The organism is Bradyrhizobium sp. Kon37, from assembly GCF_055807535.1.
In genome coordinates, this window is the sequence record NZ_JBVVOY010000003.1 from 1 (window position 1) to 57,671 (window position 57,671).

Annotated in this window: 48 protein-coding genes and 1 riboswitch (1 of these 49 running past the window's edge); of the genes, 28 read left to right on the forward strand and 20 right to left on the reverse strand. The window is 64.8% G+C overall.

The genetic code is table 11. From position 1 onward, the window contains the following. Positions 1 to 395 precede the first annotated feature (395 nt). The 4 genes from AC0L3J_RS08025 to AC0L3J_RS08040 all read left to right on the forward strand — a co-directional run bounded on the left by AC0L3J_RS08025 (position 396) and on the right by AC0L3J_RS08040 (position 6,529). A complete protein-coding gene (locus tag AC0L3J_RS08025) occupies positions 396 to 1,391 on the forward strand; it encodes an NAD(P)H-dependent flavin oxidoreductase (protein WP_456765123.1) in 996 nt (331 codons plus the stop codon). A gap of 25 nt (positions 1,392 to 1,416) precedes the next feature. Next, entirely contained in the window at positions 1,417 to 2,388 is a 972-nt protein-coding gene (locus AC0L3J_RS08030; RefSeq protein ID WP_456765124.1) for a zinc-binding dehydrogenase, read from the forward strand. A gap of 210 nt (positions 2,389 to 2,598) precedes the next feature. Beyond that, positions 2,599 to 3,972 (forward strand): cation-efflux pump, encoded by a 1,374-nt coding sequence (locus AC0L3J_RS08035; RefSeq protein ID WP_456765125.1) that lies wholly within the window; start codon positions 2,599 to 2,601, stop codon positions 3,970 to 3,972. A gap of 226 nt (positions 3,973 to 4,198) precedes the next feature. Continuing rightward, the gene (locus AC0L3J_RS08040; protein ID WP_456765126.1) at positions 4,199 to 6,529 is read left to right on the forward strand and encodes a PAS domain-containing sensor histidine kinase; all 2,331 of its coding nucleotides are present in this window, start codon (positions 4,199 to 4,201) and stop codon (positions 6,527 to 6,529) included. A 3-nt stretch (positions 6,530 to 6,532) separates the two neighbouring features. Here the strand turns inward: AC0L3J_RS08040 and AC0L3J_RS08045 are convergent, their stop codons facing one another. Next, a complete protein-coding gene (locus AC0L3J_RS08045; RefSeq protein WP_247433008.1) occupies positions 6,533 to 7,426 on the reverse strand; it encodes a LysR family transcriptional regulator in 894 nt (297 codons plus the stop codon). A gap of 223 nt (positions 7,427 to 7,649) precedes the next feature. On the opposite strand from AC0L3J_RS08045, the gene AC0L3J_RS08050 reads away from it, so the two are divergent. Genes AC0L3J_RS08050 through AC0L3J_RS08070 form a run of 5 tightly spaced genes read left to right on the forward strand, consistent with a single transcriptional unit; the run spans position 7,650 to position 13,618 of the window. Then, positions 7,650 to 8,126, forward strand: coding sequence for a formate dehydrogenase subunit gamma (locus AC0L3J_RS08050; protein ID WP_456765127.1), 477 nt, complete (start codon positions 7,650 to 7,652; stop codon positions 8,124 to 8,126). Beyond that, entirely contained in the window at positions 8,123 to 9,679 is a 1,557-nt protein-coding gene (locus AC0L3J_RS08055; RefSeq protein WP_456765128.1) for a formate dehydrogenase beta subunit, read from the forward strand. Before AC0L3J_RS08050 ends, AC0L3J_RS08055 begins: the two co-directional genes overlap by 4 nt. Before the next feature lie 10 nt (positions 9,680 to 9,689). Then, positions 9,690 to 12,563, forward strand: coding sequence for a formate dehydrogenase subunit alpha (fdhF, locus tag AC0L3J_RS08060; RefSeq protein WP_456765129.1), 2,874 nt, complete (start codon positions 9,690 to 9,692; stop codon positions 12,561 to 12,563). Between the two features lie 4 nt (positions 12,564 to 12,567). Next, on the forward strand, positions 12,568 to 13,395 hold the full coding sequence (gene fdhD / locus AC0L3J_RS08065; protein ID WP_456765130.1) for a formate dehydrogenase accessory sulfurtransferase FdhD: 828 nt from the start codon (positions 12,568 to 12,570) through the stop codon (positions 13,393 to 13,395). Further along, positions 13,385 to 13,618, forward strand: coding sequence for a formate dehydrogenase subunit delta (locus tag AC0L3J_RS08070; RefSeq protein WP_456765131.1), 234 nt, complete (start codon positions 13,385 to 13,387; stop codon positions 13,616 to 13,618). Before fdhD ends, AC0L3J_RS08070 begins: the two co-directional genes overlap by 11 nt. Here AC0L3J_RS08070 and AC0L3J_RS08075 read toward each other — a convergent pair. The 13 genes from AC0L3J_RS08075 to AC0L3J_RS08135 form a co-directional block, all read right to left on the reverse strand. Next, positions 13,575 to 16,562, reverse strand: coding sequence for a bifunctional [glutamine synthetase] adenylyltransferase/[glutamine synthetase]-adenylyl-L-tyrosine phosphorylase (locus AC0L3J_RS08075; protein WP_456765132.1), 2,988 nt, complete (start codon positions 16,560 to 16,562; stop codon positions 13,575 to 13,577). The genes AC0L3J_RS08070 and AC0L3J_RS08075 overlap by 44 nt on opposite strands. Beyond that, positions 16,559 to 18,019 carry a sensor histidine kinase gene (locus tag AC0L3J_RS08080; RefSeq protein ID WP_456765133.1) on the reverse strand — a complete coding sequence of 487 codons (1,461 nt, stop codon included), beginning with the start codon at positions 18,017 to 18,019 and terminating at the stop codon, positions 16,559 to 16,561. Before AC0L3J_RS08080 ends, AC0L3J_RS08075 begins: the two co-directional genes overlap by 4 nt. After that, positions 18,003 to 18,683, reverse strand: coding sequence for a response regulator transcription factor (locus tag AC0L3J_RS08085; protein WP_035969420.1), 681 nt, complete (start codon positions 18,681 to 18,683; stop codon positions 18,003 to 18,005). The genes AC0L3J_RS08080 and AC0L3J_RS08085 overlap by 17 nt, the downstream gene beginning before the upstream one ends. A gap of 283 nt (positions 18,684 to 18,966) precedes the next feature. Next, positions 18,967 to 20,550, reverse strand: coding sequence for a Do family serine endopeptidase (locus AC0L3J_RS08090; protein ID WP_456765134.1), 1,584 nt, complete (start codon positions 20,548 to 20,550; stop codon positions 18,967 to 18,969). A gap of 231 nt (positions 20,551 to 20,781) precedes the next feature. Continuing rightward, positions 20,782 to 21,264, reverse strand: coding sequence for a cytochrome c-type biogenesis protein (locus AC0L3J_RS08095; protein ID WP_456765135.1), 483 nt, complete (start codon positions 21,262 to 21,264; stop codon positions 20,782 to 20,784). 4 nt (positions 21,265 to 21,268) lie between these two features. Then, the gene (locus AC0L3J_RS08100; RefSeq protein ID WP_456765136.1) at positions 21,269 to 23,251 is read right to left on the reverse strand and encodes a heme lyase CcmF/NrfE family subunit; all 1,983 of its coding nucleotides are present in this window, start codon (positions 23,249 to 23,251) and stop codon (positions 21,269 to 21,271) included. Beyond that, positions 23,248 to 23,775, reverse strand: a complete 528-nt coding sequence (gene ccmE / locus AC0L3J_RS08105; protein ID WP_456765137.1) for a cytochrome c maturation protein CcmE — start codon at positions 23,773 to 23,775, stop codon at positions 23,248 to 23,250. The genes AC0L3J_RS08100 and ccmE overlap by 4 nt, the downstream gene beginning before the upstream one ends. Before the next feature lie 37 nt (positions 23,776 to 23,812). After that, positions 23,813 to 24,928, reverse strand: a complete 1,116-nt coding sequence (ccmI, locus tag AC0L3J_RS08110) for a c-type cytochrome biogenesis protein CcmI (RefSeq protein WP_456765138.1) — start codon at positions 24,926 to 24,928, stop codon at positions 23,813 to 23,815. Positions 24,929 to 25,059: 131 nt separating this feature from the next. Next, a complete protein-coding gene (locus AC0L3J_RS08115; RefSeq protein ID WP_456765139.1) occupies positions 25,060 to 25,329 on the reverse strand; it encodes a hypothetical protein in 270 nt (89 codons plus the stop codon). A 99-nt stretch (positions 25,330 to 25,428) separates the two neighbouring features. Further along, positions 25,429 to 26,829, reverse strand: a complete 1,401-nt coding sequence (locus AC0L3J_RS08120; protein ID WP_456765140.1) for a hypothetical protein — start codon at positions 26,827 to 26,829, stop codon at positions 25,429 to 25,431. A 162-nt stretch (positions 26,830 to 26,991) separates the two neighbouring features. Continuing rightward, positions 26,992 to 28,368: an ATP-binding protein gene (locus AC0L3J_RS08125; protein WP_456765141.1), complete on the reverse strand. Its 1,377-nt coding sequence runs from the start codon at positions 28,366 to 28,368 to the stop codon at positions 26,992 to 26,994. 121 nt (positions 28,369 to 28,489) lie between these two features. Further along, positions 28,490 to 29,161: a response regulator transcription factor gene (locus tag AC0L3J_RS08130; protein WP_027569117.1), complete on the reverse strand. Its 672-nt coding sequence runs from the start codon at positions 29,159 to 29,161 to the stop codon at positions 28,490 to 28,492. Between the two features lie 230 nt (positions 29,162 to 29,391). Continuing rightward, a complete protein-coding gene (locus AC0L3J_RS08135; protein WP_007593402.1) occupies positions 29,392 to 29,547 on the reverse strand; it encodes a hypothetical protein in 156 nt (51 codons plus the stop codon). Between the two features lie 233 nt (positions 29,548 to 29,780). Between AC0L3J_RS08135 and ku the strand changes: the two genes are divergently transcribed. The 7 genes from ku (at position 29,781) to AC0L3J_RS08170 (ending at position 35,383) form a co-directional block, all read left to right on the forward strand. Beyond that, entirely contained in the window at positions 29,781 to 30,764 is a 984-nt protein-coding gene (ku, locus tag AC0L3J_RS08140; protein WP_456765142.1) for a non-homologous end joining protein Ku, read from the forward strand. A 57-nt stretch (positions 30,765 to 30,821) separates the two neighbouring features. Continuing rightward, complete coding sequence (locus AC0L3J_RS08145) at positions 30,822 to 31,058, forward strand: hypothetical protein (RefSeq protein WP_456765143.1); 237 nt, start codon at positions 30,822 to 30,824, stop codon at positions 31,056 to 31,058. Between the two features lie 175 nt (positions 31,059 to 31,233). Next, complete coding sequence (locus AC0L3J_RS08150) at positions 31,234 to 31,416, forward strand: hypothetical protein (RefSeq protein ID WP_456765144.1); 183 nt, start codon at positions 31,234 to 31,236, stop codon at positions 31,414 to 31,416. Between the two features lie 191 nt (positions 31,417 to 31,607). Further along, positions 31,608 to 31,772, forward strand: a complete 165-nt coding sequence (locus tag AC0L3J_RS08155; RefSeq protein WP_456765145.1) for a Flp family type IVb pilin — start codon at positions 31,608 to 31,610, stop codon at positions 31,770 to 31,772. A 184-nt stretch (positions 31,773 to 31,956) separates the two neighbouring features. Next, complete coding sequence (locus AC0L3J_RS08160; protein ID WP_456765146.1) at positions 31,957 to 33,519, forward strand: hypothetical protein; 1,563 nt, start codon at positions 31,957 to 31,959, stop codon at positions 33,517 to 33,519. Between the two features lie 176 nt (positions 33,520 to 33,695). Next, complete coding sequence (locus AC0L3J_RS08165; protein ID WP_473346772.1) at positions 33,696 to 34,691, forward strand: glycosyltransferase family 2 protein; 996 nt, start codon at positions 33,696 to 33,698, stop codon at positions 34,689 to 34,691. Between the two features lie 8 nt (positions 34,692 to 34,699). After that, entirely contained in the window at positions 34,700 to 35,383 is a 684-nt protein-coding gene (locus AC0L3J_RS08170; RefSeq protein WP_456765148.1) for a class I SAM-dependent methyltransferase, read from the forward strand. Position 35,384: 1 nt separating this feature from the next. Here the strand turns inward: AC0L3J_RS08170 and AC0L3J_RS08175 are convergent, their stop codons facing one another. Continuing rightward, on the reverse strand, positions 35,385 to 36,830 hold the full coding sequence (locus AC0L3J_RS08175) for a hypothetical protein (RefSeq protein ID WP_456765149.1): 1,446 nt from the start codon (positions 36,828 to 36,830) through the stop codon (positions 35,385 to 35,387). A 195-nt stretch (positions 36,831 to 37,025) separates the two neighbouring features. Between AC0L3J_RS08175 and AC0L3J_RS08180 the strand changes: the two genes are divergently transcribed. The 3 genes from AC0L3J_RS08180 to AC0L3J_RS08190 all read left to right on the forward strand — a co-directional run bounded on the left by AC0L3J_RS08180 (position 37,026) and on the right by AC0L3J_RS08190 (position 41,908). Further along, complete coding sequence (locus AC0L3J_RS08180) at positions 37,026 to 37,445, forward strand: hypothetical protein (RefSeq protein WP_456765150.1); 420 nt, start codon at positions 37,026 to 37,028, stop codon at positions 37,443 to 37,445. Positions 37,446 to 37,603: 158 nt separating this feature from the next. Further along, a complete protein-coding gene (locus AC0L3J_RS08185) occupies positions 37,604 to 39,292 on the forward strand; it encodes a thiamine pyrophosphate-requiring protein (protein ID WP_456769665.1) in 1,689 nt (562 codons plus the stop codon). A 114-nt stretch (positions 39,293 to 39,406) separates the two neighbouring features. Continuing rightward, positions 39,407 to 41,908 (forward strand): GAF domain-containing sensor histidine kinase, encoded by a 2,502-nt coding sequence (locus AC0L3J_RS08190; RefSeq protein WP_456765151.1) that lies wholly within the window; start codon positions 39,407 to 39,409, stop codon positions 41,906 to 41,908. Between the two features lie 6 nt (positions 41,909 to 41,914). On the opposite strand, the gene AC0L3J_RS08195 is transcribed toward AC0L3J_RS08190, so the two are convergent. The 3 genes from AC0L3J_RS08195 to AC0L3J_RS08205 form a co-directional block, all read right to left on the reverse strand. After that, positions 41,915 to 43,495, reverse strand: coding sequence for an MDR family MFS transporter (locus AC0L3J_RS08195; RefSeq protein ID WP_027516953.1), 1,581 nt, complete (start codon positions 43,493 to 43,495; stop codon positions 41,915 to 41,917). A 207-nt stretch (positions 43,496 to 43,702) separates the two neighbouring features. Further along, positions 43,703 to 44,794: a M12 family metallopeptidase gene (locus AC0L3J_RS08200; RefSeq protein ID WP_473346773.1), complete on the reverse strand. Its 1,092-nt coding sequence runs from the start codon at positions 44,792 to 44,794 to the stop codon at positions 43,703 to 43,705. A gap of 165 nt (positions 44,795 to 44,959) precedes the next feature. Continuing rightward, complete coding sequence (locus tag AC0L3J_RS08205) at positions 44,960 to 45,475, reverse strand: YcgN family cysteine cluster protein (RefSeq protein WP_456765153.1); 516 nt, start codon at positions 45,473 to 45,475, stop codon at positions 44,960 to 44,962. A gap of 294 nt (positions 45,476 to 45,769) precedes the next feature. On the opposite strand from AC0L3J_RS08205, the gene AC0L3J_RS08210 reads away from it, so the two are divergent. From AC0L3J_RS08210 to AC0L3J_RS08240, 7 genes are all read left to right on the forward strand, one after another. Further along, entirely contained in the window at positions 45,770 to 48,058 is a 2,289-nt protein-coding gene (locus AC0L3J_RS08210; RefSeq protein WP_456765154.1) for a transglycosylase domain-containing protein, read from the forward strand. A 25-nt stretch (positions 48,059 to 48,083) separates the two neighbouring features. Continuing rightward, complete coding sequence (locus AC0L3J_RS08215) at positions 48,084 to 48,662, forward strand: DUF1214 domain-containing protein (protein WP_007593444.1); 579 nt, start codon at positions 48,084 to 48,086, stop codon at positions 48,660 to 48,662. Continuing rightward, on the forward strand, positions 48,659 to 49,243 hold the full coding sequence (locus AC0L3J_RS08220; protein WP_007593446.1) for a DUF1254 domain-containing protein: 585 nt from the start codon (positions 48,659 to 48,661) through the stop codon (positions 49,241 to 49,243). Before AC0L3J_RS08215 ends, AC0L3J_RS08220 begins: the two co-directional genes overlap by 4 nt. A 1,216-nt stretch (positions 49,244 to 50,459) precedes the next feature. After that, positions 50,460 to 50,951 carry a GreA/GreB family elongation factor gene (locus AC0L3J_RS08225; protein WP_456765155.1) on the forward strand — a complete coding sequence of 164 codons (492 nt, stop codon included), beginning with the start codon at positions 50,460 to 50,462 and terminating at the stop codon, positions 50,949 to 50,951. Between the two features lie 9 nt (positions 50,952 to 50,960). After that, the gene (rnk, locus tag AC0L3J_RS08230) at positions 50,961 to 51,374 is read left to right on the forward strand and encodes a nucleoside diphosphate kinase regulator (protein WP_456765156.1); all 414 of its coding nucleotides are present in this window, start codon (positions 50,961 to 50,963) and stop codon (positions 51,372 to 51,374) included. Positions 51,375 to 52,044: 670 nt separating this feature from the next. Further along, complete coding sequence (locus AC0L3J_RS08235; protein ID WP_456765157.1) at positions 52,045 to 52,188, forward strand: hypothetical protein; 144 nt, start codon at positions 52,045 to 52,047, stop codon at positions 52,186 to 52,188. Between the two features lie 169 nt (positions 52,189 to 52,357). After that, positions 52,358 to 52,510, forward strand: a complete 153-nt coding sequence (locus AC0L3J_RS08240; protein WP_456769666.1) for a YjiS-like domain-containing protein — start codon at positions 52,358 to 52,360, stop codon at positions 52,508 to 52,510. Positions 52,511 to 52,641: 131 nt separating this feature from the next. Here the strand turns inward: AC0L3J_RS08240 and AC0L3J_RS08245 are convergent, their stop codons facing one another. After that, entirely contained in the window at positions 52,642 to 53,142 is a 501-nt protein-coding gene (locus AC0L3J_RS08245; protein WP_456769667.1) for a GlcG/HbpS family heme-binding protein, read from the reverse strand. Positions 53,143 to 53,370: 228 nt separating this feature from the next. Between AC0L3J_RS08245 and AC0L3J_RS08250 the strand changes: the two genes are divergently transcribed. Both AC0L3J_RS08250 and AC0L3J_RS08255 read left to right on the forward strand, forming a co-directional pair. Next, a complete protein-coding gene (locus AC0L3J_RS08250) occupies positions 53,371 to 54,432 on the forward strand; it encodes a Cj0069 family protein (RefSeq protein WP_456765158.1) in 1,062 nt (353 codons plus the stop codon). A gap of 84 nt (positions 54,433 to 54,516) precedes the next feature. Continuing rightward, a riboswitch (cobalamin riboswitch) is annotated at positions 54,517 to 54,725 on the forward strand. A gap of 125 nt (positions 54,726 to 54,850) precedes the next feature. After that, on the forward strand, positions 54,851 to 57,322 hold the full coding sequence (locus AC0L3J_RS08255; RefSeq protein WP_473346774.1) for a TonB-dependent receptor: 2,472 nt from the start codon (positions 54,851 to 54,853) through the stop codon (positions 57,320 to 57,322). A 24-nt stretch (positions 57,323 to 57,346) separates the two neighbouring features. On the opposite strand, the gene AC0L3J_RS08260 is transcribed toward AC0L3J_RS08255, so the two are convergent. Continuing rightward, positions 57,347 to 57,671, reverse strand: partial view of an MFS transporter gene (locus AC0L3J_RS08260; RefSeq protein ID WP_456769668.1) — the 3' portion only. 866 nt of this gene lie beyond the right edge of the window; the window shows 325 of its 1,191 coding nt (coding positions 867-1,191); its start codon lies beyond the right edge, outside the window; its stop codon occupies positions 57,347 to 57,349.

The following is a 57,671-nucleotide window of genomic DNA, read 5'->3' on the forward strand; positions in this document are numbered from 1 at the left end:
GGTCCACCCCGTGTGCATTTCTGTCGCGCACGGACCTGCGGGTGCCAGCCGGCGCCCGGCCTTCCCTGCGCCCTTGTTACCGCAAGGGTAATGCGACCAGGCAAAGCTCGGGCGAATGCGCCGCGAGAGGGCGGAGGCATGCCTTGCGACGGAAATGCAAGTTGATGGTCTCCGAAAGCTCCTCATCCTCCGTCGGTGTTGAAGCAGCGGCGCACAAAAAACCTCGCGCCACCCGGTGCTACCACCTCAATTATCCGCCCTGCGGAATCCCCCCACTCCTCGCATGATCGCCCCGCCTCCACCGCACGCCGGCGCAATAGACTTTTCCCGACCCCGGCGGCATCCTGCCGCCATCAAACGATAACAGAGCGCCACACAGGCGGAGGAAACAGATCATGCTGCAGACACGGTTCACCAAGCTCGTCGGTGTCGAGCACCCGATCGTCCAGGGCGGCATGCAATGGGTCGGGCGCGCCGAGCTGGTCGCCGCCGTCGCCAATGCCGGAGCGCTCGGCTTCATCACGGCGCTGACCCAGCCGACACCGGAGGACCTCAGGAAGGAGATCGCCCGCTGCCGCGATCTCACCGACAAGCCGTTTGGCGTCAACCTCACCATCCTGCCCGCGATCAAGCCGCCGCCTTATGCCGAATATCGCGCCGCCATCATCGAGAGCGGCATCAAGGTGGTCGAAACTGCCGGCAACAAGCCGCAGGAGCATGTCGACGAGTTCAGGAAGCACGGCGTCAAGGTCGTGCACAAATGCACCAGCGTCCGTCACGGGCTCTCGGCCGAGCGCATGGGCGTCGACGCCATCTCGATCGACGGGTTCGAATGCGCCGGCCATCCCGGCGAGGACGACACCCCCGGCCTGATCCTGATCCCGGCTGCCGCCAACAAGATCAAGATCCCGATGATCGCCTCCGGCGGCTTTGCCGACGCCCGCGGCCTGGTCGCCGCACTGGCGCTGGGCGCCGAAGGCATCAACATGGGCACGCGCTTCATGGCGACCCAAGAGAGCCCCATTCATCAGCTCATCAAGGAGAAGATCGTCGCCAATGACGAGCGCGAGACCGAGCTGATCTTCCGCACCATGCGCAACACCTCCCGCGTCGCCAGGAACGAGATCTCGACCAAGGTCGTCGCGATGGAGAAGGAAGGCGCCAAGTTCGAGGATATCCGCGAGCTCGTCGCAGGCGCCCGCGGCAAGATGGTCTACGCGACCGGCAACTCGGACGAAGGCATCTGGTCGGCGGGCCAGGTCCAGGGCCTGATCCAGGACATCCCGACCTGCGCCGAACTGATCTCCCGCATCGTGCGCGAAGCCGAGGCGATCATCCGCAGCCGGCTCGAAGGCATGATCATTCATCCGACGGCGCAGGCCGCGGAATAATCACTGCAAGAAGCGAGAGCAATTCATGAAGGCTTATGTCTACAGCCCTGGTGGCGCTACGATTTCTGACGTCGCTCAACCAAAGCCTGAAGGCACGCAGGTGCTGGTCCGGGTCCGCGCCTGTGGCCTCAATCGCGCCGACACCGGCATGCGCAAGGGCCACGCCCATGGTGCGGCCGGCGGCGCCGGCACCGTGCTCGGCATGGAATGGGCCGGCGAGGTCGCCGCGCTCGGACCGGATGCCAAGGGCGTCAAGGTCGGCGACCGTATCATGGGCTCGGGCGGCGCGGCGTTTGCCGAATACACGCTGGCCGATCACGGCCGGCTGTTCCGCGCGCCCTCGAACATGAACTTCGAGGAAGCCGCCACCCTGCCCGTCGCGCTCGCGACCATGCACAACGCCGTCGTCACCATCGGCGGCGTGCAGCCCGGGCAGGCCGTGCTGATCCAGGGCGCAAGCTCCGGCGTCGGCCTGATGGCGATGCAGATTGCGAAGCTCAAGGGCGCCAAGCTCGTGATCGGCTCCTCGACTGATGCCACTCGCCGCGGCCGGCTGAAGGAGTATGGCGCCGACCTCGCGGTCGATTCCTCCGACCCCGCATGGGTCGACGAGGTGCTGAAGGCGACGAACGGCGAAGGTGTCGATCTCATCGTCGACCAGGTCTCGGGCAAGGTCGCAAGCCAGAACCTCGCGGCGACCAAGGTCAAGGGTCGCATCGTCAATGTCGGCCGGCTCGGCGGCACCCATGCCGATTTCAACTTCGACCTGCACGCGGCGCGCCGCATCGACTATGTCGGCGTCACCTTCCGCACCCGCAGCATCGAGGAGGTCCGCGAGATTTTTGAGGAGGTCCGCAAGGACATATGGGGCGCGGTCGAGTCGCGAAAACTGCAGCTGCCGATCGACAAGGTGTTTGCCTTCGACGACATCGACAAGGCGTTCGAGCACATGGAGGCGAACAAGCACCTGGGCAAGATCGTCGTGACGGTGCCGTAACATTCCTGGGGCCAAAGACCTAGGTCTAGTAGGGTGGGCAAAGCGAAGCGTGCCCACCATGCGTCAGCGTCCCCGAAAGATGGTGGGCACGGCGCTCCGCGCCTTTGCCCACCCTACAAAACCAGGCGGATCCCGCTCCTGCAACTCACTAGCGTCTACGCCTGTGGATCGTCGCTTGATGTTCACCCGCGGCCTGCTACATCCCCCGCCATGAGCTCCCAACACAACAAGACCTCGGTCGCAGCGATCTCGATCTTCGCCAGTGGCGGCATGGCGGCGGCCAAGTTTGCGGTCGGGATCGCGATCGGCTCGCTGGCGCTGATTTCCGAGGCGCTGCATTCCTCGATCGACCTGGTCGCCACCATCATCACCTGGGCGGTGGTGCGGGTGTCCGACAAGCCGGCGGACGAGGAGCATCATTACGGCCACGGCAAGCTCGAAAGCGTCTCGGCACTGGGCGTCACGGCCCTGCTCTACGTGCTCGCCGGCGGCATCCTGGTCGAGTCCTACAGCCGGCTGCGCGAGGGAACCGCACCGCCGACCATTTCGGCCGTGCCGTTCGTGGTGCTGGTGATCGACATCGTCGTCAATCTCTGGCGCGCCCGTGCCCTGCACCGTGCCGCGCGGGAGACCAGGAGCCAGGCGCTCGCCGCCGATGCGCTGCATTTCGCCTCCGACGTGATGGGCTCGTTCGCCGTGATCGTGGGCCTGATCCTCGCCGGTCTCGGCTTCTGGTGGGGCGACGCGGCCGCCGCCGCCGCCGTGGCCGTGATGATCGCCCTGCTCGGCCTGCGCATGGCCGGCTCGACCGTGCAGACGCTGGTCGACCGCGCCCCGGAAGGCGCGCATGAGACGGCCACGGCTGCGATCCGCAGCGTGCCGGGTGTGATTGGCGTCGAGCGGCTCCGCGTGCGCATGGTCGGGGCCACCACGTTCATCGACACGATCGCAAAGGTGCCGCGGACTTACCCCATCGACCGGGTCGAGGACATCAAGCGCAACGCGCAAGCAGCCGTCGAGAAGGCCTTCGGCGATACCGACCTCACCTTCACCGCAGTCCCCGTGGCGCGCGACAACGAGACCGTGCGCGACCGCATCATGGTCATCGCCCACAATTCGGGCCTCGCCATCCACCACGTCACCGTGCACGATCTCGGCGCCAAGCTGATCGTCAGCATCGACCTCGAGGTCGACGCCGGGATGCAGCTCGACGCCGCCCATGAGGTCGCCAACACGCTGGAACGCAACATCCAGGAAGAGTTCGGCGCGGACGTCGAGGTCGACGTCCACATCGAGCCGCTGGAACCGGAACTGCCGTTCGGGGTCGATGCCGCGTCGGAACGGGTGCAGGCCATCGCCGCCGCCCTGACAGAGTATGCCGCCGGCGGCGAGATCCACGACATCCACAATGTCCGCGTCCGCAACACCGACGCCGGCGAGATCGTCAACTTCCACTGCCGCGCCGAGCCGTCGATGAGCGTGATCAGAGTGCACGAGCATGTCGACGCGATCGAGCGCGCGTTGCGGCGCGCGTTCCCGAGCGTGAAGCGCGTCATCAGTCACGCCGAACCGCCGCGTGCGTGACAGAGAATGTGCGAGGAGTCACACGTTCTCGTTTCGGACTCGCCGCGCACGTAAGTTTGCGGACGCGCGACGCACAAACTGCGCGTTGGATAAGAATAAATTCGCGTTAACGATTCGTTGACTCTCGACAGCCCGCGAAATCTGGATTCAAATCGACCATGATTCGGAAGCGATGTGGGGCTGCTTCCAAAATCAAGTTGCAAGCAGGTTCCAGGGGGCTTTAGGCATGTCGCGTGCAGACGCCGCGAACGCGTGCGTCCAATCCGATTCGATCAAAGGATTGGCGCAATCGATCGCGAAACCTGCCTATCATCGGCTCCTGATCGCGGAGCCTGCGCTGCGCCGTGCCGTGCCGACGCTCATCATCGCGTTCCTGATCACGATCTGCCTCGGCGCGTTCGTGCAGGTCGTCGACCAGACGCGCCAGAAGCGGCTGGTGATCCGCCACGACATCTCGGCGCTCGCTGACCTGCTCGCCGAGCGCATCGACCGCCTCACCTCCGCGCGACAGGAGCGGCTGAAGAACATCGAGAGCCTGCCGGCGCTGCTGCCTGACCTCATTCCATCCTGGGGCACCGCCTCGGGCCGGCACGTCATCGTCACCTCGGCCGGACTCGACCGCCGCATCCTCGCCCGCATCCCGGTCGACAGCGATCCCTCGGGCAACGACCGCCTGCTCGACGCAATCACGACGGCGCAACTGCTGGCGGCGCCGCCGCGCGACGGCAACATCTCCGACATGACGCTGCCGAACGGCAACGCCGCGATGGCGACCTCGCGGCAGATCAAGTCGCTGCCCGGCTTCGTCACCGTGATCCAGGAGCGCAACGAGCCGATCTGGGGCTCGGACGCCGCGCTGTCGGTGACGCTGTCGGCCACCACCGGCTTCGTGGTCCTGATCCTCGGCTTCGCCTTCCACTGGCAGTCCACCCGTGCCCGCGAGGGCGATTTGATCAACGACGCCGTGCGCGGCCGGATCGACACCGCGCTCAACCGCGGTCGCTGCGGGCTGTGGGACTGGGACCTGTCGCGCGGCCGCATCTTCTGGTCGCAGTCGATGTTTTCGATGCTCGGCCTCGACGGCCGCAACGAGCTCCTCACCTTCGGCGAGGTCAACGCGCTGGTGAAGTCCGACGACATCGACCTGTTCGAGATCGCCGACCAGCTCATCTCCGAGAAGATCGACCACATCGACCAGACCTTCCGCATGCAGCATGTCGACGGCCACTGGATCTGGCTGCGCGTCCGCTGCGAAAAGACCAGCGGCGCGACGGACTCCAGTGTTCACCTGATCGGGATCGCCGTCGACATCACCGAGCAGAAGAGCCTCGCCGAGCGAACTGTCGAAGCCGATTTGCGCCTGCGCGACGCCATCGAGACCATTCCCGAAGCCTTCGTGCTGTGGGACGCCAGCGACCGCCTGGTGCTCTGCAATTCGCACTTCCAGCGCCTGCACAAGCTGCCCGACAGCGCCGTCATCCCCGGCACCTCCTACGAGACCGTGCTCGAGGTCGGCCGCATGCCCGAGGTCCGCACCCGGCATAACGAGACGGCGAGCCAGGGCCCCGGCGCGCGCACCTTCGAGGCGCAGCTCGACGACGGCAGCTGGTTGCACATCAGCGAGCGCCGCACCAAGGACGGCGGCTACGTCTCGGTCGGCACCGACATCACCCGCATCAAGGAGCACGAGCAGAAGCTGGTCGACAACGATCTACGCCTGCGCGCCACTGTCATCGACCTCAAGCGCTCGCAGGCAGCCCTGGAGCGCCAGGCGGGCGAACTGGCCGATCTCGCCGAGAAATACCAGCGCGAGAAGACCCGCGCCGAGGAAGCCAACCAGACCAAGTCGAAATTCCTCGCCAATATGAGCCACGAGCTGCGCACGCCGCTGAACGCGATCATCGGCTTCTCCGAGATCATGGGCTCGGGCATGTTCGGCGAGCTCGGCTCGGAGAAGTACCAGGAATACTGCCACGACATCCTGACCAGCGGGCATTACCTGCTCGAAGTCATCAACGACATCCTCGACATGTCCAAGATCGAGGCCGGCCGCATGAAGCTCGACATGGAAGAGCTCGACCTGGCGCAGACGCTGGCGGAATCCCTGCGGGTCGTCACCGGCCGCGCGCAGGACAAGCACCTGACGCTCGACGCCGACATCGCGAAATCCATCTCCGTCGTCGCCGACCGCCGCGCCACCAAACAGATCATCGTCAATTTGCTCTCCAACGCCGTGAAGTTCACGCCCGACGGCGGACGCATCGTGGTGCGCAGCCGGCAGCTCGACGACAGGATCGTGCTGATGATCGCCGACACCGGCATCGGCATCGCGCCGCATTCACTGACGCGGCTCGGCCGCCCGTTCGAGCAGGTCGAGAGCCAGCTCACCAAGACCTATCATGGCTCGGGACTGGGGCTGGCGATCGCCCGCTCGCTCGCTCAGCTCCATGGCGGCTCGATGCGGCTGCGCTCCAAGCTCGAGGTCGGCACCGTCGTGCGCGTCACCCTGCCCCGCGACGCGATCAAGTCGGCGTCAGGAATATCGGCCGCGGCCTGAATCCTACGATTGCAACGACGGTGCGACTTCCCGCGCGACGTTGACCAGCGCCGCGATCAGCGGCGTCATCGGATCACGCTGCGGGATCACCATGCCGATGCTGTAATTGACATCGGGATCGGTGATCGGGATCGAGCGCACCGTATCGGACAGGCCGAGCGTCTCGGCGAGTTTGGCCGGCATCACGCTGGCCCAGCGCCCCGTCTTCACATGCGTGAACAGCACGAGCAGCGAATTCGACGTCAAGGTCGGCGTCGCCTCCGCGCCGACCGAACGTAACGCGCGATCGATGATGCGGCGGTTCTGCATGTCGGGCGTCAGCAGGCACAGCGGCACCTGTCCGACCTCCTTCCACGTCACCGTCTCGCGATCGCCGAACATGCCATCCGGCGCGGTGAGCAGACGATAGCTCTCGCTGTAGAGCGGGATGGTGCGCACCTTGCCGATCGGCTCGTTCTCGATATAGGTCAGCCCCGCATCCACCTCGAGATTCTCGAGCAACCCCAGCACCTCGGACGAGGTCGTGGAGCGGATACTGAAGCGCACCTCGGGATGCCTGGCGCGGAACGGCGTCGTCAACGCAGCGACCATGCCGAGCACGGTCGGGATCGCGGCAATACGGATCTCGCCGGAGAGCTGATGCTTCAGCCCGTTGATCTCGTCACGCATCGCGCGGGCATCGCCGACGATACGCCGGGCCCAATCCAGCGCCCGCTCGCCTTCCGGCGTAAAACCCTGGAAGCGGGAGCCGCGCTGGACCAGCATGACGCCGAGGATCTCCTCGAGCTGCTTCAGCCCGGTCGACATCGTCGGTTGCGTCACGCCGCACACCTCAGCGGCCCGGCCGAAATGCCGCTCCTTCGCCAGCGCCAGCAACAGTTCAAGCTTGTCGAGCAACCGGTCATCCCCTCGAATTGTGTGGTGGCATGCAAGCTAGCATGCTCGCCCCCGTCCAACACGCAAAAACCGCCCGGCGGACGGCTTCAATTTCAATTTCAAATCGAGTGATTGCCATCGCAAATCGATCGGAATCCGCAATCGCAGCATGAGACAGCTTTATTGATCTTCGAACGATTCCAAATAGTTTGCGATCAGTAGACGCTCTGGTTGAGAACGAAGAATGACAGCGGTTTTTGAGCCTTGGGACGAAACGCGCGGCGCCGAGATCATCGCCGAACACAGCGAGCAGGAAGGCGCGACGCTGGTGATCCTGCACGCACTCCAGGAGGCGTTCGGCTACGTGCCGGGGGCAGCCATTCCCATGGTGGCGCAGGCGCTCAATCTGTCCCGCGCCGAAGTGCATGGCGTGTTCACGTTCTATCATGACTTCCGCCACAAGCCGGCCGGCCGCCACGTGCTGAAGCTCTGCCGTGCGGAGGCCTGTCAGGCGGCGGGCGGCGACGCGCTGGCGGCACGTGCGGAGGCAAAACTCGGCGTATCGCTCGGCCACACCACGGCCGACGATCGCGTCACGCTGGAGCCGATCTACTGCCTCGGATTGTGCGCGACCGCGCCCTCCGCGATGCTCGACGGCCGGCTCATCGGCCGGCTCGATGAAAAGCGTATCGATGCTCTCGTTGCGGAGGCGCAGCGATGAGCATCCGTCTATATGTCTCTCGCGACGCGGGCGCGCTTGCGGTCGGCGCCGACGAGGTCGCGCTGGCGCTGGAGCAGGCTGCAGCGAAGCGTGGCATCGCCGTCGAGATCGTCAGGACCGGCTCGCGCGGCCTCTACTGGCTCGAGCCGCTGGTCGAGGTCGCGACACCGCAGGGCCGGATCGCGTTCGGCCCTGTGACCGAGACCGATGTGCCCTCCCTACTCGACGCGCTCGCGAGCAACACGCCACATCTGCTGCGGCTCGGGGCTACCGACGAGATCCCCTGGCTCAAGCGCCAGACCCGCCTCACCTTCGCGCGCTGCGGCGTGATCGACCCGCGCTCGCTCGACGACTACCGCGCCCATGGCGGCTACAAGGGCCTGGAGCGCGCGCTCTCGCTTGGCTCGGATGCGATCCTCACCGAGGTCACCGCGTCGGGCCTGCGCGGCCGCGGCGGTGCGGGCTTCCCGACCGGCATCAAGTGGAAGACGGTCGCTCAGACGAAAGCGGATCGCAAGTTCATCGTCTGCAACGCCGACGAAGGCGACAGCGGCACCTTCGCCGACCGCATGATCATGGAAGGCGACCCCTTCCTCGTCATCGAAGGCATGACGACCGCCGGCATCACCGTCGGCGCGACCAAGGGTTACATCTATATCCGCAGCGAATATCCGCACGCGGTCGAGGCGATGAACGCGGCCATCCAGGCTGCGAAGCACGACGGCTATCTCGGCGCGAACATCGGCGGCTCAACATACAGCTTCGATCTTGAGGTGCGCGTCGGCGCCGGCGCTTACGTTTGCGGCGAAGAGACCTCGCTGCTGGAAAGCCTCGAAGGCCGCCGCGGCCTCGTGCGCGCAAAGCCGCCACTGCCCGCGCATCACGGCCTGTTCGGCAAGCCGACCGTGATCAACAACGTGTTGTCGTTCGCCGCCATCCCCTTCATCCTGGCCGAAGGCGCAAAGGCCTATGCCGATTTCGGCATGGGCCGCTCGCGCGGTACGATGCCGATCCAGCTCGCCGGCAACATTCTCCACGGCGGGCTGTTCGAGACGGCGTTCGGCGTGACGCTCGGCGAGCTCGTCGATGACATCGGCGGCGGCACGTTCACGCGCCGCCCGGTCCGCGCGGTGCAGGTCGGCGGTCCCCTGGGCGCCTACTTCCCGCGCGCGCTGTTCGACACCCCGTTCGACTACGAGGCCTTCGCCGCGCGCGACGGCCTGATCGGCCATGGCGGTATCGTCGTGTTCGACGACAGCGTCGACATGCGCAAGCAGGCGCGTTTCGCCATGGAATTCTGCGCCATCGAATCCTGCGGCAAGTGCACGCCGTGCCGGATCGGCTCGACCCGCGGCGTCGAGACGATCGAGAAGATCATCAAGGGCGAGCGCGTGAGTGAAAACCTCGCACTCGTCGAAGACCTCTGCAACACCATGAAATTCGGCTCGCTCTGCGCGCTCGGCGGCTTCACGCCCTACCCCGTGCTCAGCGCACTGAAGCACTTCCGGGAGGATTTCGTCCCGGCCCCGACCACGCTTCAGGCCGCGGAATAGGAGAACGACAATGTCTCTGATCGAAGAAATCGACTTCGGCACGCCGCGCTCGAAATCGGAAACGATGGTGACGCTGACCATCGACGGCAACCAGGTCACGGTGCCCGAGGGCACCTCGATCATGCGGGCGGCGATGGATGCCGGCCACCAGATCCCGAAACTCTGCGCGACCGACATGGTCGACGCATTCGGCTCGTGCCGCCTTTGCGTCGTCGAGATCGAGGGCCGCGCCGGCACGCCGGCCTCCTGTACCACGCCTGTCATGCCCGGCCTGATCGTGCACACCCAGAGCGAACGGCTCAAGAAGCTGCGCAAGGGCGTGATGGAGCTCTACATCTCCGACCATCCGCTCGACTGCCTCACCTGCGGTGCCAACGGTGATTGCGAGTTGCAGGACATGGCCGGCGCCGTGGGCCTGCGCGACGTCCGTTACGGCTATGACGGGGAGAACCACGTCTTCGCGAAATCCCACGGCGAGATCAACGCCGCCTGGATGCCGAAGGACGAGTCCAACCCGTACTTCACCTACGATCCCTCCAAGTGCATCGTCTGCTCGCGCTGCGTCCGCGCCTGCGAGGAGGTGCAAGGCACCTTCGCGCTGACGATTTCCGGCCGCGGCTTCGACAGCCGCGTGTCGCCTGGCATGAGCGAGAGCTTCCTCGGCTCCGAATGCGTCTCCTGCGGCGCCTGCGTGCAGGCCTGCCCGACTGCGACGCTGACCGAGAAATCCGTGATCGAGATCGGCCAGCCCGAACACTCGGTCGTCACCACCTGCGCCTATTGCGGCGTCGGCTGCGCCTTCAAGGCCGAGATGCGCGGCGAGGAAGTCGTCCGCATGGTGCCGTACAAGGACGGCAAGGCCAATCGCGGCCATTCCTGCGTCAAGGGCCGCTTCGCCTGGGGCTACACCAACCACAAGGAACGCATCCTCAACCCGATGATCCGCGAGCGGATCGAGGATCCCTGGCGCGAAGTGTCGTGGGACGAGGCCTTCTCGTTTGCCGCCGACAGGATGCGCGGCATCCAGAAGAAATACGGCCGCGACGCCATCGGTGGCATCACGTCGTCCCGCTGCACCAATGAAGAAACCTATCTGGTGCAGAAGCTGATCCGCGCCGGGTTCGGCAACAACAACGTCGACACCTGCGCTCGCGTCTGCCACTCCCCGACCGGCTATGGCCTCTCGACCACGTTCGGCACCTCTGCCGGCACGCAGGATTTCGACTCGGTCGAGGACACCGACGTCGTCGTCGTCATCGGTGCCAACCCCGCTTCGGCCCACCCGGTGTTCGCCTCCCGCCTGAAGAAGCGGCTGCGCCAGGGCGCCAAGCTGATCGTGATCGATCCGCGCCGCACCGAGATGGTGGAATCGCCGCATGTGAAGGCGCTGCACCTACCGTTGATGCCCGGCACCAACGTTGCGGTGATGACGGCGCTGGCGCATGTGATCGTCACCGAAGGCCTCGTCGACGAGGCCTTCGTGCGCGAGCGCTGCGACTGGAGCGAGTTCGAGGAATGGGCGGCCTTCGTTGCCCAGCCGAACAACAGCCCGGAAGCCACCGCCATCCTCACCGGCGTCGATCCGAAGGATCTGCGCGAAGCAGCCCGCGTCTACGCCACCGGCGGCAACGGCGCGATCTACTACGGTCTCGGCGTCACCGAGCACAGCCAGGGCTCGACCACCGTGATTGCGATCGCCAACCTCGCGATGGCCACAGGCAATATCGGTCGTCCCGGCGTGGGCGTGAATCCGCTGCGCGGCCAGAACAACGTGCAGGGCTCCTGTGACATGGGCTCGTTCCCGCACGAGCTGCCCGGCTATCGCCATATCTCGGGCGATGCCGTGCGGGACCAGTTCGAGGCGCTGTGGAATGTCAAGCTCAACCCCGAGCCGGGCCTGCGCATTCCCAACATGTTCGACGCCGCGGTCGAAGGCACCTTCATGGGGATCTACGTGCAGGGCGAGGACATCCTGCAATCCGATCCCAACACCAAGCATGTGGTGGCGGCACTCTCGGCGATGGAATGCGTCATCGTCCACGACCTCTTCCTGAATGAGACCGCGAACTACGCCCATGTGTTCCTGCCGGGCTCCAGCTTCCTCGAGAAGGACGGCACCTTCACCAATGCCGAGCGCCGCATCCAGCGTGTCCGCAAGGTGATGACGCCGAAGAACGGCCTCGCCGATTGGGAGGTCACCATCGGCCTCGCCAAGGCCATGGGCTTCGAGATGAGCTACAGCCATCCTTCCGAGATCATGGACGAGATCGCGGCGCTGACCCCGACCTTCGCCGGCGTCTCCTATACCAAGCTCGACGAGCTCGGCTCGGTGCAGTGGCCCTGCAACGACAAGGCGCCCGAGGGCACGCCGGTGATGCATATCGACGGCTTTGTCCGGGGCAAGGGCAAGTTCGTCGTCACCGAATATGTCGCGACCGACGAACGCACCGGCCCGCGCTATCCGCTGCTGCTCACCACGGGCCGCATCCTCAGCCAGTACAATGTCGGCGCGCAGACCCGGCGCACCGAGAACGTGGTCTGGCATGCCGAGGATCGGCTGGAGATCCATCCGCACGATGCCGAACAGCGCGCCGTGCGCGACGGGGACTGGGTGCGGCTGAAGAGCCGCGCCGGCGAGACCACGCTGCGTGCGGAGATCACCGATCGCGTCGCGCCGGGCGTCGTCTACACCACGTTCCACCATCCGGACACGCAGGCCAACGTCATCACGACCGACTATTCGGACTGGGCGACCAACTGCCCCGAATACAAGGTCACGGCGGTGCAGATCTCGCCGTCGAACGGCCCGTCCGACTGGCAGAAGGCCTACGACGCCCAGGCGCGGCATTCCCGCCGCATCGCGCCGGCCGAGGCCGCGGAGTAGCGGCGTGCACGTGCCGATCCAGGCCATCGACCGCGATATCTGGCGCGACGGTGTCGCGTCCGAAGGAGCGCGGCTGATCCCGGAGGAGACGCCGCTGGCGCTGACCTACAATGGCGGCACCTACGGCGTCATGATGGGAACGCCGCAGAACCTCGAAGATTTCGCGGTCGGCTTCAGCCTGAACGAAGGCATCATCAAATCCGTCGATGACATCAAGTCGCTCGAGATGGTCCGCCTCGACGACGGCATCGAGCTGCGCATGTGGCTGGCCTCGGAAGATGCCGCGCGCATTGGCGAGCGCCGCCGGCACATCGCCGGTCCGACCGGCTGCGGCATTTGCGGCATCGACTCGATTGCCGAAGCCGTACGGCCTGCGGCCGTCGTGCCGCAGGGGCAGACGTTTACGCCCGAGCAAATCATGGCGGCGATGCAGGCCATCGCCCCGCTGCAATCGATCAATCTGCAGACCCGCGCCGTTCATGCCGCCGCGTTCTGGTCGCCTGCCGGCGGTATCGTCGCGCTGCGCGAGGATGTCGGCCGCCACAACGCGCTCGACAAGCTCGCCGGTTCGCTGGCGCGCAGCCGTACGGCTGCAAGCGGCGGCATCGTGCTGCTGACGAGCCGCGTCTCGATCGAGATGGTGCAGAAGACCGCCGCCATCGGCGCGCCGGTGATGGTCGCCGTCTCTGCGCCGACTGCCCTTGCGGTGCGCACCGCGGAGGCCGCCGGCATCACGCTGATTGCCATTGCCCGCCAGGACGGGTTCGAAGTGTTTTCGCATGGCGGCCGGGTTGTCGCCCGTCATGCCACGGAGGTTGCCGATGTCGCCTGACCGCCTGATCTACATGGCCAACCAGATCGGCACGTTCTTCCGGAGCCAGGGCCACGACAAGGCCGTGCCGGGCATCGCCGACCACATCAAGAAGTTCTGGGATCCGCGGATGAAGCGCGCGATCTTCGCCCATCTCGATGCCGGCGGCGCGGGCCTGGAGCCGAACGTGCGGGAGGCGCTCACCTCGCTGAGGCCGACGACGTCCCTTCCAGCAGCGCCCTGAAGACACGGCGCACCTCGCTCTGCGTCTCCTTCACGCGCGCCTCCAGCGAGGAGAAATGCGGCGCATCGCCGGCGCGTGCCATCACGCGCAGGAGGTCCGTGCCGGCGGTCTCCGGCTTGAACCGGTCACTGACGCAGAGCCGCAGGATCTGCGTCAGGTCGTGATAGAGCCGCGCCGCGGCCCGCAATATCTCGGTCTCCGATTGTGCGAGCACGCCGAGCCTGCATGCATTGTCCAGCACCTGCGTGGTGCCGACGTCGAGAATTTCCGGTTTCTCGTGCGCATGCACGAGCTGGAGATATTGCGCGATGAAGTCGATGTCGACCATGCCGCCGGCAGCATATTTCAGATCCCAGCAATCGGCCTCGCCCTTCTCTTGGGCGATCGCGCGCCGCATGTCGGCAACATCGTTGGCGGTGATTGCGGGATCGCGGCGACGGGTCAGGACATCGCGGATGACGTGTTCGATCCGCTCCCGGAATTCGGGCGAAGCCGACACGACGCGCGCGCGCGTCAGCGCCATGTGCTCCCAGGTCCAGGCCTCGTTGGCCTGGTAGTCCGCGAACGAGACGAGGCTCGAGGCCACAGGGCCGGCACGCCCCGAGGGGCGCAGCCGCATGTCGATCTCGTAGAGCACTCCGTAATTGGTGCGCGTCGTGAACGCACTGATCAGGCGCTGGGTGAAGCGGGCGAAGTAATGCGCACCTTGCAGTGACTTCGCACCGTCGGAGTCCGGATTGTCGCTGTCGAAATCGTAAAGCAGGATCAGGTCGAGATCGGACGACGCGGTCATCTCGCGACTGCCGAGCCGGCCCATCGCGATGATTGCGCTCTCCTGCCCCTTGATCCGGCCATGCTGGGCGGCGAAACGGTCGGCGACGAGACCATGCACGGTATGGACGATGCCCTCGGCGACGTCGGCAAAGGCCGTGCTCGCCTGCTGCGCCGAGACGGTGCCGGAGAGAATGCGCGTGCCGATCAGGAACAGGCTCTCCTGCCCGAACAGACGCAGGCGGTCGAGGAACTCTTCGTAAGAGCCGGCATCCTGCACGGTGGTCGCAAGCCGCCCCGACAATTCCTGCCGGTCGGGCATGGCGCCGAAGAAGCGCGGATCGATCAGGCCGTCCATGAGCTGCGGCTGCCGCGCCAGCATCTCGCCGAGCCGGGGCGCCGCGCCCAGCACCAGAGCCACGAGCGCGACGAGATCGCGGTTCTGACCGAGCAGCGTGATCAGCCGGCCGCCGCGCTGAAGCGCTCCAAGGAAATGGTCGAACGCCACGACGGCCCGATCCGGCTCCTCGGCATGAGCGAGACCGTCGATCAGGGCCGGCACGAATTCGACGAAAGCGTTTCGCGTCGCCTCGACGCGGAACACGCGGTACTCGCCGATGATCCAGTCACGCACGGTCTGCGCGACGGCGGCAGGCTTCTTGAAGCCGAGCGTGGCCAGATACTGAAGCAGCCGCGGATCATCGGGACCCGCACTGTAGTCGAGCGCCGGCAGCTTGGCCGTGCCGGTCGGATCGTCGCCCTCGAACAGTTTTTCGTAGTGGCCCTGAACGATCTCGAGCTGGCGCAAGAGATCGCGGGCAAAGGCCTCGCGATCCGGATAGCCGAAGAACCAGGCGAAACGCTCGACCGCCTCCTTGTCCTCGGGCAGTGTGTGGGTCTGCTCGTCGGCTATCATCTGGAGGCGATGCTCGACCCGGCGCAGGAATTGGTACGCCGTGGTCAGCTCGTCACGCGCCGCAATCGTGATCCAGTTGCTGGAAGCAAGCACGCCGAGTGCGGCGAGCGTCGGCCGCACGCGCAGTTCGGGATGTCGTCCCCCGGCGATCAATTGCTGGGTCTGGGCGAAGAACTCGATCTCGCGGATTCCGCCGCGCCCGACCTTGACGTTATGGCCTTCGACCGCGACCTCGCTCTGACCGCGATAGGTCTGCATCTGCCGCTTCATGTCGTGAACGTCGGCAAGCGCGGCAAAGTCGAGATGCTTGCGCCAGACGAAGGGCGCGATCTCCGCGAGCAGCGCCTCGCCTGCCCTGGGATCGCCGGCGCAGGCGCGCGCCTTGATCATCGCGGCGCGCTCCCAGGTGCGCCCTTCCCGCTCGTAGTAGTTCAGCGCGGCGTCGCGCGAAATCGCCACCTGCGTCGAGGATGGATCGGGACGCAGGCGCAGATCGACGCGGAAGACGTAACCGTCATAGGTGCGCTGCTGGAGAATGCGTGCCATCCCCTGCGTCACCCTCACGAAGAAGGGCTGGGGTTCGATATCCGCGGCCAGCGTCGTATTGTCGGGATCGAAAAACACGATGAGATCGATGTCGCTGGAATAGTTCAGCTCGCCTGCGCCCATCTTGCCCATCGCAAGCACGATCAGCCCGCAGCCCTCCTCCGGCGCCTCGGGATTGGGCGGCGAGAGCTTGCCACGTGCGGCTTCCTGCCGCAGCAGGTATTGAAGCGTCGCCCGCACCGAGGACACCGCGACATCGGTAAGCGCTGCGGTCACCCGCGTTACCGGCCAGACCCCGCCGATGTCGCACAGTGCGATCAGGAGCGCGGCCTCCGCCTTCATGCGGCGCAGCAGCCGCATCACCTCGGCTTCGTCGGATGCCGCGAGCACCGCGCCGTTCGCCTCCGCGACCAGCGTGGCGAGATGCGCATCCGGTTCGCATTCCAGCAGCCGGATCAGGCGCTGCGGATCAGCGCGCAGCAGCTCGAACAGATAAGGCGAGAATTCCGCGATGCCAGCCAGGATGTCCCGCGCGAAGCGGTGAGCCAGCAGCGCTTGAAGACGGGTGAATTGCGCGGGCTCGAGCTCGGCCAGCCAGCTTTCAAAACGTCCTTGGTCGGTGGCGGAAGCGGCAATATGGGGAGCCTCCGCGAAGCGTGCGGCAAGTCTCTCACCATGCTTGTCCGCGTTTCCCGGCGCGGAATGGTTCATGCCACCTTCTGTGGCACATCCTGCATTGGCGGAGCAACCCTGTCGCCGGCCCCCGCGCGCGCCGGCAGCACAAGCGTGGCGACAAGCCCGGGCTGGGCGTCACCCAACCTCAACTCACCGCCATGCAATGTCGCGACCGCCGAGGCGAGACTGAGGCCGAGGCCGGATCCAGGCAGCGTGCGGCTGGCTTCCAGCCGCACGAATCGCTCGACGGCATGCTTGCGGTCGGCCTCGGGGATTCCGGGGCCGCGATCGGTGACGCTGAGCAGCACCTGGTCGCCCTCGCGTTTCGCCTCGATCGTGATCTGCCTTGAATCGAGGCTGACCACGGTTCCACCTGTTAGCGCGACCGGCTTGCCGTATTTGATCGCATTCTCGACCAGATTGGCGAGCGCCTGGCTGATCAGTTCGCGGTTGGCGTGCACTGGCGTCGGATCGGCCTTGACCTTCAGCGTCATGCCGTCGTCTTCAGCCAGCGGCTCGTAGAGCTCGTGGATGCCGTTGGCGACATCGGCCGCGTCGAAATCGTCCATGTTGCCGCGCGCCTGCCCGGACTCGGCGCGCGCGATCATCAGCAGCGCGTTGAAGGTACGGATCAGGCCGTCGGATTCCTCTATGGTCCGCTCCAGCGCGGCGCGGTAGTCAGCCTCGCTGCCTGATTTCGCCAGCGCCTCCTCGGCGCGGTTGCGCAAGCGTGTCAGCGGCGTCTTGAGATCGTGGGCGATGTTGTCGGAGACCTCCTTCAGCCCCGCCATCAGCGCCTCGATGCGCTCCAGCATGGCATTGAGGTTTTCGGCGAGGCGGTCGAGCTCGTCACCGCTGCGTCCTACCGGCAGGCGCTCGCTGAGATCGCCGGTCATGATGCGATGGGCCGTCCCGGACATGGCGTCGATGCGCCTGAGCACCCTGCGCGCGACGAAGATCCCGCCGCCCAGGCCAAGCACCACGACGATCAGCACCGACCATTGCGCGGCCTTGGCGACGATGCCGAACAGGCGCCGCCGCTCGGCGAGGTCGCGGCCGATCAGAAGCCGGAAGCCATTCTCGAGCTCGGTGACGCGCACCAGGGCGCGATGGTCGCGCTCGTCCGCATCCTCGATGCGCCGATACGCCGTCTCCGACCAGCCGCGCGTCGCCATCACGCCGGGCGCCAGCGAGCCGACATTGCCGGCGATCGCCTGCCCGGTCGGCGTGGTCACGAGGTAGAGGTTGGCCCCCGGCCGCAGCGCCCGGTACTCAATCGCGCGCACGAGGCCGACCAAGCCGCGGCGGCCGTAGATCTCGTTGATCTCGGAGGTCTCGGCATTGACCGTCTGCGTGATTTCCTCGGTGATCAGCCGCCGCGTATTCCAGGCGAAATAGGCCAGCAGCGAGGCCGCGAACATCGCGAACAACAGCAAATAGACCAGCGTCAGCCGGAATGCCGTGGTGCGGACGAGTTTACCGAATGCCGTCACGGATCATGTATCCCGCGCCGCGGATCGTGTGCAGCAGCGGCCGCTCAAAACCCTTGTCGATCTTGGAACGCAGCCGTGAAATGTGCACGTCGATCACGTTGGTCTGCGGATCGAAATGATAGTCCCACACGTTCTCCAGCAGCATGGTGCGGGTCACCACCTGGCCCGCATGCTTCATCAAATATTCGAGCAGGCGGAATTCGCGCGGCTGCAGCGTCAGCTCGTCCTTGCCGCGCGCGACACGATGGGAGAGCCGGTCGAGCTCGAGATCGCCGACGCGGTACAGTGTGTCCTCGGCCGGACCGCCGCGGCGGCGCGACAGCACCTCGACCCGGGCCAACAGCTCGGCGAAGGAATAGGGTTTCGGCAGATAGTCGTCGCCGCCGGCGCGCAAGCCCTTGATGCGATCGTCGACCTGGCCGAGCGCGGAGAGAATCAGCACCGGCGTCGAATCGTCCTTGTCGCGGAGCGCGCCGATCACCGACAGGCCGTCGCGCTTGGGCAGCATGCGGTCAACCACCAGCACGTCGTAGTCGCCGTTCTCGGCCATGGCGAGGCCTTCCTCGCCGTCGGCGGCGTGGTCGGCAATGTGCCCGACCTCGCGAAACGCCTTCACGAGGTAGTCGGCGGATTCGCGGTCGTCTTCGATGATGAGGAGGCGCATCGTGCGTTCGGCAACGGTCAAGGGAGTGAACCTTCTCTAAACATGGCGCGAGCGGCAATCGCATGCAAGCCGAGTGAGAGACTCTGGCATCGAGAAAAAGGCGGGCGGTGAAGCTGGGGGGACTTCACCGCCCTAGGCCTTCCGACGGAGGGGGGCGTATTCCACCGGAAGGTAGACAGGGGAAGCAAACGTTGCGCTGCTCCCCCGAAGGGCGCCGTCGGCGGGGGCGACTGATGCCGGCGACACCCTTCATCTCGGAGGCCTCCTGAGGCCTGGCCCTTGGTTAACCCTTGGCGATGGGCACGGCGACGAAGCGCGACTGGCCGCCGCTCTTCACCCGCATCAGGACGCTGTTCTTGTTGTCGGTCCGCGCCGTGTTGATGGCGTCGCGGACTTCACCGGCGGTGCTCACGCTCTTGCCGCCGACTTCGAGAATCACGTCACCTTCCTTGAAGCCGCGCTCGGCTGCGGCGCTCTTTGGATCGACTTCGGTGATCACGACGCCTTCCTTGCCGGCGCCGGCCACGGAATCGGCGGGCGCCACGGTCATGCCGAGCTTGGGCACGTCGGTGCCGCGGCTCGCGCCCTTGCCGCTGTCCTTGTCGATGTCGGCCTTGGCCTCGATCGTGTTCGGCAGCTGGCCGAGGGTGAGGTTCACGACCTTGTCCTGGCCCTTGTGCAGCACGTTGAGCTTCACGGTCGCGCCGGGCGCCAGGCCGCCAATGGTGCGGGCGAGCTCGCGGGCGTCCTTGACCGATTCGCCGTTGACCGACGTGATCACGTCACCGGACTCGATGCCGGCCTTGGCCGCCGGACCATTCGCCTGCGGCTCGGCAACCAGCGCGCCTTCGGCCTTCTTCATGCCAAGGCTGTCGGCGATGTCGGATGTCACCGGCTGAATCTGCACGCCGATCCAACCGCGGCTGACCGAGCCCTTGTCCTTGAGCTGCGCCACCACGCTCTTCACGGTGCTGGCGGGGATCGAGAACGCGATGCCGACGCTGCCGCCGGAAGGCGAGTAGATCGCGGTGTTGACGCCCATCACCTCACCGTTGGTGTCGAAGGCCGGACCGCCGGAATTGCCCTTGTTCACGGGCGCGTCGATCTGGATGAAATCATCGTAGGGGCCGTTGCCGATGTCGCGGCCGCTGGCCGAAACGATGCCAGCAGTCACGGTGCCGCCGAGGCCGAACGGGTTGCCGACCGCGAGCACCCAGTCGCCGATCCGCGGCTTGCCGTCGGCAAGCTTCGCGAACGGGAAGTTCGAGCTGCCCTCGACCTTGATCAAGGCGAGGTCGGTGCGCTGATCGGTGCCGATCACCTTGGCGGTGTAGGTCTTGCCGTCGTCGGTCGTGACCTCGACCTTGTCGGCGCCGTCGACCACGTGGTTGTTGGTCACGGCGAAGCCATCAGCCGAGATGAAGAAGCCGGAGCCCTGGCCCTGCACGACGCGGCCACGACCGCCACCACCCTTAAGGCCCGGGATGCCATCCGGACCACCGAAGCGGCGGAAGAACCGCTCCATCGGCGAGCCCGGCTGGAACGGCGACTGCGCGTCATCACCGTCGTCATTGCTCGCGGTCTTTTCCTTGATGTTGACCTTCACCGAGATCACCGACGGTTTCACGCGCTCGACGATGTCGGCGAAACCAATCGGGCGTTCGACCTTGCGGACCTCGTTGTTGACCTGTGCATGCGCCGGGCTCGAGAACAGGTCGGCCGGCGAGGTCGACGTGCCGAAGCCGTAGACGGCGGCGCCGAGGCCGGCGACAACCGAGGCCATCAGCGCGATCTTGCGGGCCGAGAAAACGGACCGGCGGGGCTGCCGGTAGGACGGAAGGTTCGAGAGGTCGGAACGGTCGGTCATGCAGAGATCTCCAGGGCCTTGAAATCCATTTGGCGCCTGACGGCGGCACCTTACGGACCTGAAGATGGGGGCTGCCGCCTTACCGTGCGCTGGCGGCGGGGTTAAACTTTTGTAATGAACGCGGAATGCGGATGCGGCAGTTTATCGCGGCCGAAAGTAGTGAACCTGTAGGAACTTAACGAAGTTCCGGGAACGCCCGCGCAGCGCCGGCTGCTGCGCGCAGCAACGTAGCTAGTGAGACTTGGCTTCATCCGCCATCAATGCGGCGAGCCGCGCTTCCTCGTCGGGCGTGAGCGGCGGAGCCGGTAGGTCTGCACCATTTCGCGAGCGCCGGCGGATTTGAAGCCATAGCGCCAGGCCGCCGCCAAGCAGCAGCAGCGGCGCGAGCAGCCACAGCAGCATGTTCTGGCGCTCGAAGCGCGGCTTGAGCAGCACGAACTCGCCGTAGCGCGCAACCAGGAAATCGAGCACTTGCGAATTGCTGTCGCCGGCCGCGATGCGCTCGCGCACCAGGAGCCGCAAATCGCGCGCGAGCGGCGCATCGGAATCGTCGATCGACTGGTTCTGGCAGACCATGCAGCGCAGCTCGCGCGACAAGTCGCGTGCACGCGACTCCTTCGCAGGGTCCGACATGATCTCGTCGGGCTGCACGGCATGCGCCGCAGGCAAGGCCAGCAGCATCAGCGCGATGAACGCGACCATCATTCGGCGCATCAGATCACTCCGCCGGCTGCAGGCGCTGCTTTGTCCGCGCCGGTTTTGGCGCACCCACCCGCAGGCGCCGGTCCGACAGCGACAGCACGCCGCCGAACGCCATCAGCACCGGCCCCCACCAGATCAGCAGCACCAGCGGCTTGTGATAGATGCGCACGGCAATGGCGCCCTCGGCAGTGGCGTCGCCGAGCGAGATGTAGAGCTGGCTGGCGCCGCGCGTCAGCAGCGCGGCCTCGGTGGTCGAGGAGCCGCGGGTGGTGAAGCTGCGCTTGGATGGCGTCATCACGCTGAGCTTCTCGCCGTCACTGCTGACGTTGAATTCGGCGATCATCTCGTGGAAGTTCGGCCCTTGGCGCTGAAACAGGCCATCCAGCTTGACGTCATAGCCGGCGACATGGGCGATGTCATTCTGCTTCATCGTTGCGATATATTCGCTGTTCCAGGTGGTCTCGCAGACGATTCCGATCAGCGCGACGCCGAGGCCGGCATGCGCAAATACCGAGCCCCAGGCCGAGCGCGGCAAACCGCGGGCACGATGCAGCGTCGTCGCGAACGGCAGGCGGAACAAGCCGGTTCGTTCGGCCAGATCCGTCGCGGCGCCGGCAATGACGAAGACGCCAAGTCCGATTGCCAATGGCGCCAGCGCGCTGCCGCCGCGCGCCCAGCCCCAGACCATGGCAACGGCGACAAGCCCGGCAACGCCGGCCGCGAGCAGCCGTTGCGTAACGCCAAGCAGATCGCCGCGTTTCCATGCCAGCATCGGACCGAACGGCACGGCGAGCAGCAACAGCGTGAACAGCGGGGCGAAGGTGAGATTGTAGAAGGGAGCACCGACCGACATCTTGAAATCGGCGAGCATCTCCATCGCCAGCGGATAGAGCGTGCCGAACAGCACCACCGCGCAGGCGACCGTGAGCAGCAAATTGTTCAGCACCAGCGCACCTTCGCGCGAGATCGGCGCAAACAAGCCGCCCTGCTTCAACGACGTCGCGCGCCCCGCGAACAGCGACAGGCTGCCCCCGATGAACAGGCAGAGAATCAGGAGAATGAACACGCCGCGGGTTGGATCGGTCGCGAAGGCATGCACCGAGGTGATGACCCCCGAGCGCACCAGGAAGGTCCCGAGCAGCGATAGCGAGAAGGTCAGGATCGACAAGAGGATGGTCCAGACCTTCAGCGCGTTGCGCTTCTCCATCACCAGAGCCGAATGCAGCAGTGCGGTGCCGGCAAGCCACGGCATCAGCGAGGCGTTCTCGACCGGGTCCCAGAACCACCAGCCGCCCCAGCCCAGTTCGTAATAGGCCCAGTACGAGCCCATGGCGATACCGAGGGTCAGGAAGATCCAGGCAACCAGTGTCCACGGCCGCACCCAGCGCGCCCACGCGGCATCGATCCGCCCCTCCAGCAACGCCGCGATCGCGAAGGAGAACGAGATCGAGAAGCCGACATAGCCGAGATAGAGCATTGGCGGATGCACGGCGAGACCGATGTCCTGAAGCACCGGATTGAGATCGCGTCCCTCGATCGGCGGGTTGGCGATGCGCAGGAACGGGTTGGAGGTCACCAGGATGAAGAGATAGAAGGCGCTGGCGATCCACGCCTGTACGGCCAGCACATGCGCGCGCAGCGACAGCGGCAGATTATTGCCGAAGGCCGCGACCAATCCGCCGAACAGCGCGAGGATCGACACCCACAACAGCATCGAACCTTCATGGTTTCCCCACACGCCGGTGATCTTGTAGAGCAGCGGCTTCATGGAGTGGGAATTCTCGTAGACGTTGGCAACCGAGAAATCCGACTCTACGTGCAGCATCACCAATGCGATGAACGACGCACCGACGAACAGAAGCTGCGCCAGCGCAGTGGAGCGCGCTACATTCATCAGCGCGTCATCGCGCAGCCGCGCGCCGATCAGGGGCACGATGGACTGGATCAGTGCCAGTCCGAGCGCCAGCACCAGCGCGTAATGTCCTGACTCCGCGATCACCGAATTGCTCCCTGCGGATTGCCCTGCGCAGTCGTGGCCCCAGGCTTGACGCTATCTGAAGCCTTGACGCCATCGGAAGCCTTGGCGCCGTAGTCATCCTTCCAGTGCCCCTGCTTCTTCAGGGCATCGGCAACGTCCTTGGGCATGTAGGTTTCGTCGTGCTTGGCGAGCACCGTGTCGGCCTTGAACACGCCATCGGCGTCGAGCGCGCCTTCGGCGACGACGCCCTGCCCTTCGCGGAACAGATCAGGCAAAATGCCCTTGAAGGCGACCGGAAGCTTGGCGCCGCCGTCGGCGACCTCGAAGGTCACTGCGAGATTGTCGCCGCGCTGGAGCGAGCCGGGCTGCACCAGGCCGCCGAGGCGAAACCGCTTGCCGGGCGCGACGTGCTTCTCGGCGACCATGGTCGGGGTCGAGAAGAACACGATGGAGTCGCGCAGTGCGTTGAGCACCAGCCCGGCCGCGAGCGCGAGCACGGCAAGCGAGCCGCCGATGATGGTCATACGTCGCTGCTTGCGCGTCATGGCGTATCCATTCCCTGCCCGTCTCGTCGTGACATCGTCATCCGTCGAGCCCGAGTGTCTTGAGGCCTTCATCGAGCTGGCGCAACCGCGCTGCATCGTTGGCAACTGCCTGGCGGGCATCGGTCGATGCCCCCACCGCCTTGTCGCGATCCCCCATCACGAGATAGGCGCGCACCAGGCGCAGCCAACCCTCGACGTCGTCGCCGTTCTGCTTGAGGCGCGTGGCGAGCCGCTCGACCATGCCGCGAACCATCGCGTTGCGATCGCCCTCTTTCATGTCCTTGGAAGCTGCGAGGGTTTCATCCGACAGCGCCGGCATCGTCGCGCCACCGCCGCCGACCCGGGCGAGCGAGGTCTGCACCAGAGGGCGCCACGGCGCATCCGCCGGCGCTTTCGCCAGCAGCGCGCGCCAGATATTGGCGGCATCGTCCTTGCGGCCGTCCTGCTCGGCGGCGAGACCGAGAAAATAGTTCGCCTTAGGGTCGTCGGCGCTGAGCGCCCGCGCGCGCTCGAACTCGGTCTTGGCCTCGGCGGTCACGACGCCGCCGGCGGCGGCCGAGATCGCTTCGCCGAGATCGGACCGGCGCTCCGCGCTCTCGCCGTTGTAGGTGAGCGAGTTGCGATAGGCGCGCACGGCGTCGTCGAAGCGGCCAAGCCGCTCCAGCACGGGCGCGATCACGTTCCAGCCGCGCCCGTCGGTCGGATTCTTTTCCAGATGTTGCTCGACCTGGACGACCAGATTCTCGAGCGACTGCGCCATGCCGGACCCGGATCCGCGCTCCCGCTGCGCCAATGGAAAGTCCTGAAGCCTGGGCGAGCCGAGCGGCACGTAGACGCTGATCGCAACCAGCGGCAGGCCGGCAAGCGCCAACACGGCCGCCGCGCGGCGCCATTTGAGGCTGGATTTCGGCGCCGTTGCGGGCTCGCTGCCGGCTGCGGCGAGCAGCCTGCGGCTGACCTCGACGCGCGCGGCCTCAGCTTCGGGCGCTGCGATCAGCCCTGCGGCAAGATCACGCTCGATCTCGGCGAGTTGGTCCTTGTAGACCGCGACCTCGCTGCCCTGATTTTGCGTGCGTCCGCTACGGCCGAGCGGCAAAAGCACGGCGAAGATCGCCGCGACCGTCATCAGCGCGAACACGAACCATAGCGTCATCTGGCAAGCTTCCGGCAGCGCGCAAGCCGCGCCCACAGGTGGCTTTACACCACGGCCGGACGATGCGGCAATTGACAATTGTCAATTCGGCGCGACCGCGCACGGTCCCGAAATGGTGGAAATCCAACGGCTTAGCTGATCTCGAAGTCCGCGCTTTGGGCGGCGTCCTCGCCATGCCCGTTGAAGGCCTTCAGGAAGTATGTTCCCGGCTCGATAGCGTCGGGCAATCTGATGCGCAACGCCCCGACCGGAACGGGCGATGCAACCCTGGTGACGGTCTCAGGAAGCTGCCGACCGCTTGCCTTTTCGACCAGCACCACCTTCGCGCCGACCATCAGCCTTTGATATTTGGCAACGACGACGCGATTTTCAATTTCGATGGAACTGATAACGGATTTCATGCGCCCACAGATAGAAATATCAACATTTGCACGGCGACCGTAGGGCCCGACATCGGCACCGTCAACCTGAAATTGTGACTACTGAAATATGCGCCTGGATCAGCTCGCGCGCGACGATTTGCGCTCGCCCGTGGCCGCGTTCTCCGCGGCGCGGCTCATCAGCGAGGCATAATCATCGCCGAACAGCACCTGGCAGAAGCGGATCGCGGCCTGCACCTGCTGCTGCCGATAGGTGCGGACCTTGTGATCGGCGCCGCGCAGCGACTGCACCAGCTGCTCGGTTGAACGCTCGACATATTGCTGGAGGTCGGAATAGGTGCGCAGTGTCACCTCGTTGATCGCAAGCTCGCTCGCATAGTTGCGACAGGTCGCGACGAAATCGATCAGCGCCACGGCTTCCTCGACCTCGGTGCTGTCGATCCGCGCGCCCGGCGGAATGTCCTTCTCGGCGCGCTGGCGCAGGATGCGGCGGACGCGGCCGGGAACACTGTCGATCTCGGATTGCAGCGCGTTGGAGATGTCGGCCCGGATCGAGGTCAACTGCTTGCCCCAAGCGGAATCGTTGCGCAGGTCGAGCTCGGTACGCAGGCCGCGGACGCCGTCGTGCAGCGTCTTGAGATTGCCGGCGACATTGTCGAAATGGCCGCGCTTGATGTCCATGCGCAGGATGGCGGCCACGCAAGACAGATCATGCAGCGCCATCGTGACGGCAACGCCATAGGGCGTTGCCGCAACACGGATCTCGTCGTCGGACGCGGCAATCTTGATGGCGAGGCGGATGATCTGCCACGGCGCGGTCATCCGCTGCACGACGATGGAGAGCGCGAAGGGCAGCATCTGCGGCGTCTGGAGGACGGGAATGTTGAGCGCGGCAGTCACCGAGGCGATCTGAGCATCGCCGAAGGCGCGCAAAGAGCGCGGCAGCTTCTCGTTCAAGGTGGCGATGGCGTCGCGGACCGCGAGCACCGCCCCGGTCGAATAGAGATCCTCGATCACGTTGGGCGGACCAACGCGTGCGAGCGCACGCGATTTGTCACCCCCGCCCGGCCCCGTCAGCTCGAAGATGGCATCCGCGGCGACCGCCTGGAGCTTCGAGGCCAGCGCTTCGACCTGCCCTGCGCTGTCGGCCGGCATGCGCGCCAGCGCCGCCTCGAATTCGCTCAGCTTGGCCGGAGCACCGTCGCGGCCGAGCCATTGCCAGATCGGAGCCAGCGAGGAGCGGCGGATCTGCCCGGCCCGGATCGGGGCGCCTGCCTCGACCAGGAAGGGTTCCAGCACCTGGAACAGTAGCCGCGACAGATCGTCCGTGCGCGGCGGTGTTGCTTCCTCGGCTTCCGTCTTGCGGACAATCTTGCGCAGCTGGTCGAGCACGAGAGTCGCCACTGCCGTGTCCTGGCCGCGCTCGAGCGCGCGCTCGAACTCCCGCATCAGCAGTGCCTGCGCCTGCGGCGGGAGCTGCGCGAGATATTCCCTCAGCCGCTCGATCGATGTCTGGCTCATGCGTCCGGGTAATGAACGGTAAAATGGCGGACGTGGGATCCGTCCTGCTCGATCATAGGTGGGGCCGCTTAAGAAGCCGTTTAGGAAGTCGCTCCGAATACCCCTGGTTTGGTCCGGATCGGTGTGCTGCTGCAGGTCAAATAGTCGCGTCGGAACAAGGGATTATATTCCGGGGAGGACCAGCTCCGCCCGCAGGCCCCCGGTCGGCGCGCGGCCGAGTGAGAGGCTGCCGCCGTAGAGCGCAGCGAGCTCGGTCACGATCGACAGCCCCAGCCCCGATCCGGGCTTGGACTCGTCGAGCCGCTGGCCGCGCCGTGAGACCTGGGTACGCTCGGCCTCCGATAGGCCGCGGCCGTCGTCGTCGACGATGATATGCAGCCGCGGACCGGCGCTCGCCTGATGCGGCGCCTCCACCAGAACTTCGATGAAGACCCGCGAGGCCGCCCATTTGCAGGCGTTGTCGACGAGATTGCCGACCATCTCCTCCAGATCCTGCCGCTCGCCGCGAAATTTCGCCGACGGATCGGCCTCGGCCTCGACCACGACGCCGCGGCCGCGGTGGATCTTCTCCATGGTCCGCCGCAATGCCTCGATGGCCGGTGCAACCTCCGTCACCGTCGCGACGACCGAGACCCGCGCCGCGATGCGCGCGCGCTCAAGGTGATGGGCGACCTGGTCGCGCATCACGTCGGCCTGCTCCATCACCTTTGCCGCGAACGGATCGGCGGCATGCGCGCCAGCCTCGTTCACGATGACCGAGAGCGGCGTCTTGATGGCGTGGGCAAGGTTGCCGACATGGGTGCGGGCGCGCTCGACGATCTCGCGATTGGCGTCGATCAGCGCGTTGGTCTCACGCGCCAGCGGCGCGATCTCGACCGGGAACTCGCCCTCGAGCCGCTCGGCCCTCCCGGACCGGATGTCGGCGATGGATTCGGAGATGCGCTTGAGCGGCGCGAGACCGAAGCGGACCTGGAACACGGTTGTCAGCAGCAACACGATGCCGAGCGCGGTGAAGGTGCCGCCGAGATAGTAGTCGAAACTGCGCGTCTCGTCGAAAATCTCGGTGTCGTCGCCGGCGACACTGACGAGAAATTTGCCGTCCGCGCCGAGATCGACCGGCCGCTCCACCATGCGCAGGTTCTGTCCCTCGGGACCGTCGACATAAGCGATCCGGATGCCGGCGGCGGTAAGCTCGGTGCCCTGCTCTTCAAGCTTCGGCAGCTTCTTGTCCCAGAGCGAGCGCGACGAGCGCACCTCCGGCTTTTCGGTGTCGGTCCGCGTGATCTGCCAGTACCAGCCGGACAACGGCAGTTCGAACAGAGGCTCGCCGAGCGACTGGAACTGGCGGTCCGGGGGCTCGTCGGGGGTGGCAACCTCGGCGATCAGTGTGCGGAGATAGAGATTGAGCCGGCGATCGAAGGCGCGCTCGGTGGCGTTCTTGTAGACCGACGACAGCACTACGCCGGTGATGGCCAGGATCACCACGAGCCACGCGGTCGCCGACAGGAACAGGCGGTTCGCGAGCGAGCTGGCGGGCATCGGAATGATCCCGGAGGCGCGGGGTGGCATGGCGTCGGAACTCATGACCCGAACAAGGCCTCTGCCGGGCCGCCCGTCAAGCCAAGATACGTCTAGACAAGACCGTTCGAGAGACCACGATTCATGCGCCGGGGGGCGGCGGGGTCAGGAGATAGCCGAGGCCGCGGACAGTCTGGATGATGTCGACGTCGAGCTTCTTGCGGATGCGGCCGACGAAGACCTCGATGGTGTTGGAGTCGCGGTCGAAGTCCTGGTCGTAGAGATGCTCGACCAGCTCGGTGCGGGACACGACGCGCCCCGAATGATGCATCAGGTAGGCCAGAAGCCGATATTCGTGCGACGTCATCTTGATGGGATTGCCCGATACGCTGACCCGGCCGGTCCTGGTATCGAGCGTGACGGGTCCGCAGCTCAGCTCGCTTTGGGCATGGCCGGTGGAGCGGCGCAGCAGCGCGCGGATGCGCGCCAGCACCTCCTCCAGGTGGAACGGCTTTGCGACGTAGTCGTCGGCGCCGGCATCAAAGCCCTGGACCTTGTCGCTCCAGCGGTCGCGCGCGGTGAGGATGAGGACCGGCATGGTGCGGCCGTTGCGCCGCCAGGCTTCCAGGACCGAGATGCCGTCCTTCTTCGGCAGGCCGATGTCGAGCACCACGGCATCGTAGGGCTCGTTGTCACCGAGATAATGCCCCTCCTCCCCGTCGAAGGCGCGATCGACGACATAGCCGGCGTCGGTCAGCGCTTTGGTAAGCTGGCGATTGAGATCGGGGTCGTCCTCAACGACGAGCAGGCGCACGCTTCTCTCCAGAATTAGGCCGCATGAACACCCGCACAGATGAGCAATTCCGGCGTGAACTGGATATGAACACGGGGAACCGGCCGCGTTACTTTTTGGTCATATCCGACCTGTTCGCGCAAAACGCATTGCGCCCGCCAGGCCACCGGACGAACCGGCGGCCTGGCGGGCGCAATGTGCCGCGTTACGCGGCGAGTCGGAAGGTGCGAACCGTCCGCTCGATCTGCCGATCAGGTCCGGAAGAACACGAACCAGATGACCGCGAGGATCAGGATCGCAAGCCCGGTGGATATGGCGAGCAGCGCCGCCACCGACGGCCCAGGCTCGCCCTGGCGCGCCTCGGTCGGAGTTTCCACGATCTGACGTTGGTCTCGCGTGGTTGCCATGGTGACCTCAATTCTGACTGTCGCGTCGGATGGCCGCGACTGCTCGCGGCGGAATGTCTCGTGCCAACGCATGATGGGATATGATGTTCCGGCCTTTGCGGCCTGATCAGGTTGCAACCGCGCACCGGGCGGCCGGTTAACGCAGTTGCAAGATTCAGCGATCCGCCTTGCTATGATTCGTTGTTCCCCGATGGTATCTTCGTCTTCTGTCCCCGTTGCGTTTGGAGTAGCCCATGGCCCCCCGCGCCAATTGGAAGGGTTTTCTGCGTTTGTCGCTCGTGACCTGCCCGGTCGCGCTCTATCCGGCCACTTCGGATACCGAGAAGGTCTCGTTCAACCAGATCAACCGCAAGACCGGCCACCGGATCAAGTACCTCAAGGTCGACGCCGAGACCGGTGACGAGGTGACCTCGGAGGACATCGTCAAGGGCTACAAGGTCGACACCGACACCTATATCGAGGTCACCAAGGACGAGCTCGACGACATCGCGCTGGACTCCACCCACACGATCGAGATCGACGAGTTCGTACCGAAGACCGACATCGACAGCCGCTATCTGATCCGCCCCTATTATCTCGTGCCCGATGGCAAGGTCGGCCATGACGCCTTTGCGGTGATCCGCGAGACGATCCGGAGCATGGACAAGGTCGCGATCGGCCGCGTGGTGCTGACCAACCGCGAGCACATCATCGCGCTGGAGCCGCTCGGGAGCGGCCTGATGGGGACGCTGCTGCGCTACCCCTATGAGGTGCGCGGCGAGAAGGACTATTTCGACGACATCCAGGACGTGAAGCTGACCAAGGACATGCTCGACCTTGCTAAGCACATCGTCGAGAAGAAGTCCGGCGCGTTCGAGCCCGAGCTGTTCGAGGACCATTACGAGACCGCGCTGATCGACCTCATCAACAAGAAGCGCAGCGGCGCGCCCATCGCAGCAAAGGCCGCGCCCAAGACCGGCGGCAACGTCATCAACCTCATGGACGCGCTGAAGAAGAGCATCGCGAACGAGAAGGACGCAAGCCCCGCGGCGAAGGTGGCCAAGGACGCGAGCAAGGACGTCGTCAAGGGCAAGAAGCCGAAGAAACGCGTCGAAGGCCAGCGCGAGATGCTGCTGCCGATCGCCGGCAAGGGCGGCAAGGACGCCGCTGCGAAAGCCGCTCCCAAGAAGGCCGACAAGCCAGTGCGCGCGCCGGCGCGGGCGAAGAAGGCCGGCTAGAACCATCGCACAGCGACGACGCCGTGATGCCTCCCCTCGTCGATCGGCCGACCTGACATGCCCTGGTCGACCGCGTTCGACGACCCCATTTCGTTACATGGCGGGCGCAAGCTCCGGACGCTGCAAGAAGCTGCCGATCACATCATGCGACTGCCCGAGGATACGCAGCATGCCAGCCACTGGCAGACCGCGATCGAAACCCTGATCAACGCGGCCGAGACCGGCGGCGGCTGGACGATGTTCGCCCGCATCGCGGTGTTGCGGGCGCTGAATGCGGACGCTCGGCGCGACTGAGCTTTGCACCCCGGTCGAGAACAGGCTCAACAATCCGTTAAGCCAAGCCCGCGCTTTCAGCGTCTGCCCGCAGTCGCGGGGGCGGCACGTAATCCTACGGAAGACAAAATTAACCGACGCTTCTCGCTCAGCGCAGCATGGTCGCCCCTCGATTGAACCCGGGATTTGCAGGCTCGTGCAGCAGCAGGACGCCAGAAAGAACTACATCGGCATCGTCAACGACGCGGCCGAGGAAGAAAGCCTCGCCGGCAGCTCCGCGCGGGCGCAGCCGTGCGCGGTGAGCTATCTGGTCGGACGCGTGGCAGCGGTGCTGAAACGCCCCGGCAAGATCGCGCCGGAACGTCAGATCTCGTCCTGAGACGGGATGACGACATCGCCAAATGCGTCCGAATTGGGTGACGAAACCTTAAGTCAATCGATGACACCATATCAGACGGCAGGTGAGGACCACCCAGCTGCGTTTTGACGCGCCCGCGAAAAATTAGTGAATCAATTTACCATTCCGAAAACGGCACCAGCCTAGGTTGGACGGATGAACAGGAGTTGACGATGACTTTGCTCAAGTCATTTCTTGCCAATGAAAATGGTGCCACCGCCATCGAGTATTGTCTGATCGCCACGGGCATCGCGCTCGCGATCATCACGGCCGTGAACAACACGGGCGGCGCACTCCTGAGCGGCAAATTCAACTCGATCAGCGCGGCGGTGAAGTAGCCGGCATAGCCGGCGCGCCGCAATCTCATCAGCACGAGTCCGCGTGCGGCACGCCGGATGACGGACTCCTCCTTCCGATGCGGCGGCGACCCCAGCCTGATTTTCGCGAAGTTCGCATTATGGCGTTGTGTCGTGCGGTTGCGCCGTCGTAGAGCGTAAGCTCAAACTCCAGCGGCCCGATGACATGATTCCTTCCGACAAGCCGACCTCGACAATCCGGGCTCGCCTTGGCTCGGACCGATCGGTGGCGATCACCGTTCTTGCTGTCCTGGCGGCCCTGTCGTTTCTTCCGGTGCTGCTGACCCCTATCCCCGCGATGGTCGACTATCCCAATCACCTCGCCCGGATGTATATTCTGAGCCAGAACGGCACGCCCAACGCCAATCCGCATTACGAAGTGGCCTGGGCATTCTATCCCAACCTTGGAATGGATCTGCTGGTCCCGCAAATGGCGCGGCTGATCAGCGTCGAGAACGCCACGCGGCTGTTTCTGCTCCTGAGCCAATTGCTGATCGTCGGAGGCGCGCTTTTGCTCGAATGGGCCCGGAAGGGACGGGTCCATCTCGCCGGCTTTGCGGCGCTCGCTTTCCTTTACTGTCTGCCGTTCAGCTGGGGCTTCGTGAATTTCGAGTTCGGACTGGGCCTCGCTCTCTGCGGCATCGCGCTCTATCTGATGCTCGCGGAACGCCCATGGCCACTGCGTTTCGTCGTCAACATGGTCTTCGTCGCTGCGCTGTTTGCGGCGCATTTCTTCTCCCTCGGCATTTACGGCGCGACGCTCGGCCTTTACGAGCTCTCGCGCATCCGCCATGGGCGAACATCGTACGGTGTCGCCGCCGCGCGGCTCGCCGCGTTGGCCATACCGGCACTTGCCCTGTTTGGGATCATGCGCATGACGGCGGGATCGATCGGAAGCGAAGGAACGAACTGGTTCTTCGGATTCAAGCCGATCTGGCCGTTGCGCATCATGAACGGCTACAATTTGACGGTCGCGGCGGCGACCGGACTGACGCTGATGATCTCGCTGTTCTTCGCCGCAAGGCGCGGTGTCCTCAAGCTCGAAGCAGCCGGAATCTGGCTCGCGATCGGCTTCGCTCTGCTCTATGTCGTCATTCCCTCGAAGCTGTTCGGAACCTCGTTCGTCGACCTGCGCGTGATTCCCGCTGCGGCTCTGATCCTGCCGGCCTTCTGCTCGCTGACGCTGCCCAGCCGGGCGTGGAGAATGGCGGCGCTCGCCGCGATCAGTAGCGTCATACTGATCAACCTCGCCGTCGTGCTGGCGGTGTGGCTGCCTTACCGCACCGACTATGCGGCCATGGTCCAGTCGTTCCACAAGATCGATCGCGGCTCGCGCATCCTGGTCGCCAGCACGGACGACAATGGAGACCCGCCCTTCGCCGACCTCACCTCATATCCGATGTATTATGCGCCGACGCTCGCCGTGCACTATGCCAGCGCGTTCGTGCCCAATCTCTTCACGGAAGCGGGCAAGCAGCCCGTGCGAGCCCGCGAGGACGTGCGCCGTCTTGCCATTCCCTACGGGGGCCCGGTGCCGCTCGGCGTGCTTGCGGCGATTGCGGCAAGCGGGCCGCCGGCTGGCGTTCCGCCGTTCGTCAGCACCTGGCACCAGGATTACGACTATCTCTACGTCCTCGGGCCGAAGGTCGCGAACCCGCTGCCGGATCTGCTGGAAGCGTTGGACACCTCGGAGCGATTTGTTCTCTACAAGATCCGCCGCAAGTCCTAGGCCGCAAGTCCTAGACCAAAGCCGCCGCTGCCCAGCGTGGTTAATTGGGTATCACCATCCGCACCCGCCTCATTGGAAGCGGCCACGGCGCCCCATATCCTTAATGGTTGTGGCAAGGCGACCTTAACCACCACCGGCATAGACTTCCGCTCCTGCAACGAGTTGGACTCTCTCGCATGGCGGCCAATTTCCAGTCGATCCGCTACAGCCTCGTCATCCCCGTGTTCAACGAGGAAGCCGTGTTGCCGGTGCTGCTGCGCAGGCTCGACCTGGTCTTGTCCCGGCTCGACGGGCCGGCAGAAGCAATCTTAGTCGACGACGGCAGCAGTGATTCCAGCTCGATCGTGCTACAGGCGCTCGCCACGCGCGACCCGCGCTTTCGCTATATCGGCCTGTCGCGAAATTTCGGGCATCAGATCGCCATCACCGCCGGCATGGACGCCGCGCAGGGTGATGCGATCATCGTCATGGATGCCGATTTGCAGGATCCGCCCGAAGTGATCGAGCAATTGATCGCAAAATGGCAGGAAGGCAACGACATCGTCCACGCCCGCCGCCTGTCGCGCGACGGCGAAAGCCGATTCAAGCGCGCGACCGCGCATCTGTTCTACCGGCTTCTCGGCAGGATGTCCTCGGTCGGCATCCCCGCCGATGTCGGCGACTTCCGCCTGATCGATCGCAAGGTGCTCGACGCGCTTCGGCAGATGCCGGAGCAGGACCGCTTCGTACGCGGCATGATCGCCTGGCTCGGCTTCCGGCAGGCCGAGGTCACCTTCCACCGCCTCGAGCGCGCGGCGGGCGAGACCAAATATCCGCTGTTCAAGATGGTGCGGCTCGCGACGAACGCCGCGCTCGGCTTTTCCGATCTGCCCTTGCGCCTCGCGATCTGGTGCGGATTGACGGTCTCGGGTCTGGCACTGCTCTATGGCGGCTGGGTGATCGTGTTGTGGCTCAGCAACGACAGTCATCTCGTGACCGGCTGGTCCTCGACGATCGTCGTCGTGTCCCTGCTGTGTGGAATGAACATGCTGATGACGGGCATCGTGGGGCTTTACGTCGGTCGCATCCATGCCGAGGTGAAACGGCGTCCGCTCTACGTGGTGCAGACACGCGCCGGCTTCGAGCGCAACGAGGCGACGGCCGCGCCTGCGATTCACGCCGTCCACGAGTGATCCAGCGCATGACCGAGCTCTTCGACGGTTATCACGACAACTACCGTGACGTGGTCCAATCCTCGATCGACTTCTCCGGTTTGCCGCATCATTTCTTCATGCGCGCCAAGGCCGATCTCCTGGGCAATCTGATCTCGCAGCGGCTCGACACGGAGAGGCCCGACATGCTGGACGTCGGCTGCGGCGTCGGCAGCCTTCATCCGCTGCTGCACGGCATGGTCGGCCGCTTGAGCGGCATCGACGTTTCTTCGGCCAGCCTGGCGCAGGCACGCGCTGACAATGGCAGGGTCGACTACCGTGAGTTTGACGGCCGCACCTTTCCTTTCGACGATGCCAGCTTCGATCTGGTCACGGCCGTCTGCGTGATGCATCACGTCGTGCCGGCCGAGTGGGCGCAATTCATCACGGAGATGCGGCGCGTGACCCGCCCTGGGGGACTCGTCTGCGTCATCGAGCACAATCCATACAACCCGCTGACGCGCCTTGCCGTCGCGCGTTGTGAGTTCGACCGGGACGCCGTCTTGCTCGGGGCCGGTAAAGCCCGAAAATTGATGGCTGCCGGCGGCTTGCGCGAGATCGGTGCGCGCCATTTCCTGCTGCTGCCCTGGGACACCAAGCCCGCGCGGCGCCTCGAAGCGACCCTGAGCGGCGTGCCGCTTGGCGGCCAATACGCCGCCTTCGGGACCGCTTGATCTATCTTTGCGGCATATCTCGCCGCTTGTGCACGACCGCCACGTCATCGCTGTAGACGCGCTGCCATTGGGGCAGCCGGTCCAGCATCGCTATCGCCGGCGTCCCCGGCGCGAGCAGCGTCGCGCCGATATTGTATTCGTCGAGCAACTTGAGAAAGTCGCCGAGATCGACCAGCGCCAGGGCGCGATTGTAGCGGTTGATCAACGCTCCCCCGTACAGTTCACCGCGACCGTCGATAAAGGTGGGAATGCCGGCAAAGATCAAATAGCCGCCGAAGGAATAATCGTTGAGTACGTGCCCCGCCGTGGCGAGCTTGGCTTCAGGGATGGCAGCCTGAGGGGTAATGGCAGGAGCCGGCCGTATGTCACGGGCCAGCGTCGCCCCGCTCACCGCGATCAACACACCCAGCACGGCCAGGTTCAGGCCGCGTGACGAGCCGGCAGCATCTTCCGCAATCGATCCGCCGAACGTCCGCCCCAGCGGAGCCGCCAGATAGAGCGGCGCCAGCATGGCCAGCAGATCCGCATTGCGGATCTGAGCCAGCGCGAAATGCAGCAAGCCGATCACGACCAAGGTGCGCACGACCGGCAGCGTCACGCCACGCGAGAGCGCGAAGATGCCGGCCAGCAGCAGCAACTCGAAGATACCTATGTGGCTGAAATCCTGCGGCCGCCATTCCGCGATCCAACCGAGCGCGGGGCCCAGGCCGAGTGTAGTCAGCGGCATCAGCAGCGGTTCCGGCCCGTAGGGGGTCAGGCAGGACGCAGCGACCGCAAGCGCGGTGAATGGCAGCCACCGCAGGAATACGCGCGGCCATTCGCTGCGCTTCTCGCGCAGCAGCGCCTCGAGCCCCGCAGGGCCGATCAGTCCAAGCGCCAGCACCACACTGCCGTGCAGATTGGCCCACACGACCAGCAGCGGAAGGGCCCAATACGGCGGAGGCCCTCCACGATCCATGCAGCGTACCAGGGCAGCCGCCCAGGTCACCATCAACGGCAGCACCAGCACATGTGGCCGCGCCAGCATATGCGGCGCCAACAGGATCACGGCCGCGATCACCATGAGCAGCGTCTGGGCCGGCGAAAGCTCGCGCAGCAGGAAGAACGTGAACAGGCCGAACGCGAGCGCTATCGCCGCGGCGGCGACGACGAGGACGCCCTGCCAGCCGGCAAGCGCGTAGGCTCCGGCATAGATGATCTCCGAGAGCCATTCGAAGGTGATCCAGGGGGCGCCGTGCCTCGAAAAAGAAAATGGGTCGCTCGCCGGCAGCGTGCCGTGCGCGATGATCCAGCGCCCGACCTCGATGTGCGAATAGGTGTCGGGATCATTGAGCAGCCGCGGTCCTAGGATCAGCAGCAGGACATAGACGCCAAGGCTCACCAGCCAGGGAAGCGCCGCACGCGCCGAAAACGGTTGAACCTCGCTGTGGACGACCTGGTCACTCATGGCGAGCGCAAGTTAGGGCGCAAGCGTTAAATTCCTCTTTGACGTTCACGGCGGCTGGGGAGCGCGCGGCGGGCCGGTCACGCTTTGTGAACCATACTCCCAGCTGCGAAATCCGGGCTGCGGCGCTTTGACGACCATGCGGGTCCTGATACCCTTCATACTGTCAATCGACCAACCACAGCTGCAAGGATGCGGATGAGAAGCGTGATGCTCCTGGCTTTCAGCCTCGTCTTTGTCGGCGTCTGGTCGCAGGACGGCGCGAGAGGACAGACTTCGGCCGCACCGCCGGTTTCGCTTTCTCCGCCCAATGGATCGCCGCCGCACGCGGGCGCCAAAAATTCCAGACCTCCGCCGGCAGCATCCATCAGAGGAGCTTCGCCGCCGGTGATCGGCGGGCTTCCATCGGCGCCGAACCCAGCCGCCGACTACGATGGCTTCAGCGTAGGCACCGGCGACGACAATGACGCCTCGACCCAGGTGGTCCCGCCTGTGAGATCACGCACGGCGACGGGCTCCAGGGCCGACCCGGGTGCTAAAGGCGCCGCTGAGCAATTGATCGATCAAGAAGACGAGGCGTTGAAACGCAAGCTGAGGATCTGCCAAAGCTGCAAGTAGCGGTCGTAGCGGATCGAGCGCGGCGAAATTGGTCACCGGTCTATCCGGGTGGAACGGCCCGGATTGCGCTGCGCTCCATCCGGGCTACGGCAGCTCGCTGCATAGCTGACCTACCGCAGCTCTCACGCGCTCACGCTTTACCCTCCGCCAATTTCCTGATCCTCTCTCCCCAATCAGCCGGAGCAACCGGCCCGCCCAGGGAGAGAGACGCCATGAAGCTCGGCACCGCGATTGCGGAAATCATGAAGCGCGAGGGGATCGAGATCCTCTGCGGCTATCCGGTCAACCATCTGATCGAGCATGCGGCGAAGGCCGATATCCGGCCGGTGATGGTGCGGCAGGAGCGCGTCGGCATTCACATGGCGGATGCGATCTCGCGGGTGACATCGGGACGCTCGATCGGCGCGTTCTGCATGCAGCATGGGCCCGGCGCGGAGAACGCGATGGGCGGCGTCGCGCAATGCTACGGCGAATCCGTTCCCGTGCTGGTGCTGCCGATGGGCTATCAGCGCAGGCTTGCGCATATCGAGCCGAACTTCAATTCCAGCGAGGCGATGAAGGCGTTTTCGAAATCGTCCGAACCGATCATCCTTGCCGCCGAGGTCGCCAACATTTTTCGTCGCGCCTTCACCAAGCTGAAGAACGGCCGCGGCGGGCCTGTCATCGTCGAGATCCCAGCGGACATGTGGAACGAGGAGGTGCCGGAGCCGCTGAACTACACGCCTGTGCTGCGCACGCGCTACGGCGCCGACCCCGTACATGTGAAGGAAGCCGCCAGCCTCCTCACGAATGCCAGGCGCGCGGTGATCTATGCCGGCCAGGGCGTGCATTACGCGCAGGCCTGGCCGCAACTGAAACGGCTGGCCGAACGGCTCGCCATTCCCGTCACGACCAGCCTTGGAGGCAAATCGTCCTTTCCGGAAACGCATCCGCTCTCGCTCGGCTCCGGCGGCCTTGCGGTGCCGCGCGCCGTGCCGAAGTTCCTGGCCGAGGCCGACGTCATTTTCGGCATCGGCTGCTCCTTCACCGAAACAAGCTTCGGCATCGCGATGCCGAAAGACAAAACCATCATCCACTCCACACTCGATCCGAACCATCTCAACAAGGACGTCGAAGCCAGGATCGGCCTCGTCGGCGATGCCGGGCTCGTGCTCGATGCGCTGCTGGAGGAGATCGGCAAGACCGTCACCGCGGATCGGGACGCCTCGGCGGTCGCCGCAGAGATCGCGGCCTCGCACAAGGAGTGGCTGGCGAAATGGATGCCGAAGCTCACCAGCAATGATGCGCCCTTGAGTCCTTATCGCGTGCTGTGGGACCTGCAGCATACCGTCGACATCGGCAACACGATCATCACCCACGATGCCGGCAGCCCGCGCGACCAGCTCTCGCCGTTCTGGAAGTCGGTCGAGCCCCTCACCTATCTCGGCTGGGGCAAGACGACGCAACTCGGCTACGGTCTTGGGCTGGCCATGGGCGCAAAACTCGCAAAGCCCGACAAGCTCTGCATCAATGTCTGGGGCGATGCCGCGATCGGCTTCACCGGCATGGATTTCGAGACCGCGGTGCGCGAGCGCATTCCGATCATGTCGATCCTGCTGAACAATTTTTCGATGGCGATCGAATTGAAGGTGATGCCGGTCTCGACCGAGAAATATCGCTCGACCGACATTTCCGGTGACTACGCCGCGATGGCGCGCGCCTTCGGCGGCTATGGCGAGCGGGTGACAAGACCCGAGGACATCATCCCCGCGATCAGGCGCGGCATCCAGAAGACGCAGGAAGGCGTTCCCGTGCTGCTGGAATTCATCACCAGCAAGGAGACCGAGGTGTCGCGCCCGGGCACATAAAGCTGGCCGGATTCTGGCAGCAAAACTCGCCGTCGCGGACGCTGGCTCCGGCCGCACGAGATGTGATAATCCGCCCTGGTGCCGCGCTTGTCGCAGCATCAAGCCGGATTGCGAATGACCGCCCCTTCCAACGACATCGCGGAACTTGAGCGCCTGTTACAGGCGGCCACAGCCGAGAACGCGCAGCTTCGCAGCGAGCTCGCGATTGCGCGCGATCGTCAGAGCGCCAGCGCCGGGATTCTGCGCACCATCGCGGCCTCTCCCTCCGATGCCCGGCCGGTCTTCGAGGCGATTGCGTCCAGCTCCCGGCGTTTGCTCGGCGGCTTCTCCGCCACCGTGCTTCAGTTCATCGAGGACGAGCTCCACCTCGTGGCGTTCACACCAACCAGCCCCGAGGCGGACGAAGGGCTCAAGGCGTCGTTCCCGCGCAAGATTGCCGACTTTCCGACCTTCGCGCTGGTGCGTGGCGGCGAGACGATCCAGTTTCCAGATAGCGAAGCCGCGGAGGTCCCGGAGCTGAACCGGAACCTCGCGCGGCTGCGCGGCTTCCGCAGCGTGCTGTTCATGCCGTTGATGAACCGGGGGACGCCGGTCGGCATGATCAGCGTCACGCGCGCCGAGCCCGGCGCGTTCGCAACCGACCTCGTCCAGCTGCTCCAGACCTTTGCCGACCAGGCGGTGATCGCGATCGAGAACGCGCGCCTGTTCAACGAGACACGCGAGACGCTGGAACGCCAGACCGCCACCGCCGACATCCTGAAAGTGATGGCCGCTTCACCGTCCGACGTACAGCCGGTGTTCGACGCCATCGCCGCCAATGCCAACCGGCTGATTGGCGGCTTCTCCACGGCGGTGCTGCGCTACATCGGCGGCGCCGCGCACCTTGCGGCGTTCACGCCGACCGATCCGGCCGGCGATCGCGTGCTGCAGGCCTCGTTCCCGGTGCCATTCGCGCAGTTCCCGCCCTACCGGCTCGTGGCCAATGGGGCGGCGGCGCAATTGCCCGACACCGAGGTCGAACCGGCAGCCCGCGATATCGCGCGCGCCCGCGGCTACCGCAGCATGTTGTTCGCGCCCTTGATGAGCGACGGTGAGGCCATCGGAATCATCATCGCCACGCGACGCGCGACCGGCGCATTCGGCGAGCATCATGTGCGGCTGCTGCAGACCTTCGCCGACCAGGCGGTGATCGCGATCAAGAATGTCAGCCTGTTCAATACCACGAGGGAGGCGCTGGAACGGCAGACCGCGACCGCCGACATCCTCAAGGTGATCGCGGCCTCGCCCGCGGATGTGACGCCGGTGTTTCAGGCGATCTCCGATAGCGCCAAGTCCCTGGTCGGCGGACATTCCTCCACCGTCACGCGCGTCACCGACGGCCTGCTGCACCTGGCCGCCTTCAGCACCGACAACGCAGCCGGCAACGAAGAGCTGCTCAGCTCGTTCCCGGCGCCGCTGTCGGCGTCCGGCATTCACAGCCGCGTGGCAAGAAGCGGAGAGTTCGCATTCCGCAGCGACATGCAGAACGAGCCCGACCTCACCGACGCCATGCGCGAGCTGGCGCGGACGCGAGGTTATCGCAGCATCCTCGTGATCCCGATGCTCCGCGACGGCGTCGCGATCGGCACCATCGGCGTGACGCGGCCGGAAGCCGGTCCCTTCCCGGACAAGGCGATCGCCCTGCTCAAGACCTTTGCAGACCAGGCCGTGATCGCCATCGAGAACACGCGCCTGTTCAACGAGGTGCAGGATCGCACCCGGGACCTCGCCAAATCGCTCGATGATTTGCGTGCTGCCCAAGACCGGCTGGTGCAAACCGAGAAGCTGGCCTCGCTCGGCCAGCTCACGGCCGGGATTGCGCACGAGATCAAGAACCCGCTCAACTTCGTCAACAATTTTGCATCGCTCTCCGCCGAGCTGACGGACGAGCTGAATGATGCGCTCGCGCCTGTCCCGCTTGCTGACAACGTCCGCAGCGAGGTCGACGAGCTGACCGGGCTCCTGAAGGACAATCTCGCGAAGATCGTGCAGCACGGCAGGCGCGCCGACTCCATCGTCAAGAACATGCTGCTGCATTCCCGCGAGGGCGGCGGCGAGCATCGGCTGAGCGACATCAACGCGCTGGTCGAGGAGAGCCTCAACCTCGCCTATCACGGCGCCCGCGCCGAGAAGCCGCAGTTCGACGTGACGCTGAAGCGCGAGCTCGATCCGGCGGCCGGGCAAGCGGAAGTGTTTCCGCAGGAGATCACCCGGGTGCTGCTGAACCTGATCTCGAATGGCTTCCACGCGGTCGCCAAGCGCAAGTCGGATGACGGCGCCGCCGATTACGAGCCGGTGGTGATCGCCGCGACACGCGACCGGGGCGACAGCATCGAGATCCGCATCCGCGACAATGGCACCGGCATTCCGCACGAGGTGAAGGAAAAGATGTTCGATCCGTTCTTCACCACCAAGCCGGCCGGCGAAGGCACCGGCCTTGGATTGTCGATGAGCCACGATATCGTGGTCAAGCAGCACGGCGGCACCATCGACGTCGCGACGGAGCCCGGCACGTTCACGGAATTTACGATTCGATTGCCGCGAAACAGCAGCTTTCCGGGCGGAGGCCGCGGCTAGCGGTTCTTATTCCGCCATCTCGACGGGTTGCGTCGTGGACGGACCGGCCAGCGGCCGCTCCTCCATCATGATCAAGCAGAGCGCGGCGCCAGCCATCAGCGCGGTGGCGGCGCCGAAAACGTAGCGGAACGCATGCCGCATGTCGTCGGCGGGGATCGCATTGACGGCGCCGTGATGCTCGCCGGCGAGCGGAACGTCGGCACCGAGGGCGATGAGCAGGATGGCCGCGAACGCCGCGACCGTGAACGAGGACATCAGCGAGCGGAAGAAGTTCAAGGCGCCGGTGATGGTGCCGACCTGCGGACGGGCGACCGAATTCTGCACCGAGACCACGCAGACCGGAAAGGTAGTGCCGAGGCCAAGCGCAAACGCAGCCATCAGTGTCAGCAGTGCCCAGAGCGGCAACGTCGTCAACGTGAGGGCGAGGCCGCACAGCGCGGCCCAGGACGTTCCGACGATGGCGACCCGCTTGTAGTGCTTGGCGCGCGCCATGGTGCGACCGGCGACGGCCGCGCCGACGGTCGAGACCGCCGCGAGCGGAATCAGCGCAAGGCCCGCTTCGCTGGCGCTGAGGTGATAGACCGCCTCGTAATAGAGCGGCAGCTGCACGGTGAGGCCCGTGATCGCACCGAGCGCGCAGCCGCCGGCCGTCAGCCCGAACGGCACAACCGATCCTCCGAGCAGCGGCAGCGGCAGGAACGGTTCGTCGGCGCGGCGCGCATGCCACACGAAAGTGACCGCGAGTGCGACCGCGCCGCCCACCATCGCAAGCACGGTTGGCGAGAGCCACGGAAAGCGCGTGCCGCCCCAGGTCAGCACAAGCATGAAGACGACGGCGGAGGCCATCAGCAGCACGCCGCCGAGCCAGTCGACCTTGCGCTTGCGGTGGAACACCGGGATCTTTTTCATCCGGGGCAGCAGCAGCGCGATCGCCGCGGCCGCGAGCGGCACATTGATCCAGAAGATCATCGACCAATGCAGATGCTCGGCAAACACGCCGCCGATGACCGGGCCGAGAATGCCGCCGACCATCCACACGCTGGAGAAATAGGCTTGGTACTGGCCGCGCTCGCGTGGGCTCACGACGTCGGAGATCACGGTCTGCACCACCGGCATGATGCCGCCGCCACCCAGCCCCTGGAGACCGCGTGCAAGAATCAGCATCGGCAGGTTCGGTGCGATCGCGCACAGCACCGAGCCCGCGACGAACAGGCTGAGCGAGATGATGATCATGACGCGGCGGCCGTAGATGTCGCTGAGCGTGCCGAACACCGGCGCGACCGCGGTCGAGGCGAGCAGATAGGCGGTGATGACCCAGGAGAGATTGGAGACGTCGTGGAACTGGCGTCCGATGGTCGGCAGCGCGGTGGCGACGATGGTCTGGTCCAGTGCGGCCAGGAACATCGTCAGCATCAGGCTGATGACGATGGTGCGGACCTCGTCCTGCGACAGCGGAGCCGGCGGCGCGAGCGAAGGAGCGTCATCGACGCTCAAGACCTCGCTCGGAAGGCGGGACAATTCCTCGGCGATATCGTCGGGCAATGTCTGGGTGTCGGCAGAACTGCTCTGCCGCTCGAACTTGTTCATCTCGATCGGAAGCCATGAGGCGGCGCAACGCCGCGAAGGATTCGTTCTATGCACTCCAATGTAGACAGCAAAGTTCTTCCCAGGCAGGCACCGCGGCGCATGGGTGCATCCCAAAGTCGGGCCATCGCGACGATTGGCGTACGGACCCAGGTGAGAGTCGCAGGACCCCGGTCGCTGCCGGCAGCCCTGCGACGCCCCAGGGCAACTTTAGGAAAACATCAGTGCCGTCTTGCCCGAGGGGCCTGGATGCACCAGTCGCAGCCGGGCGATATAGCTTCGGCCGGCGAACAATTTGTAGGAAATCTTCGCGTTTCGATCCTCGCCGCTATCATCGTCACCCACGAGAAACCGCGGCGTTCCGTTGACCTCCTCGAACAGGACCAGCGTTGCGTCAGACGGCCCTTTGGTCTCGATGGTATATTTGCGTGAGGCGCTGGGTTTGATCGCATAGTCCATCTGCTGACCAGCGGCGAGATCGACCACGGCCGGATGGAAGGGCTGAAGCGTCGTCAAGGCCGGCTGTAGCGGCGGATACCAGCGGCGGATCCACTGCTTGTCTCCGGCGGAGAGCGTCCCCGGAGGAACCAGACCATTGGTCTCGTAAGGCTTCGGCTCCGCAATCAACCCCGGCTCAAACTCGTATTCCATGATGGAATCCGGATCCCATGTTGAACCCTGTACCTGCTGCGGGGTGAGCTTCTCCAGGATGTTGTGAAACGTCGTCGAGCGGCTCCACTTGTTGGGCGGGGCGCCCAGCGACTTGTAAACAGCCTCGTCATGCCACTTGATGCCGGCGAAGGGGTTTTGATGCTCGTGCTCCATGCCAAGCACGTGTCCGAGTTCGTGCAGCGCAGTGCCGCTGCCATATTGCGAGGTCAGATCCCAACCATACACGGTGGTCGGCTCGGTCTGGGATACCTGCAGCACGTCCCTGCCAACCTGCGAGGCTGACGATCCGTCTGGCACTGAATAGCCAATTCGCACTTCGGCTTCAGCGAGTTGGGAGACCTCCTGGAATTCGAGGCCGATGCCTACCGCCTTCCATTTCGCGAAAGCCTTGCGTATTGCGTCCGCCTGGGCCCTGGGAACTTCAAAGTGACCCGAGGTGAAAAAGCAGTAGTGCAGGACCGTGCCGTTCACCCACTTGGATCGGCTCGAGAGAATCGCACGTGCGCGAAGTGGGTCGGCCATGACAGCCGGACTGAGCTGCGGCGGGACTCTCGGGCCGTTCTGACAAAATGGCCGGGCCTGACCTTTGACCACGGGAGATTTCTTCGCCTGCTTTTGCGACTTTGCCATATGGCTCTCCAAAGATTTACGCCCCCGGGTGGGGGACTGAAAACAGAAGACAAGAGAAAAAAATGAGCCGTAAAACGGCGCCAGCATATCACAATCTCAGATTGTATCAATGCTGCGCCAGGGGCTGGGCGTCCGCTCCGGCCCGACCTCGATCTCACAAGCGGATCAGTCCTTCGGACGTCGCTTCAGGCGGGCCCGTCTCGGCAGCTGCGCCGGCCATTGCACGATGTGGTTCTCGAGCTCATCGTCCGGGATCTCCACCTCGCTGCCTTCGACCCGTCCGCGTACGGAGACGCCGGCCTCATGCACAGTGTCGGGATCGCCTGACACCAGCGGATGCCACCAATAGAGGTCGCGGCCTTCCGCGACGAGCTTGTAGCCGCAGCTCGGCGGCAGCCAGTTCAGGGTACGGACATTGGCCGGCGTCAGGCGGACGCAGTCCGGAACCTTGTCGGAACGATTCGCATAATCCTTGCAGCCGCAGGTCACCCCATCGAGCAGCTTGCAGCCGACATGGGTGAAGTAGATGTCGCCGGTGCCCTCTTCCTCGAGCTTGTTCAGGCAGCAGCGGCCGCAGCCGTCGCACAGGCTCTCCCATTCGGGCCCCGACATCTCTTCCAACGTCTTGGTTTTCCAGAAGAATCCTTCCTGGCCTGAAGGTCGTTTGGGAGCTGCGGTCATGCGCCTCAACAAAAGTTCGAAAGAGCTACGGCTGGTGCCATCTAGGGCGTGCGGCCTTGGGGCTGCAAGCAACGCCCGCGTGAGGCCCGTAATGAACCGGGGTCAATTAGGCCTGTTGTTCAAAATCGCAAGCGTGACCATTGGTTTATAGGCCCTGCTCGGCTAGAAGGAACAGCAAGTCCCCACCGTCGCTGGCCGGGCGCCTTGGGTTTGCCGCAACACTCCCGCAAGACGTCTCGATGCCGCCCCGGCCGGGTGCTTGAACGCTTTCGAACCAAGCCGCAAGGGTTCTAGGTGCGCCAGATCATACCACCGCATTGGAAGGCCCGGATCCGGAATTTCTTCCTGGATCTCGATGCGCGCATCGACTCCTCGCTGTTCTCCTCGGCCAAGGGCATCCGCGAGCTCTACGAGCGCTACTCGACCTTCATGGACCGCTTCTATGTCGGGCGGTGGAAGCGCTGGGTGTTCATCGAGCCGCTGTCGGAGGCTGCGACCCTCGGCCTCGGCGGCCTGGTTGTGATGCTGACCCTCGCCATCCCGGCCTTCCGCGAGACCGCGGACGAGGACTGGCTGAAGAAGTCCGACCTCGCGGTGACCTTCCTCGACCGCTACGGCAACCCGATCGGCAGCCGCGGCATCAAGCACAACGATTCGATTCCGCTGGAAGATTTTCCGGACGTGCTGATCAAGGCGACGCTCGCGACCGAGGACCGCCGCTTCTACGAGCATTTCGGCATCGACATCGCCGGCACCGCGCGCGCGCTCGTCACCAACGCCCAGGCCGGCGGCGTCCGCCAGGGCGGCTCCTCGATCACGCAGCAGCTCGCCAAGAACCTGTTCCTGAGCAACGAGCGCACCATCGAGCGCAAGGTCAACGAAGCCTTCCTCGCGGTCTGGCTGGAATGGCGCCTGACCAAGAACGAGATCCTCAAGCTGTATCTCGACCGCGCTTATATGGGCGGCGGCACCTTCGGCGTCGACGGCGCCGCACATTTCTACTTCAACAAATCGGCACGCGACGTGACGCTCGCCGAGGCCGCGATGCTCGCCGGCCTGTTCAAAGCGCCGACCAAATACGCGCCCCACATCAACCTGCCCGCCGCCCGCGCCCGCGCCAACGTCGTGCTCGACAATCTCGTCGACGCCGGCTTCATGACCGAGGGCCAGGTGTTCGGCGCCCGCCGCAATCCCGCCTTCGCGGTCGACCGCCGCTACGAGGCGTCGCCGAATTACTATCTCGACTACGCCTTCGACGAGATGCGCAAGCTGGTCGACACCTTCCCGAAATCCTACACCGAGCGCGTCTTCGTGGTCCGGCTCGCGATCGACACCAATGTGCAGAAGGCCGCGGAGGACGCAGTCGAGAACCAGCTGCGCCAGTTCGGCCGCGACTATCACGCGACCCAGGCCGCGACCGTCGTCTCCGATCTCGACGGCGGCATCCGCGCCATGGTCGGCGGCCGCGACTACGGCGCCAGCCAGTTCAACCGCGCCACCGACGCCTATCGCCAGCCGGGCTCGTCGTTCAAGCCTTACGTCTACACCACCGCGCTCCTCAACGGCTTCACGCCGAATTCGATCGTGGTGGACGGCCCGGTCTGCATCGGCAATTGGTGCCCGCAGAACTATGGTCATTCCTATTCCGGCGCGGTGACGCTGACGCAGGCGATCACGCGTTCGATCAACGTGGTGCCGGTCAAGCTGTCGATCGCGATCGGCCAGAAGGAGCAGCCCAAGGCGCCGAACCCGGCCAAGATCGGCCGCGCCAAGATCGTCGAGGTCGCGCGCCGCTTCGGCCTCAAGGCGCCGCTGCCCGACACGCCGTCGCTGCCGATCGGCTCGGACGAAGTCACCGTGCTCGAGCACGCGGTGGCGTATGCGACTTTCCCCAACCGCGGCAAGGCGGTGACGCCGCATTCCGTGCTGGAAGTGCGCACCGGCGCCGGCGATCCGGTCTGGCGCTGGGACCGCGACGGGCCGAAGCCGCGCCAGGCGATCCCCGCCTCCGTGGCCGCCGACATGGCTGGCATGATGAGCCACGTCGTCAGCGAAGGCACCGCGCGCCGCGCCGCGCTCGACGGCATTCCGACCGCGGGCAAGACCGGCACCACCAATGCCTATCGCGACGCCTGGTTCGTCGGCTACACCGGCAATTTCACCTGCGCGGTCTGGTACGGCAATGACGACTATTCGCCGACCAACCGCATGACCGGCGGCTCGCTGCCGGCGCAGACCTGGCACGACATCATGCTCGCGGCGCATCAGGGCGTCGAGGTGCGGGAAATCGCCGGCATCGGCATGGGCCAGAAGCTGCCGCCCGAGCGGATCGCCAACGCGCAGGCCAATGCGGCGCCGAAGGTGCTGGAGACCAAGCCCGGTCCGCCGCCGGTCTTGACCAAGCGCGGCGCCGACGTGTTGGTGCGCGTCGAGAAACTGCTCGATGACGCGGCCAGGGCCGCGACCAAATCGGCCGCCAGCGACCCCAAGCAAGCCAAGCCGGCATCGTCCACGAGCGCGCTCGCCTTCCCGCAGAACTATGCGGAAGAGAATGCGAACGCATCCGCCCCGCGCAAGAACTAATCGAAACAAGAACTGATCGAAACAAGTGCGGCTGATCCTGATCACATTGACGGCCCTTCTGCTCGCAACCGTGGTGGGCGTCGGCGCGACCTGGATGACGACGACGCGCGGCACCGAGATCGGCGCGCTGACCATCGGCCCGTGGACCGCGCGTCCGCGCACCGGCACCGCCGACGTCGACCCCTATTCGCGCGCCACCATCGTGCGCAACGGCGAGCTGCCGATCGGCACCGGCGACGGCGTTGCCTTCACCGCGACCGCCGACGACAAGAAGAAGGTGCTCGACGGCCGCTGTGACGTCGTGGTCTCCGGCGTGACCCCGCCGGCGCGGTTCTGGACGCTGACGCTTTACGACCGCAAGGGTCATCTCGTCCCGAATTCGCTGCAGCGCTACGGTTTCACCAGCCAGGAGATCGTGCGGCAGTCCGACGGCTCGTTCGAGATCCGCATCGCCTCGCGCTCGCGCGCCGGCAACTGGCTGCCGACCGGCGGCATCGAGCGCTACGCGCTGATGCTGCGGCTCTACGACACCCCGGTCGGCGTTGCCACCCGCACCCAGCGCGATGCGCCGATGCCCACGATCACGACGGCGGGCTGCTCATGATCCGGCTGTTGTTCACCATCGTTGCCGGCGTGGTGCTGGGCCTCGTGGTCCATCTCGTCAGCGTGCTGGCGTTGCCGCGGATCGCGACCCAGGACGCCTATTCGCGGCTGACGCCGATGACCAAGCTCAACGGCGTCACGCAGCTTCCGCTCGCCGATCCGCAGACCTCGCCGATGCCGTTCATGGACCCGGCCTTTGCGCTGGCGATCTGCCGCTACGATCTGTCGAACGGACCAATCAAGCTGACGGTCCCCGTCAGCCAGGCCTACACCTCGGTGTCGTTCTACACCCGCAACGAGATCGCCTATTACGCCATCAACGACCGCTCGGCCGGCAAGAAGGTGATCGAGCTCGACCTGATGACCGAGCCGCAGCACAACGAGCTGCCGGAGGACGAAGAGATCACCGCCGCCGATCGCCTAATCATCGATTCCCCCAGCACCACTGGCCTGATCGTGATGAAGGCGCTCGCCCCCGAGCCCGGCCTGATGCCGCAGGCGCAAGGCTCACTCGCGGCCGCGAGCTGCGGACCGCAGACCGAGCCGCCCGCCAAGGCGGAAGCGCCGCGCGGACGGCGCTGAGACGCGGCTTCGGCAAGCCGCAAAACAAAAACTCGAAAAACAACCCCATGCACAGTAGCGTTGGCATTGAAATCGTTAGCCATTTTTGTTGCACCAAATAGGCGTTTGCCGGACCGATACATCCCTGCCCGTCGCGCTGTTCGGCTTTGACTCGTCGGGCAAAACACTGGCAGAATGGCAGCATCGAAAGTTCACCCGCGCGGAGCAATCCGCCGCGGGTTTTTTCATGCTTGTGCCTCAAACCGAAGATGACCTGAATTCCTGGAGCGCGGCGCCCCTTCAGGTCGGTGGTTGTAGCCCTGGCGAGTTGAGCCAATGATCCAGGGACAAGCTTGTTTCGGCCCAGCGTGCGCGTCTGAGGGCGGCATCTCTCACTGGCCCTGGCGGGAGCAGTTTCGCGGCTGAGCGAAGACGAGCGGCCATTTCTGCAAGCCCCTCTTCGTGCGATTCATTGAACTTGCGCCGCTGGCTCACTGCACGATCCGTTCCGGAGGAGGCGGGAGCGCAAGCAGCGTTCTCATCACCGATAACAGCCGCTGATCGGGCGGTGACGTCGGAACGTAGATATTGGTGGAAGCTTCCGTCGGCGCACTAGTGCACACAAGCGGCAGAGAGCGGTTCACGTTGGCGGCACTTCCTCCTGCAGCATGTACATGGATCAGGTCGGAGCCACCAAGCATCGCGTCCCGCTAGCGCGGGGAACAAGGTCAAGGCATGCAGGTTGACCTTGCGGCAGGGAGAGTTGTCGTGAGCGAAGAGGAGCTGACCAGCAAAGCCGAGCGCGCGCTCGTTACCGTTGCGCTTAGCCTGACGATGCTGGTTCTTTGCGTCGGAGCCCTGATCTGTCGCTAGCGCGTTGCTCTGTTCGCCGCTCGGTGTTCGCCAATCCTACCGCTCTTCAGTCGGATGCCACCCATTTCTATGGGGTTGAGCGCAGGTTGCCATGATCGGAGAAGCACTATCGTCTCACTTCAACGAAGTTCCTTTGTCCCCTCTCGATATTTCACGTGCACAGGTGCTGTGCGGTTTCGTCGCAATGTTTCCGGGAAATGAACTCCTATAATCAGATCATCATGGCTTACGTCATCGACATTGATGCGCACACCGCGCGTTTTGCTCTTCACGCCGGCCGCCTCCAAGCAGGCGGTTAGCCGGACGGTGTTCGCGCCGTCCGGGCTCTTTTCCAGCTTTCGTGACCTCCACTCGAGAGGTCGTCTTGAAGCAGAAGGAGTGCGCCGTGCTGCCTCTTCTAAAAATCGCACTGACCTCATCAGACTATCCGCGGCTCGAACAGCTCGCCCGCTTCTCCATCCAAAAAGGAGATTTGGACGGGATATTCCTCATGGGCGAAATCAACCGCGCCGATATCGTCCCGGACGAAGCGGACAACGTCCGTCCTTTCGTGACGATCGGATCATGGGTCACCCATTGCACGAATTGGGGCGTTCCGCGTCGCACTGTGCAACTGGTCTGGCCCGAGGAGTGCTGGTCGGATCCCGCCTGCATTTCGGTGTTGACCCCGCTGGGTACAGCTTTGATCGGACTGCAGGTCGGCGATCAGATGCCGTACTTCGTCGCCGGATGTCTGAATGTCGTCAGGGTCCAAAGCCTGACCCCATCGGATTCAAAGGTCGTCCCACTCTTCCGGAGAGGGCCGAGGCGGTCAGGCAACCCGTGCGACGACGATCCCGGACCAACTGCAGCATAGGAGCGACCAATGCACAATTTCGAAGCTGAGAGCCGGCGAGAACAGCCGGCGTTGCCGCCGATCAAGATCACTGAGGACGAATCGCGGCGCCTGAGTTCCTTGGCCAATTCGAGCATGGATCTGTTTCCGCGAGTGGCCCATTTTCTGGCTCGAGAGATGGAACGTGCCACGGTGACGGACGAGAACGACTTGCGAGGCGTGATCAGGATGGGATCGAAAGTGACCTATCGCGACGACGAGACGGGTGCGAGCCGAGAGATCGTGCTGGTGTATCCGCATGAAGCAAACATCGAGCTCAATCGGATCTCGGTCCTGACGCCTGTTGGAGCGGCCTTGATCGGCCTATCGCCGGGACAGCGGATCGAATTCGAGACGCCCCACAAGCGCACCAGGGGCCTGACCGTTCTCGCGGTGTCCGAATAAGGCCCGTACGTTAAGTCAGACGTCTCAAGTCGCGGCCGTGCGGTTGTACACACTCACTCTTTGGAAAAAGACAGGAACATTCCTGCAATTGCCAAGTTTTCCCGATGCCCTTCCCCAAGGGCGACCCCGAGTGGCCCCAGCTCCATGCCCCCCAATAGCCCCGCGAGCTGGGGCCCGTCTTTTCTCGAAATTCGGGAGACCGCACCGGCGAGCTTCCTGCCATTAATGTCGAGGCCATGGCGGAAGAGCCGCCTAAGCCCTTGACGAAGAACTAGGGTTGCCTCGGTGGATGGCGTAGCCGAACAGGCCCCTCTCGAGGTTGCATGTCTCGGCATAGTCTCGCCGCCATCTTGGTGCCCAGCTCCTTCTCGACGATTTCGACCGAGTTATCGCAGTGCGCGTTCCTGCTCCCCGCCAAGGAGGCCGTCATGTCGAGATTAGCGATCGTGTTAATGTCGGCACTTTCTGTGACTTCTGCTACCGCGCAAGATGCTGCGTCCGGACGATCGCACGAGCCGGCCGCTGCCAGCGCGTATGAAACTCAGCCTTTCCTTTTTGATGGACGGATGCGAGGCCACGGCATGAGGCAGCGAGGGCCTGCCGACAATCGTCACCCCAACGCCGGTGCCATTGGCGTGCAACCGAGAGCAAACGAGCCAAGGCGCGAACGATGAGCCCGCGTGCCCGCTTTGATCTGCCCGCCCAGTTGTTTGCCCTGGACGAGGTGATCAATTGCGCCGGCAATGTCTCCGATCGGCCTATCGCCTCCGGCTTCCAGATCGGCGGATCGCTTGTGCGGCAGAGACGAGCATGATAGCAGGAGCCATCGGGTCAAACACAACCGCCCGACCAGCTTTCGAGCCAAGCGTTGTTTCGCTCCATTACGGAGGTGAAACATGTCTTGCGACAGCACCACTGGCTCAATCGGCACATCCAGCGCAGCCTTCGTCCCTTCTCCAAATCCTGGATGGTTCTGGAAGTTAATGCTCGCGCTGCTGGACGGCATCACACGGCGCCGCCAGTACGACGAACTTCTCGAATTGGACGACCGGCTTCTCGCGGACGTCGGCTTATCGAGAACAATCGTTGGGGAAGCTCGACGGTGTTACTTCTCGGGTTGGCGCGACGATCGGTGATCGTCATATCCACTCGATGAGCGGCCACACCTGAGCGTGCGCAGGCGGCGCGTCTGCTTATCCCTGTGGATCAGACGGCCGCCAAGCTCGCAAAAGGCCGAAAAACTTTTCACTGCGATCTTGACGTCTTCTCAGAAGTCCAGCTTGTCGCGTATGGCGTCAATTCCGGCTTTCGCGCACGCTTCGTCCGCGTCACCGCCCGGCGCGCCGGACACGCCGACCGCTCCGACCAGGGAGCCGCCGGCTTCGACGATCAGCCCGCCGGCGATGACGACCGCTCCGGGAAGGTTGCGAATGCCCGCCTGCATCATGCCCGGCTGGCTGATCGCATTCAGCTCGGTCGTGCTGGTCTTGAACGAGGCAGCTGTCCACGCCTTGCCTGCTGCCGTTGAGGGCGTGTGAGGGCCTGCAAAGCGGTCGCGCAACATCACTTGCGTGACGCCGAAGCGATCGACGACGGCAACTGCAATTTGGTATCCACGGGTGCGGCAGTTCGCCAACGCAGCGCGCGCAAGATCGAGCGCCAGTTCCGGACCGAGCGATTTGTAGGCGACCAAAGCTTCCTCCGCCCGTGCTGGGTAGATGGACGCAATCAGCAGGGCCGTCGCGACCGACAGGGATCGAACGTTCATGGCAATCTCCGGCATAGGTGACCAAGCGCTTATTTGATCTCACCATATGTCAGATCATCGAACAGGGTCACGCTATCTGCCTTGGTTCACAGGCTCCGCATAACGGCGCCGGCCACGTCTTGAAAATCGCGGACGACCTCGTTAGTCTCCGTTGCGTGGGGACAAAGCAGACTCCCCGTGAGGCCTCGGTCCAAGCTCTGCGCAGCACGCCATTCGTGGAGCTTGCGCATGGACACCGAACGACACCCTTCTCACCAACACACCGTCGCCATCCTCTCGCGAGGCGACGCTGCCGCGCGGCGGGATGCGACGGCGCAAAACAGCCGCTTCGTCCGCGTCTTCGGAGCACTCGCGGCGGTCGGCATCGAAGCCCGGCCGGCGATCTACGACGAAAGCCTCGCCGAAGAGGTCCGCGAGCAGTTGCTCGCGGTGGACGGCGTGCTCGTCTGGGTCGATCCGATCCACCAGGGCAAGACGCGGGTTGAGCTTGATCCCCTGCTTCGCGACGTAGCGGCGCGGGGCGTGTGGGTCAGCGCTCATCCGGACGTCATTCTCAAGATGGGCACCAAGGAGGTACTCTATCGTACCCGCTCGATGGGGTGGGGATGCGACACGGCTTTATATCAAACCGCCGAGGCCATGCGCGCCGAGTTGCCGACACGGCTCGCCACCGGTCCGCGCGTGATCAAGCGCAACCGCGGTAACGGCGGCCAAGGCGTGTGGAAGGTCGAGAGCCTGCCGAATTCCCCGATGATAAAGGTGCTGGACGCGACCAAGGATGTCTCCGAGGAACTGACGTTGGAGAGTTTTCTCGGTCGCTGCACGGAATATTTCGAGAACGGCAGCGTGGTCGATCAGCCATTCCAGCCTCGCTTGAGCGAAGGCGTGGTGCGCTGCTATATGGCGGGCGATCGCTGTGCCGGCTTCGGCTCTCACAAAGTCAAAGCCCTGGTTGACTCGCCGGATGCCCGTTCCGAGGCCGGACCGCGGCTCTATACCTCGAACGCAGACTCGCGCTTCCAGCGGCTGCGTCGCTTGATGGAAGACGAGTGGACCCCGGGAATGATGAAGACGCTGGACATCGACGCAGGCTCGCTTCCGGTCATCTGGGACGCGGACTTCCTGTACGGTCCGAAAGACGCGGCCGGTGCCGACACCTACGTCCTGTGCGAGATCAACGCGAGTTCATGCTTCGCGATCCCCGAGGAGGCCCCGGCGGCGATCGCAAGGACGGTGAAGCAGCGGCTCTCGCAAACGCAACCGGCTGGATCGGCGGACAGGAGGCCCTAAGCAAGAATGCCGCGGCATCTCGTGCTGCGGCACTCCGCCAGAGGCGCCGGTCATACGCGGATGTTGACGCGCTCATCGCCAAATGCCAGTTTCCCGCGCGGTAGTGTCCGCAAGGACTCTCCAAGGGAATGCGGTGCGTCCACCTCGAGTGGGCAATTCCGCGGCTGCCCCCGCAACTGTAGGCGGATAGCCGACGACCAAACGAACCACTGGAGCCCCGCTTGGGCCTCTGGGAAGGTGGTCGAAGGCGATGACCCGCGAGCCAGGAAACCTGCTACCAGCCATGGTCACGCGCGAACGCATTGGGCGGGGTGCCCTGATGTCGGAAGAGTAGCCGGTGCATCTGCCGCTAGGGGCGAAGGCAGACTGCTAAGGCAACCGCGGTGACGGTTAGTTTGCGTCGCCGCAGAGCGTTGTCGTGCAAAATCTTTATTTCGGTCCGGGCGTTGCGCCGGAACATTCGCGTGTCCTTATCCAGATCTCTCAGGGAAGAGCCGGCAATTTTCGGCGCGCCACACCTGCCCTGCTCGCCTTGCTGCTCTCGACATCCCTGTCCTCCATGGCGATGGCGCAGACCGCGGTCCGCGACAACGCCTCCCGCGAGGTCGGCCCGGTGATCGTCACCCCGCCCACTCCAAGACCGGCCGTAACCGTCAGCCCCGGCGCTCAGAGATCGCGCACGGCCCGGCGCAACGTAGGGCGTAATCGCGCCGCTCCGGTGGTTGCCAACCCAACAACCCAGCCTCCGAGCTATCAGGTGCAGACGCCGTTGAACACGGCCGCCGTCACCGATGTCGGCTCCCGGCTCGGAATCACGGCACGGGAAACGCCAGCGACCGTCGAGGTCATTGACCAGCAGACCATGCAGGATCAGGGCATCAGGACCACTACCGATGTCGCCAAGGCCGCGGTCGGCGTCACCGGCGGCGATGCGCCGGGCGCGCCCGCAATCTTCTCCATGCGCGGCTTTAGCGGCGACCAGCTCACCACCCTCTACAACGGCATCCCGATCGGGCCGTCGACCATGACGGGCCGGCCCATGGATACCGCCAATCTGCAGCAGGTCGAGATCATCAAGGGCCCCAACTCCCTGGTATCGGGACTCGGATCCACCGGCGGTGCGATCAACTACGTCACCAAGGCGCCGCACACCGGGCCCATTATCAACGAGGCCTTCACCTCCTACGATTCCTTCAACGGCTATCGCGCCGGCTACGGTTCCGGCGGCAGCACGCTGGTCAATGGCCTCGACTACCGTTTCGACATCAGCCATTCCAACGACAAGAGCTTCATCGACGACACCTATTCGAAGCTCAGCAACGTCTCGGGCCAGTTGAACTACCGCGTCAACGACAGCCTGAAGATCTGGGGCGCCGCCGAATACAAGCAGGACAAGGACCGATTCTATTGGGGAACGCCGCTGGTGCCGGCGAACGCGCCCGGCGTCGTGCCGACGTCAGGCATCGTCTCGGGCCAGTGGACCAATTGCTACCTCAACGGCCATGCCGGGGCGCTCAATCCCGTTACCATCGACGCGCGCACGCTGACGACAAGCTACAACGTGCTCGACAATCACAGCGGGGCCAACGAGCTCTGGCTGCGCAGCGGCTTCCAGTGGGACATCACCAACAACATCTCGCTGCGCAGCCAGGTCTACGGCTACGACGCGCATCGGCACTGGTTCAACAACGAGATCAGCTCGTTCGACGATTCCGGGCCGAACAAGGTCTATCGCGAGCGGCTGGCGCTGGACCACGCGCAACGGCTCTATGGCAACATCACCGACCTCACCGTCAATTCCAACCTCGGTGGAATGGACAACCGCTTCGTCGCTACGGTTGCGGCAAGCAGCTCGCAATTCAACGTCTCGCAGGATACAAAGTTCTTCTCCGACACGGTCGAGCTGATCAATCCGGACCGCGGGCTTTACGGCCCGCGCAGCGACGAGAAGATCTACACCCATCTCGACACCACGGCGCTGTCGTTCGAGGACCGGCTCAAGCTGACCTCGACCTTCGCGCTGATCGGCGGCATCCGGTTCGAGGATATCGAACTATCGCGCACGCGCTTCAATCCCGACGGCTCGCTAGCGTCCGGAAAAGGCTATCCGTTCTCGACCAAGTTCAATCCGGTCACCGGGCGCATCGGCTACACCTGGGACATCGCGCCCGGGGTGATGCTGTACAGCCAATATGCGACGGCGGCGGACCCGACGGTGGCCAACATCTTCATCCTCGCGCCAAAGGTGCCGCTGCTGCTGACGACGTCGCGGACCTACGAGACCGGCGTGAAGCTGCAATCATCCGACAAGCGCGCCGAGGCGACGTTCTCGGCGTTCGACATCGAACGCAAGAACGTCTACGTGCCCGAGAGCGGCATCGTGTTCAACGTCGCCGGCAAGATGGCCTCCAAGGGCGTCGAGATCGCTGCGGCGGTGAACCCGGTCGGCGGCCTGAAGCTGTGGGCCAATGTCGCCTTCGTGCAATCGCGCTTCGTTGACTTCAACTATGTCGACGGCAATGGCGACTTCCAATCCTATTCGGGCAAGACCCCGCCGAACGTCCCGAACTTCATCGCCAATGCCGGGGCGTCCTATCGCTTCGGCACCAAATTGCCGGTGGAGATCGGCGGCCTCGTCCGTCACGTCGGCGACAGGTTCAACTTCCAGGACAATCTGGTGACCATGAACGCCTATACGATCTTCGACGCGTTCGCGTTCGTCGATATCCCAAAGGCTTATTTCCCGGGCGTCGACCAGACCCGTATCAGCTTTCGCGTGAGGAACCTGACGAATAAGCTCTACGCCGCCTGGGGCGACCCCGGCTATACCGATCAGATCATCCTGGGAGCGCCGCGCAGCTACGAGGTCGCGGCCTCGTTCAAGTGGTGAGGGGGGAGGATCGCCGCTCTCACGTCACTTCGCGCCGTGCTCCGGCTGGACCGAGCTGCTTCGACGCCGCGCCCACAGCAGCGCCAGCGGGCCCAGCGCGATTCCGGCCGCGAGGACGCTGAATGCCAGCAGCCAGCCGGCCGCGCTCTGCGGGCCGCCGGCTGCGTCGAGCGCGGCGCCGGTGCCCCAGGCGCCGACCGCCGACAGGCCGAAGCCGACCGTCGAATGCAGGGCCAGGGTCGCGCCGCGATGTTCGGAGACAGCCGCGGCCGACATGCCGGCGGTCAATGCGCCCGAATCCGCCGGCACGGTCAGGCCATAGGCAAGCAGCAGCAGCGCGAGCACCCAT

What these genes read in the sequence shown, in the direction of transcription:
- AC0L3J_RS08035 (WP_456765125.1), top strand. Translation starts at nt 2,599, where the DNA reads ATGAGCTCCCAACACAACAAGACCTCGGTCGCAGCGATCTCGATCTTC.
- AC0L3J_RS08145 (WP_456765143.1), top strand. Translation starts at nt 30,822, where the DNA reads ATGCCCTGGTCGACCGCGTTCGACGACCCCATTTCGTTACATGGCGGG.
- AC0L3J_RS08135 (WP_007593402.1), bottom strand. Translation starts at nt 29,547, where the DNA reads ATGGCAACCACGCGAGACCAACGTCAGATCGTGGAAACTCCGACCGAG.
- AC0L3J_RS08115 (WP_456765139.1), bottom strand. Translation starts at nt 25,329, where the DNA reads ATGAAATCCGTTATCAGTTCCATCGAAATTGAAAATCGCGTCGTCGTT.
- AC0L3J_RS08030 (WP_456765124.1), top strand. Translation starts at nt 1,417, where the DNA reads ATGAAGGCTTATGTCTACAGCCCTGGTGGCGCTACGATTTCTGACGTC.
- AC0L3J_RS08155 (WP_456765145.1), top strand. Translation starts at nt 31,608, where the DNA reads ATGACTTTGCTCAAGTCATTTCTTGCCAATGAAAATGGTGCCACCGCC.
- AC0L3J_RS08075 (WP_456765132.1), bottom strand. Translation starts at nt 16,562, where the DNA reads ATGAACCATTCCGCGCCGGGAAACGCGGACAAGCATGGTGAGAGACTT.
- AC0L3J_RS08240 (WP_456769666.1), top strand. Translation starts at nt 52,358, where the DNA reads ATGCTCGCGCTGCTGGACGGCATCACACGGCGCCGCCAGTACGACGAA.
- AC0L3J_RS08070 (WP_456765131.1), top strand. Translation starts at nt 13,385, where the DNA reads ATGTCGCCTGACCGCCTGATCTACATGGCCAACCAGATCGGCACGTTC.
- AC0L3J_RS08235 (WP_456765157.1), top strand. Translation starts at nt 52,045, where the DNA reads ATGAGCCCGCGTGCCCGCTTTGATCTGCCCGCCCAGTTGTTTGCCCTG.
- AC0L3J_RS08120 (WP_456765140.1), bottom strand. Translation starts at nt 26,829, where the DNA reads ATGAGCCAGACATCGATCGAGCGGCTGAGGGAATATCTCGCGCAGCTC.
- fdhF (WP_456765129.1), top strand. Translation starts at nt 9,690, where the DNA reads ATGTCTCTGATCGAAGAAATCGACTTCGGCACGCCGCGCTCGAAATCG.
- AC0L3J_RS08085 (WP_035969420.1), bottom strand. Translation starts at nt 18,683, where the DNA reads ATGCGCCTCCTCATCATCGAAGACGACCGCGAATCCGCCGACTACCTC.
- AC0L3J_RS08160 (WP_456765146.1), top strand. Translation starts at nt 31,957, where the DNA reads ATGATTCCTTCCGACAAGCCGACCTCGACAATCCGGGCTCGCCTTGGC.
- rnk (WP_456765156.1), top strand. Translation starts at nt 50,961, where the DNA reads ATGCACAATTTCGAAGCTGAGAGCCGGCGAGAACAGCCGGCGTTGCCG.
- AC0L3J_RS08195 (WP_027516953.1), bottom strand. Translation starts at nt 43,495, where the DNA reads ATGAACAAGTTCGAGCGGCAGAGCAGTTCTGCCGACACCCAGACATTG.
- AC0L3J_RS08090 (WP_456765134.1), bottom strand. Translation starts at nt 20,550, where the DNA reads ATGACCGACCGTTCCGACCTCTCGAACCTTCCGTCCTACCGGCAGCCC.
- AC0L3J_RS08165 (WP_473346772.1), top strand. Translation starts at nt 33,696, where the DNA reads ATGGCGGCCAATTTCCAGTCGATCCGCTACAGCCTCGTCATCCCCGTG.
- AC0L3J_RS08175 (WP_456765149.1), bottom strand. Translation starts at nt 36,830, where the DNA reads ATGAGTGACCAGGTCGTCCACAGCGAGGTTCAACCGTTTTCGGCGCGT.
- AC0L3J_RS08095 (WP_456765135.1), bottom strand. Translation starts at nt 21,264, where the DNA reads ATGCGCCGAATGATGGTCGCGTTCATCGCGCTGATGCTGCTGGCCTTG.
- AC0L3J_RS08220 (WP_007593446.1), top strand. Translation starts at nt 48,659, where the DNA reads ATGATCCGGCTGTTGTTCACCATCGTTGCCGGCGTGGTGCTGGGCCTC.
- AC0L3J_RS08040 (WP_456765126.1), top strand. Translation starts at nt 4,199, where the DNA reads ATGTCGCGTGCAGACGCCGCGAACGCGTGCGTCCAATCCGATTCGATC.
- AC0L3J_RS08200 (WP_473346773.1), bottom strand. Translation starts at nt 44,794, where the DNA reads ATGGCAAAGTCGCAAAAGCAGGCGAAGAAATCTCCCGTGGTCAAAGGT.
- AC0L3J_RS08025 (WP_456765123.1), top strand. Translation starts at nt 396, where the DNA reads ATGCTGCAGACACGGTTCACCAAGCTCGTCGGTGTCGAGCACCCGATC.
- AC0L3J_RS08245 (WP_456769667.1), bottom strand. Translation starts at nt 53,142, where the DNA reads ATGAACGTTCGATCCCTGTCGGTCGCGACGGCCCTGCTGATTGCGTCC.
- ccmI (WP_456765138.1), bottom strand. Translation starts at nt 24,928, where the DNA reads ATGACGCTATGGTTCGTGTTCGCGCTGATGACGGTCGCGGCGATCTTC.
- AC0L3J_RS08125 (WP_456765141.1), bottom strand. Translation starts at nt 28,368, where the DNA reads ATGCCCGCCAGCTCGCTCGCGAACCGCCTGTTCCTGTCGGCGACCGCG.
- AC0L3J_RS08170 (WP_456765148.1), top strand. Translation starts at nt 34,700, where the DNA reads ATGACCGAGCTCTTCGACGGTTATCACGACAACTACCGTGACGTGGTC.
- AC0L3J_RS08180 (WP_456765150.1), top strand. Translation starts at nt 37,026, where the DNA reads ATGAGAAGCGTGATGCTCCTGGCTTTCAGCCTCGTCTTTGTCGGCGTC.
- AC0L3J_RS08055 (WP_456765128.1), top strand. Translation starts at nt 8,123, where the DNA reads ATGAGCATCCGTCTATATGTCTCTCGCGACGCGGGCGCGCTTGCGGTC.
- ku (WP_456765142.1), top strand. Translation starts at nt 29,781, where the DNA reads ATGGCCCCCCGCGCCAATTGGAAGGGTTTTCTGCGTTTGTCGCTCGTG.
- AC0L3J_RS08250 (WP_456765158.1), top strand. Translation starts at nt 53,371, where the DNA reads ATGGACACCGAACGACACCCTTCTCACCAACACACCGTCGCCATCCTC.
- AC0L3J_RS08205 (WP_456765153.1), bottom strand. Translation starts at nt 45,475, where the DNA reads ATGACCGCAGCTCCCAAACGACCTTCAGGCCAGGAAGGATTCTTCTGG.
- ccmE (WP_456765137.1), bottom strand. Translation starts at nt 23,775, where the DNA reads ATGACGCGCAAGCAGCGACGTATGACCATCATCGGCGGCTCGCTTGCC.
- AC0L3J_RS08190 (WP_456765151.1), top strand. Translation starts at nt 39,407, where the DNA reads ATGACCGCCCCTTCCAACGACATCGCGGAACTTGAGCGCCTGTTACAG.
- AC0L3J_RS08050 (WP_456765127.1), top strand. Translation starts at nt 7,650, where the DNA reads ATGACAGCGGTTTTTGAGCCTTGGGACGAAACGCGCGGCGCCGAGATC.